This is a genomic window from Pseudomonas sp. C6002 (genome assembly GCF_013385805.1).
In the GTDB taxonomy this organism is placed as follows: domain Bacteria; phylum Pseudomonadota; class Gammaproteobacteria; order Pseudomonadales; family Pseudomonadaceae; genus Aquipseudomonas.
The window spans coordinates 287950-343754 of the sequence record NZ_JACAPH010000004.1; the positions used below are offsets into that span (position 1 = coordinate 287950).

At 62.0% G+C, this 55805-nt stretch carries 53 protein-coding genes and 1 pseudogene (1 of these 54 running past the window's edge); 20 read left to right on the forward strand and 34 right to left on the reverse strand.

The genetic code is table 11. From position 1 onward, the window contains the following. The 4 genes from HX817_RS02415 to HX817_RS02430 form a co-directional block, all read right to left on the reverse strand. On the reverse strand, positions 1-38 hold the beginning of the coding sequence (locus HX817_RS02415; RefSeq protein WP_177020779.1) for a copper chaperone PCu(A)C. Its footprint begins 445 nt before the window's first position; only the first 38 of its 483 coding nucleotides appear in the window; it begins with the start codon at positions 36-38; its stop codon lies off the left edge, out of view. Positions 39-84: 46 nt separating this feature from the next. Further along, positions 85-480: a DUF2946 domain-containing protein gene (locus HX817_RS02420; protein ID WP_008439034.1), complete on the reverse strand. Its 396-nt coding sequence runs from the start codon at positions 478-480 to the stop codon at positions 85-87. A gap of 97 nt (positions 481-577) precedes the next feature. Beyond that, on the reverse strand, positions 578-865 hold the full coding sequence (locus tag HX817_RS02425) for an addiction module antidote protein (protein ID WP_008439033.1): 288 nt from the start codon (positions 863-865) through the stop codon (positions 578-580). A gap of 3 nt (positions 866-868) precedes the next feature. Continuing rightward, the gene (locus tag HX817_RS02430) at positions 869-1171 is read right to left on the reverse strand and encodes a type II toxin-antitoxin system RelE/ParE family toxin (protein WP_008439032.1); all 303 of its coding nucleotides are present in this window, start codon (positions 1169-1171) and stop codon (positions 869-871) included. A gap of 644 nt (positions 1172-1815) precedes the next feature. Between HX817_RS02430 and HX817_RS02440 the strand changes: the two genes are divergently transcribed. Then, on the forward strand, positions 1816-2067 hold the full coding sequence (locus HX817_RS02440; RefSeq protein ID WP_177039724.1) for a DUF6124 family protein: 252 nt from the start codon (positions 1816-1818) through the stop codon (positions 2065-2067). 121 nt (positions 2068-2188) lie between these two features. On the opposite strand, the gene HX817_RS02445 is transcribed toward HX817_RS02440, so the two are convergent. Next, positions 2189-2908: a cobalt-precorrin-6A reductase gene (locus HX817_RS02445; protein WP_177039725.1), complete on the reverse strand. Its 720-nt coding sequence runs from the start codon at positions 2906-2908 to the stop codon at positions 2189-2191. After that, positions 2905-4110: a precorrin-6y C5,15-methyltransferase (decarboxylating) subunit CbiE gene (gene cbiE, locus HX817_RS02450; RefSeq protein WP_177039726.1), complete on the reverse strand. Its 1206-nt coding sequence runs from the start codon at positions 4108-4110 to the stop codon at positions 2905-2907. Before cbiE ends, HX817_RS02445 begins: the two co-directional genes overlap by 4 nt. Positions 4111-4220: 110 nt before the next feature. Here cbiE and cobG point away from each other — a divergent pair, with 110 nt between their 5' ends. The 5 genes from cobG (at position 4221) to HX817_RS02475 (ending at position 9591) form a co-directional block, all read left to right on the forward strand. After that, positions 4221-5507 carry a precorrin-3B synthase gene (gene cobG, locus HX817_RS02455; RefSeq protein ID WP_305729168.1) on the forward strand — a complete coding sequence of 429 codons (1287 nt, stop codon included), beginning with the start codon at positions 4221-4223 and terminating at the stop codon, positions 5505-5507. Continuing rightward, a complete protein-coding gene (locus tag HX817_RS02460) occupies positions 5500-6126 on the forward strand; it encodes a precorrin-8X methylmutase (RefSeq protein ID WP_003217338.1) in 627 nt (208 codons plus the stop codon). The genes cobG and HX817_RS02460 overlap by 8 nt, the downstream gene beginning before the upstream one ends. Then, the gene (locus HX817_RS02465; RefSeq protein ID WP_003217336.1) at positions 6126-6857 is read left to right on the forward strand and encodes a precorrin-2 C(20)-methyltransferase; all 732 of its coding nucleotides are present in this window, start codon (positions 6126-6128) and stop codon (positions 6855-6857) included. Before HX817_RS02460 ends, HX817_RS02465 begins: the two co-directional genes overlap by 1 nt. Further along, a complete protein-coding gene (gene cobJ, locus HX817_RS02470) occupies positions 6857-8497 on the forward strand; it encodes a precorrin-3B C(17)-methyltransferase (protein WP_177036410.1) in 1641 nt (546 codons plus the stop codon). The genes HX817_RS02465 and cobJ overlap by 1 nt, the downstream gene beginning before the upstream one ends. Before the next feature lie 302 nt (positions 8498-8799). After that, complete coding sequence (locus HX817_RS02475; protein WP_102606174.1) at positions 8800-9591, forward strand: hypothetical protein; 792 nt, start codon at positions 8800-8802, stop codon at positions 9589-9591. Position 9592: 1 nt separating this feature from the next. Here HX817_RS02475 and HX817_RS02480 read toward each other — a convergent pair whose 3' ends face one another. The 13 genes and pseudogenes from HX817_RS02480 to HX817_RS02540 form a co-directional block, all read right to left on the reverse strand. Further along, positions 9593-10189: a MarC family protein gene (locus HX817_RS02480; RefSeq protein WP_003217330.1), complete on the reverse strand. Its 597-nt coding sequence runs from the start codon at positions 10187-10189 to the stop codon at positions 9593-9595. A 226-nt stretch (positions 10190-10415) separates the two neighbouring features. Further along, on the reverse strand, positions 10416-13190 hold the full coding sequence (locus HX817_RS02485; RefSeq protein ID WP_003217328.1) for a hybrid sensor histidine kinase/response regulator: 2775 nt from the start codon (positions 13188-13190) through the stop codon (positions 10416-10418). A gap of 102 nt (positions 13191-13292) precedes the next feature. Beyond that, a complete protein-coding gene (purD, locus tag HX817_RS02490) occupies positions 13293-14585 on the reverse strand; it encodes a phosphoribosylamine--glycine ligase (protein ID WP_003217326.1) in 1293 nt (430 codons plus the stop codon). A gap of 138 nt (positions 14586-14723) precedes the next feature. Beyond that, on the reverse strand, positions 14724-16331 hold the full coding sequence (purH, locus tag HX817_RS02495; protein ID WP_008439025.1) for a bifunctional phosphoribosylaminoimidazolecarboxamide formyltransferase/IMP cyclohydrolase: 1608 nt from the start codon (positions 16329-16331) through the stop codon (positions 14724-14726). An 81-nt stretch (positions 16332-16412) separates the two neighbouring features. After that, a complete protein-coding gene (gene fis, locus HX817_RS02500; protein WP_003186237.1) occupies positions 16413-16733 on the reverse strand; it encodes a DNA-binding transcriptional regulator Fis in 321 nt (106 codons plus the stop codon). Next, positions 16730-17743 carry a tRNA dihydrouridine synthase DusB gene (gene dusB, locus HX817_RS02505; protein WP_003217321.1) on the reverse strand — a complete coding sequence of 338 codons (1014 nt, stop codon included), beginning with the start codon at positions 17741-17743 and terminating at the stop codon, positions 16730-16732. Before dusB ends, fis begins: the two co-directional genes overlap by 4 nt. Before the next feature lie 185 nt (positions 17744-17928). Beyond that, positions 17929-19191 carry a DUF3426 domain-containing protein gene (locus tag HX817_RS02510; RefSeq protein ID WP_177039728.1) on the reverse strand — a complete coding sequence of 421 codons (1263 nt, stop codon included), beginning with the start codon at positions 19189-19191 and terminating at the stop codon, positions 17929-17931. Positions 19192-19221: 30 nt separating this feature from the next. Further along, positions 19222-20100: a 50S ribosomal protein L11 methyltransferase gene (gene prmA / locus HX817_RS02515; protein ID WP_003217316.1), complete on the reverse strand. Its 879-nt coding sequence runs from the start codon at positions 20098-20100 to the stop codon at positions 19222-19224. A gap of 288 nt (positions 20101-20388) precedes the next feature. Next, positions 20389-21750 (reverse strand): acetyl-CoA carboxylase biotin carboxylase subunit, encoded by a 1362-nt coding sequence (gene accC, locus HX817_RS02520; RefSeq protein ID WP_003217312.1) that lies wholly within the window; start codon positions 21748-21750, stop codon positions 20389-20391. A gap of 17 nt (positions 21751-21767) precedes the next feature. Next, positions 21768-22229 carry an acetyl-CoA carboxylase biotin carboxyl carrier protein gene (gene accB / locus HX817_RS02525; RefSeq protein ID WP_003217309.1) on the reverse strand — a complete coding sequence of 154 codons (462 nt, stop codon included), beginning with the start codon at positions 22227-22229 and terminating at the stop codon, positions 21768-21770. A 25-nt stretch (positions 22230-22254) separates the two neighbouring features. Further along, the gene (gene aroQ, locus HX817_RS02530; RefSeq protein WP_003217307.1) at positions 22255-22710 is read right to left on the reverse strand and encodes a type II 3-dehydroquinate dehydratase; all 456 of its coding nucleotides are present in this window, start codon (positions 22708-22710) and stop codon (positions 22255-22257) included. 264 nt (positions 22711-22974) lie between these two features. Continuing rightward, positions 22975-23469, reverse strand: a pseudogene (locus tag HX817_RS31545) (methyl-accepting chemotaxis protein); the annotation flags it as partial. A gap of 1519 nt (positions 23470-24988) precedes the next feature. Beyond that, positions 24989-26659 carry a PleD family two-component system response regulator gene (locus HX817_RS02540; RefSeq protein WP_008439016.1) on the reverse strand — a complete coding sequence of 557 codons (1671 nt, stop codon included), beginning with the start codon at positions 26657-26659 and terminating at the stop codon, positions 24989-24991. A 274-nt stretch (positions 26660-26933) separates the two neighbouring features. Between HX817_RS02540 and HX817_RS02545 the strand changes: the two genes are divergently transcribed. From HX817_RS02545 to HX817_RS02565, 5 genes are all read left to right on the forward strand, one after another. Beyond that, positions 26934-28001 (forward strand): DUF2333 family protein, encoded by a 1068-nt coding sequence (locus HX817_RS02545; RefSeq protein ID WP_003217301.1) that lies wholly within the window; start codon positions 26934-26936, stop codon positions 27999-28001. A 2-nt stretch (positions 28002-28003) separates the two neighbouring features. Then, positions 28004-28540 carry an NUDIX hydrolase gene (locus HX817_RS02550; protein ID WP_008439015.1) on the forward strand — a complete coding sequence of 179 codons (537 nt, stop codon included), beginning with the start codon at positions 28004-28006 and terminating at the stop codon, positions 28538-28540. Between the two features lie 297 nt (positions 28541-28837). Beyond that, a complete protein-coding gene (locus HX817_RS02555) occupies positions 28838-29209 on the forward strand; it encodes a translation initiation factor Sui1 (RefSeq protein ID WP_003217297.1) in 372 nt (123 codons plus the stop codon). Between the two features lie 212 nt (positions 29210-29421). Continuing rightward, positions 29422-31335, forward strand: coding sequence for an arginine decarboxylase (gene speA / locus HX817_RS02560; RefSeq protein ID WP_003217295.1), 1914 nt, complete (start codon positions 29422-29424; stop codon positions 31333-31335). 181 nt (positions 31336-31516) lie between these two features. Beyond that, the gene (locus HX817_RS02565) at positions 31517-32380 is read left to right on the forward strand and encodes an alpha/beta hydrolase (RefSeq protein ID WP_177039730.1); all 864 of its coding nucleotides are present in this window, start codon (positions 31517-31519) and stop codon (positions 32378-32380) included. Here the strand turns inward: HX817_RS02565 and HX817_RS02570 are convergent. From HX817_RS02570 to HX817_RS02580, 3 genes are all read right to left on the reverse strand, one after another. Continuing rightward, positions 32364-33710, reverse strand: coding sequence for an MATE family efflux transporter (locus HX817_RS02570; RefSeq protein ID WP_177039731.1), 1347 nt, complete (start codon positions 33708-33710; stop codon positions 32364-32366). The genes HX817_RS02565 and HX817_RS02570 overlap by 17 nt on opposite strands. 164 nt (positions 33711-33874) lie before the next feature. Next, entirely contained in the window at positions 33875-34177 is a 303-nt protein-coding gene (locus HX817_RS02575) for a DUF6124 family protein (RefSeq protein WP_023659366.1), read from the reverse strand. A gap of 294 nt (positions 34178-34471) precedes the next feature. Continuing rightward, complete coding sequence (locus HX817_RS02580) at positions 34472-34762, reverse strand: hypothetical protein (RefSeq protein WP_003212934.1); 291 nt, start codon at positions 34760-34762, stop codon at positions 34472-34474. Positions 34763-34924: 162 nt separating this feature from the next. Here HX817_RS02580 and HX817_RS02585 point away from each other — a divergent pair, with 162 nt between their 5' ends. The 5 genes from HX817_RS02585 (at position 34925) to HX817_RS02605 (ending at position 39360) form a co-directional block, all read left to right on the forward strand. Further along, complete coding sequence (locus HX817_RS02585) at positions 34925-35230, forward strand: MazG-like family protein (protein ID WP_017478435.1); 306 nt, start codon at positions 34925-34927, stop codon at positions 35228-35230. After that, positions 35227-35976 (forward strand): methyltransferase domain-containing protein, encoded by a 750-nt coding sequence (locus HX817_RS02590; protein WP_076017967.1) that lies wholly within the window; start codon positions 35227-35229, stop codon positions 35974-35976. The genes HX817_RS02585 and HX817_RS02590 overlap by 4 nt, the downstream gene beginning before the upstream one ends. 24 nt (positions 35977-36000) lie before the next feature. Further along, entirely contained in the window at positions 36001-36606 is a 606-nt protein-coding gene (locus HX817_RS02595; protein WP_008439011.1) for a DUF4136 domain-containing protein, read from the forward strand. A gap of 45 nt (positions 36607-36651) precedes the next feature. Further along, complete coding sequence (locus HX817_RS02600) at positions 36652-37209, forward strand: DUF4136 domain-containing protein (protein ID WP_003212927.1); 558 nt, start codon at positions 36652-36654, stop codon at positions 37207-37209. 129 nt (positions 37210-37338) lie between these two features. Beyond that, the gene (locus HX817_RS02605) at positions 37339-39360 is read left to right on the forward strand and encodes a pilus assembly protein TadG-related protein (RefSeq protein ID WP_256348634.1); all 2022 of its coding nucleotides are present in this window, start codon (positions 37339-37341) and stop codon (positions 39358-39360) included. Here HX817_RS02605 and HX817_RS02610 read toward each other — a convergent pair. Together HX817_RS02610 and HX817_RS02615 are read right to left on the reverse strand one after the other, a co-directional pair. Beyond that, positions 39357-42104 carry a PAS domain-containing sensor histidine kinase gene (locus HX817_RS02610; protein ID WP_087693102.1) on the reverse strand — a complete coding sequence of 916 codons (2748 nt, stop codon included), beginning with the start codon at positions 42102-42104 and terminating at the stop codon, positions 39357-39359. The two genes, HX817_RS02605 and HX817_RS02610, sit on opposite strands and share 4 nt — an antisense overlap. Continuing rightward, positions 42101-42541: a TadE/TadG family type IV pilus assembly protein gene (locus tag HX817_RS02615; protein WP_003212919.1), complete on the reverse strand. Its 441-nt coding sequence runs from the start codon at positions 42539-42541 to the stop codon at positions 42101-42103. The genes HX817_RS02610 and HX817_RS02615 overlap by 4 nt, the downstream gene beginning before the upstream one ends. Positions 42542-42612: 71 nt before the next feature. Between HX817_RS02615 and HX817_RS02620 the strand changes: the two genes are divergently transcribed. Continuing rightward, positions 42613-43098, forward strand: a complete 486-nt coding sequence (locus HX817_RS02620) for a prepilin peptidase (protein WP_177039732.1) — start codon at positions 42613-42615, stop codon at positions 43096-43098. Between the two features lie 114 nt (positions 43099-43212). Continuing rightward, the gene (locus tag HX817_RS02625) at positions 43213-44001 is read left to right on the forward strand and encodes a response regulator transcription factor (protein WP_003212915.1); all 789 of its coding nucleotides are present in this window, start codon (positions 43213-43215) and stop codon (positions 43999-44001) included. Here the strand turns inward: HX817_RS02625 and HX817_RS02630 are convergent. From HX817_RS02630 to cpaB, 8 genes are read right to left on the reverse strand one after another with little or no spacing between them, the layout of a single operon-like run. Continuing rightward, on the reverse strand, positions 43998-44270 hold the full coding sequence (locus HX817_RS02630) for a DUF3613 domain-containing protein (RefSeq protein ID WP_008439006.1): 273 nt from the start codon (positions 44268-44270) through the stop codon (positions 43998-44000). The two genes, HX817_RS02625 and HX817_RS02630, sit on opposite strands and share 4 nt — an antisense overlap. Positions 44271-44292: 22 nt before the next feature. Then, a complete protein-coding gene (locus HX817_RS02635; RefSeq protein ID WP_032899853.1) occupies positions 44293-45015 on the reverse strand; it encodes a tetratricopeptide repeat protein in 723 nt (240 codons plus the stop codon). A gap of 11 nt (positions 45016-45026) precedes the next feature. Beyond that, on the reverse strand, positions 45027-45911 hold the full coding sequence (locus HX817_RS02640) for a type II secretion system F family protein (protein ID WP_177039733.1): 885 nt from the start codon (positions 45909-45911) through the stop codon (positions 45027-45029). A 1-nt stretch (position 45912) separates the two neighbouring features. Beyond that, complete coding sequence (locus HX817_RS02645) at positions 45913-46797, reverse strand: type II secretion system F family protein (RefSeq protein WP_003212908.1); 885 nt, start codon at positions 46795-46797, stop codon at positions 45913-45915. Positions 46798-46808: 11 nt separating this feature from the next. Next, positions 46809-48080, reverse strand: coding sequence for a CpaF family protein (locus HX817_RS02650; RefSeq protein WP_008438997.1), 1272 nt, complete (start codon positions 48078-48080; stop codon positions 46809-46811). Then, positions 48077-49267: a pilus assembly protein gene (locus HX817_RS02655; RefSeq protein ID WP_177039734.1), complete on the reverse strand. Its 1191-nt coding sequence runs from the start codon at positions 49265-49267 to the stop codon at positions 48077-48079. Before HX817_RS02655 ends, HX817_RS02650 begins: the two co-directional genes overlap by 4 nt. Further along, on the reverse strand, positions 49264-50487 hold the full coding sequence (locus HX817_RS02660; protein ID WP_177039735.1) for a type II and III secretion system protein family protein: 1224 nt from the start codon (positions 50485-50487) through the stop codon (positions 49264-49266). The genes HX817_RS02655 and HX817_RS02660 overlap by 4 nt, the downstream gene beginning before the upstream one ends. Positions 50488-50507: 20 nt before the next feature. Continuing rightward, the gene (cpaB, locus tag HX817_RS02665) at positions 50508-51443 is read right to left on the reverse strand and encodes a Flp pilus assembly protein CpaB (protein WP_102605223.1); all 936 of its coding nucleotides are present in this window, start codon (positions 51441-51443) and stop codon (positions 50508-50510) included. Positions 51444-51758: 315 nt separating this feature from the next. Between cpaB and HX817_RS02670 the strand changes: the two genes are divergently transcribed. Both HX817_RS02670 and HX817_RS02675 read left to right on the forward strand, forming a co-directional pair. Beyond that, positions 51759-51950, forward strand: coding sequence for a Flp family type IVb pilin (locus HX817_RS02670; protein WP_008438993.1), 192 nt, complete (start codon positions 51759-51761; stop codon positions 51948-51950). Positions 51951-52014: 64 nt separating this feature from the next. Beyond that, entirely contained in the window at positions 52015-52422 is a 408-nt protein-coding gene (locus tag HX817_RS02675) for a response regulator (RefSeq protein WP_003212897.1), read from the forward strand. Between the two features lie 115 nt (positions 52423-52537). On the opposite strand, the gene HX817_RS02680 is transcribed toward HX817_RS02675, so the two are convergent. After that, on the reverse strand, positions 52538-54223 hold the full coding sequence (locus tag HX817_RS02680) for a ShlB/FhaC/HecB family hemolysin secretion/activation protein (RefSeq protein WP_177039736.1): 1686 nt from the start codon (positions 54221-54223) through the stop codon (positions 52538-52540). A 175-nt stretch (positions 54224-54398) separates the two neighbouring features. Beyond that, on the reverse strand, positions 54399-55805 hold a 1407-nt coding region (locus HX817_RS02685; RefSeq protein WP_256348635.1), incomplete at its 5' end, for a collagen-like triple helix repeat-containing protein.

Sequence of the window (55805 nt, forward strand, 5' to 3'; positions counted from 1 at the left end):
AGCAACAACGCAGCCAGAAGCAGGGAAGATTTGAGCATGGCAGTTCTCCAGAACGGTTCTAAACGCAGTTCACTTGCGAAGAAATCAGACCGTTGGAGAGGCGCGGGGGTTAAGGCTCGGCCATTGCTGGCGCGGGGTGGGGGATTGCAATGACGGCGGCGGCAGGTCTTGCACCGCGTCGAATCGTGCGAAATACAGTGTTGGTGAATGCCCCGGCAACGCCACTAATGGCGCCGAGCCCGAGCAGCACCAGCAATGCTGCATGGTGGAGTGATCGTCCTGCTGCGGCGCCGGAATCTCCAGCTTGCCCAAGGCAATGGCCGTGAGCTTGTTGGCATTGGAGGAGCAGAAACTGCCCCACAGCAGTTGCTTGACCGGGTCATCCGCCTGCTGCATCGCACCCGCCAGCGGCATGGCAAAGGCGTTGAACAGCACTGCAAGGCAGGCTATCCAGGCAATTGCAAAGCGTTGACGGGCCATGGCGGACAATCCGTAGGGTTAAGCGATCAGGTGGGTATTTAGCCTGATCGGGGAGGATAAGTAAAAAGGGGCGGTGTGGTTTGGTGTCGCAGTGCTATCAACCAGCTGTGGCGTGCAGCTTCAGGCCGAGCGCTTTCATGACCTTCATGATAGTCGCGAACTCGGGATTGCCAGTGCTGGAGAGGGCTTTATATAAACTTTCGCGTCCGAGGCCTGCGTCGCGGGCTACTTGAGTCATGCCTTGGGCGCGGGCGATGTTGTTGAGGGCTGAACGAATAAGCAGTCCGTCACCGGCATCCTCCTCGAAGCACGCTTCAAGATACTCGGCCATATCTTCAGGAGTCTTGAGGTGTTCCGCTATGTCGAAGTCTGTAAATTCAGTCATGGCTTACTCCTTTTTTTCAAAGTCTGCTGCAATTTGCTTAGCGCGCTGGATATCGCGTTTCTGCGTTGATTTATCGCCGCCTATCAACAACAGGTAAACCACCTCCTCTCTACGAGTGAAATAAACCCGGTATCCAGGACCGTAGTGGATGCGCATTTCCGAAACGCCATTTCCTACTGTCTCACAGTCTCCGAAGTTGCCTGATTGTGCGTTATTCAACCTTGCCAGTACGCGTGCACGGGCCGGTTTATTGTTTAACGAATCAAGCCACTCCAGGAAATGCTTGGATTTCTTGAAGTGAATCATCTTGGATCGTATTCCTTGGGATACAGAATGACAAGTCACGATGCTCCGCAAAAGCAGTGCATCCCCATCGCAGACTCTGGTGCAAAACTGCGGGAGGGGAGCTTAGGGCGAGGGCTTTTGGCTGAACCAGCCGGCTGGTTCGGAGGGGGGTGTAAGGCGAATCAGTTTTTAAAGCGAGGTTGTCAAAAGGATGTCGATGATTGAGGCGCTTTCCTACGAGGTCATTGCACCTTGCGATACAGGCGACTCGGTCTTCCTGCTGGAACGAGGTGATGCTATCGCAGGCAAGCCAGCTCCCACAGTTTGGATTGTGTTCGATTCGAATGTGGAGGCCCTCCACAGAAATTTCCGACAGTGATTGGCGGTTGTCTCTAGGAAACTCAATCTCTAGTCTCCGAACACCACTGCAAACTCAGTGGTCGGGCGTCGCGGCCCGGATTTCTTCAGACGCAAAAGCGTCATCGTGTCCTTTCAGTTGGCGCTTTTTTATCGTCTACTGTGCGGCGCTATGGTGGCTGTGCGCGGGATACCTTCGGGTATGCCGGTGTTCTGGAGAGCCGGTCCGCGAACCCGCGTTCAGCTACCACCCCCATCGCATCGCGGCGATCAGTGGTAGCTCCTTTGTACTTCTCCGGAGCTTCACAATGATTAAACCTACCCCCAATTCCCCTTTTCGGCTGTTCACCGTAGCCGACGGAATCAGCACCGAAGACCTGTTGGTCAACCTCATTGAAACACTCGCCTCGGCCAACGCGCTGAGTTGCGACTTGGCGTTTAGCCTGGAAGGATCGAAGCGAGAGGAGTTGTTGGGCGTCGCTCAGTTGATCGAGCTGGCGGAGTTACTGGCTGATCGGGTGCACGATGCAGCCGGACAGACGGCTGCCGCGCGGAGCTAACAGCGCGACGCAGGTTAGTGTGGGAGCTGGCTTGCCTGCGATAGCATCGCCGCGGTGTATCTGAATGACCGTGTCGTTTGCATCGCAGGCAAGCCAGCTCCCACCTTTGTTTCGTGTTGCGTCATACAGACTGGAATGCTTCCAGTACCGAGTTGACTGTCGTGAATGCCCTATCCACCTGCGCCAACACCGGCCGCCTCAACACCAACACCGGCACCCCCCGCTCCCGTGCCACTTCCAGCTTCGGCTCGGTAGCCGTGCTGCCGCTGTTCTTGCTGATCAGCACATCAATCTGCCGTCGCTCAAACAATGCCCGCTCATCCTCGATCAAAAACGGCCCACGGGCGCCGATCACTTCGCAGCGTTCATTGCCGGGGTACACATCCAGTGCGCGCAGTGTCCAGAACTGCTCGGCGGGGATTTCGTCGAGGTGTTGTAACGGTTCACGGCCCAGCGTGAACAGTGGTCGCTTGAAGGGTTTCAGAGCTTCAATCAACTCCGCCCAGTCACCGACTTCGCGCCAGTCATCACCCGCCTGTGGCTGCCACGCCGGGCGGCGCAGGGCCCAGCAGGGAATGCCGCATAAACCTGCGGCATGGGCGGCGTTGGCGCTGATCTGTGCGGCATACGGATGGGTCGCGTCCAGCACCAGCTCGATACCTTCATCGCGAATGAACTGCGCCAAACCTTCCGCGCCGCCATAGCCACCGACGCGCACCTGGCACGTAAGGTCGGTGGGAACGCGGCCAACACCCGCCAGGCTGTAGATATGTTCGGGCCCCAGTGTGCGGGCGATGGCCAGGGCTTCCGTCACGCCGCCCAACAGCAGGATGCGTTTCATAGCGGCTTGATCACTTCCAGCAGGGTGATCGGCAGCGCCTGGCGCCAGGTATCAAAGCCCCCCAGTGGCTGGGCCTGGGCCACATGAATGCGGGTCAGCTCGCCGCCGTGTTGTTCGCGCCAGGCCATCAGGGTCATTTCACTTTGCAGGGTCACGGCGTTGGCCACCAGCCGGCCGCCCGGGCGCAGGTGTTGCCAGCAAGTGTCGAGCACGCCGTCGCGGGTTACGCCGCCGCCGATGAAGATGGCGTCGGGCGCTTCCAGGCCAGCGAGTGCGTGGGGCGCGGTGCCGCGAATCAACTGCAGGCCGGGGACGCCGAGTGCATCACGGTTATGTTCGATCAACAGTTGCCGGCCTTCATCGGCCTCGATGGCCAGGGCGCGGCAGCTGGGGTGGGCGCGCATCCATTCGATCCCGATGGAGCCGCTGCCCGCGCCCACGTCCCACAGCAGTTCGCCGGGCATCGGCGCGAGGCGGGCGAGGGTCATGGCGCGCACGTCGCGCTTGGTCAGTTGGCCGTCGTGCCTGAAGGCCGAGTCCGGCAGCCCTGCCAGGCGTGACAGGCGCGCTGTGTTGGCGTCGGCCACGCAGTCGATGGCCAGCAGATTCAACGCGGCAATCGGTTCGCCAGGCCAATCCCGGGCGATGCCGTCGATGCGCCGCTCATCCGGCCCGCCGAGGTGTTCAAACACACTCAGGCGACTTGCGCCAAACCCGCGCTCGGCCAATTGTGTGGCAATCGCCGCCGGGCTCTGGCCGTCATTGCTCAGCACCAGCAAACGCACGCCGCTGGCCAGATGCGCATTCAGCGCCGCCATCGGCCGGGCAACCACCGACAGCGTCACTACCTCTTGCAACGGCCAGCCCAGACGCGCCGCCGCCAGGGACACGGAAGAGGGCGCCGGCAGAATCAGCAGCTCATCGGCCGGCACCTGCCGCGCCAGGCTCGCACCCACGCCATAGAACATCGGGTCGCCGCTGGCCAGCACGCACACCGCTTCACCACGCCTGGCCAGCACCGGCTCCAGGGAAAACGGGCTGGGCCACACCTGGCGTTCGCCACGGATGCACACCGGCAACAAGTCCAGCTGGCGTTGCCCGCCAATAATGCGCGAGGCGCGCAACAGGGCGTGCCGGGCGTTTCTGCCCAGGCCCTTGAAGCCGTCTTCACCGATGCCTACTACTGTCAGCCAGGGCGACATATGAATTCCTTGAACGACATCCGACGGGCAGGCTTTTCATACCGCCGGACAAAGCAGGCATAATACCGCGCCTTTACCCGTGAACCGGTAGCCCCGTGAAACCAACACCACTGTCCAATACCTTGCGCCCCTCGGCCTGTCCGGGGTTGCTGCGTATTGTCCAGGCGTTGGATGGCGGGATTTGCCGCATCAAACTGGCGGGCGGTTCGATCCGTGCCGAGCAGGCGTTTGCCGTGGCCGACGCCGCCCAGGCCCATGCCGGCGGGGTGATCGAGGCGACCAACCGCGCCAACCTGCAGATTCGCGGGATCGGCGCCGAACAGGATGCATTGATCGCCGCCTTGCTGGCCGCCGACCTGGGCCCCAAGCGTGCCGCCGGTGATGATGTGCGCAACCTGATGCTCAGCCCCAGTGCCGGCATTGACCGCGAGATGCTGTTCGATACCCGACCGTTGGCCGACCAGATCCTCACCACCCTGGAAACCCACCCGCGTTTCCATGAGCTGTCGGCCAAGTTCGCCGTGCAACTGGACGGCGGTGAAGCCCTGGCCATGCTCGAGCATCATCACGACCTGTGGCTGTCAGCCTTCGATGCCAATGGCAACACGCTGTTGGCATTCGGCCTGGCAGGCTGCCCGGCGCGGGAAGCGCCCTTGGCGGCGGTACCTTTGGCGCAAGGGCATGCACTGGTGGTGGCGGTGCTGGAACGGTTCCTTGAACTGGCCCGGCCTGATCAGACCCGTATGCGCCATCTGCTGGCTGAAACCGCTGTGGATAACTTTTTGCGGCAGCTGAATATGCCATTGCAGCCGGTTGATGGCTTTTCAAGGCACTCCAACTCCGCGCCGCTGCACCTGGGAAGTTATCCACAGCGCCAAAAAAACCAGGTCTACGTCGCCGCCGTCGCACCCTTGGGCCGCCTGGATTCGGCGATGCTCAGGGGCGCTGCGCAACTGGCCGTCGACCATGGCGACGCCACCTTGCGTGTCACGCCATGGCAAGGCCTGCTGCTGCCCAATATCCAGGATGCGGCGGCTGTCACCGAACGCCTCGAACAGCTTGGCTTTTTGTGTTCGGTGGACCAACCCCTCGCACGGATGATCGCCTGCACCGGCGCCGGCGGTTGCGCCAAAGGCCTGTCCGACACCAAGGCCGACGCCGTGCAACTGGCCGCGCTTGCGCCCGGCCACAGCGTGCACCTGTCCGGCTGCCCGCGTTCCTGCGCGGCCGCACACACCGCGCCGGTCACCCTGCTGGCGGTAAGTCCCGGCCACTACGACCTCTATTTTCGCGACGCAGGCCTGCCCGGTTTCGGCCGCCTGCACGCGCGCACTCTTTCTATTGAAGCGGCGGGCGCCTTGTTGCGCGCTCACCCACGGAGCAACACCGATGATTGATTACATCCGCGACGGTCAGGAGATCTATCGCAACTCCTTCGCGATCATTCGCGCAGAAGCCCGGCTTGATCGCATCCCTGCCGACCTGGAAAAACTCGCGGTGCGGGTGATTCATGCCTGCGGCATGGTCGACGCCATCGACGGCCTGCAATTTTCCGAAGGTGCCGGCAAGGCCGGGCGCGAAGCCCTGGCCGCTGGCGCGCCGATCCTGTGTGATGCGCGGATGGTCTCCGAAGGCGTGACCCGTACGCGCCTGCCGGCCAACAATCAGGTGATCTGCACCCTGCGCGACGACAGCGTGCCGGAGTTGGCCCGCGAGCTGGGCAACACCCGTTCCGCCGCCGCCCTGGAGCTGTGGCGCCCGCACCTGGAAGGCAGTGTGGTGGTGATCGGCAATGCGCCGACAGCTCTGTTTTACCTGCTGGAAATGCTCGACGCCGGCGCGCCAAAACCTGCACTGATCCTCGGGTTCCCGGTGGGTTTTGTCGGCGCCGCCGAATCCAAGGCGATGCTGGCGGCAGACAGCCGCGGCGTACCGTTCGTGATCATGCAGGGCCGCCTGGGCGGCAGTGCGATGGCCGCCGCCGCGGTCAACGCCTTGGCCACGGAGGTCGAATAATGCCGGCACGCGGACGTTTGATCGGCCTGGGCGTAGGCCCCGGCGATCCGGAACTGATTACCCTCAAAGCTCTGCGCCTGCTGCGCGAATCGCCGGTGGTGGCGTACTTCGTGGCCAAGGGCAAGAAGGGCAACGCTTTCGGCATCATCGAAGACCATTTGGTGCCCCAGCAAACCCTGATGCCGCTGGTGTACCCGGTCACCACTGAAGTGTTGCCGGCGCCGCTGTCCTACGAGCAAGTGATCAGCGATTTCTACGACACCGCCAGTGTCGACGTTGCGGCACACCTGGACGCGGGGCGCGATGTGGCGGTGATCTGTGAAGGCGACCCGTTCTTCTACGGCTCCTACATGTATTTGCACGACCGCCTGGCCGAGCGCTACGAAGCCCAGGTGATCCCGGGTGTGTGCTCGATGCTCGGTGGCGCCTCTGTACTGGGCGCACCGTTGGTGTATCGCAACCAGAGCCTGTCGGTGCTTTCCGGCGTGCTGCCCCATGACGAACTCAAGCGTCGCCTGGCGGATGCCGACGCGGCGGTGATCATGAAGCTGGGGCGCAACTTCACCAAGGTGCGTCAGGTACTGGAAGAATTGGGATTGGCGAGCCGGGCGTTGTACGTCGAGCGCGCGACCATGGCCAATCAGAAAATCGTCGCCCTGGATCAGGTCGATCCGACGTCCTCGCCGTATTTCTCGTTGATCATCGTTCCCGGTGAAAGGTGGCAAGGCTGATGACGGCTCCCGCGATTGTCATCCTGGGGCAGGGCAGCCTCGCCACGGCCCGCGCTATCCAGCAGGTGTATCCCGACGCACTGATCCACGGCCTGGCCGGGCGGGTCGAGGGCGCAGATCAGGCCTATAACGAATTCGGCGCCAGCGTGCGCCAGTTGTATCAACAGGGCACGCCGATCATCGCGCTGTGCGCCGCCGGGATTGTGATCCGCACCCTGGCGCCGCTGCTGCTGGAGAAGGGCGTCGAGCCTGCTGTGCTGGCGGTTGCCGAAGACGGCAGCGCGGTGGTGCCGTTGCTCGGTGGCCTCGGTGGTGTAAACGTGATGGCGCGGGAAATCGCCGCTGCCCTGGACGTTGCCGCCGCGATCACCACCAGTGGCGAGCTGCGTTTTGGTACCTGCCTGCTTAACCCGCCCCATGGTTATCAGCTGGGGGATCTGGAACTGGGCAAACGCTTTGTCTCGGATTTGCTGGCTGGCGAATCAGTACGCATTGAAGGCGCGGCGCCGTGGCTGGATCAGGCCAACTTGCCCCAGGATCAACAGGCGCGCCTGGCGATTCACGTCGGCAGTGCCGAGCGCACACCTGCGGCCAATGAGTTGCTGATTTATCCGAAGACGGTGCTGGTTACCTGCCAGCCGGGGCCGCAACTGGCCGGGCGAATTCGTGCGGCGTTGCAGGATGCCGGGCTCGCCGTGCAGTCCCTGGCTTGCCTGCTGGCGGCTGAAACGGAGATGGCCGATTCGTCATTGCACGAAGCGGCGTTGGAGCTGGGCGTGCCATTGCGCTTCGCCGATCTGGCGCCTCAGGCGGACATCGCGATCACGGTGGCCGAGGCTCCTCTGGACCCGTCCCTGATCGGTCGTCCCCGTGGCCGCCTCGCGGTGATCGGTCTGGGCCCCGGCGCTGCCGAACTGATGGTCCCGGCAGTAAAAGCCGAGCTGGCCCGCTGCACCGACGTGCTGGGTTACGAAACCTATGTGCGCATGGCCGGGCCGTTCCGCGCGGACCAGATCCAGCATTGCACCGACAATCGCGAAGAGATGCAGCGCGCGCGTCATGCCTTTGAGCTGGCGGCGCAGGGGCGTTCGGTGGTGGTGGTGTCTTCGGGTGACCCCGGTGTATTTGCCATGGCCGCTGCGGTGATCGAAGCCTTGCACGAGTCCGGCGACCCGGCCTGGCATCAGGTCGACCTGGAGATTTTGCCGGGCGTGTCGGCATCCCTCGCCACGGCGGCCCAGGCAGGTGCACCGCTGGGGCATGACTTCTGTGTGATGTCACTGTCGGACAACCTCAAACCCTGGTCGATCATCGAGAAGCGCCTGGACCTGGCGTCCCAGGCCGACCTGGCGCTGGCGTTCTATAACCCGATTTCCCGTGCGCGGCCCTGGCAGTTGGGACGCGCCCTGGAAATCGTCGCGCAGCACCGCACGCCTGAAACACCGGTGGTATTGGGCCGTGACATCGGTCGCCCGGGCCAGACCCTGCGAGTCACCACCCTGGGGCAACTGACGCCGGAGCAGGTGGACATGCGCACCATGGTGCTGATCGGTTCGTCCACCACCTGCGTCTTTGCGCGGGCAGGTGGTGGCGAGTGGGTCTACACGCCACGTTGGTACGGCGAGAAACCCGCCTCCTGAAAACAACGGCGGCCCCGCCATGGGGCCGCCTTGAAACGTCAGTCATTGATGCCGGAAAGGTCTGCTTGCCGAGGTTTTTTTGCATCGGCTCAAGTCATACCTTTCTCTACGGCTTGAAGAAAAGCACGGCGCTTTTGTGTGCCGCCGCCTCATCCCCAGCGTTTACTCAGCTGCGCCGCCTGCAGTGATTTTTCCTGCGGGTCGTGGCGCGTCCCGTGGTCAATTTCCAGCAGCTCAAAATCCCCGGCAAGTCGACTAGTGTTGGCGTTGAGCCCCATGTTGGGGGTTATGGAGAAATGGCTATGGAGCGAAACAACAAACGGATCAACAGCGCAAAAAGGAGGAAGCTGATTGCCGCTTACCGGCTTCCGGGCGCGCCCGGCCTGGCGTCGGGGTTGAGCGCGCCGGTGAAGCCCGAGGCGGATGATGAGCTGGACGCGGCGGTGGTGAACAACAGCGTCATGTCGTTTGTGCAAGGCATGACCAGCCTCAACAAGGAGTACACCCGCAAAAGCTATTTGCTGGCGAGCAGCTACGTCAGCGATGTGCTGCGGGTCGCCCGGGGCACAGAGGCCTGGTACAACGAATTCATCAAGGTCATGAGCAGCCTCGGCTGGATGCCGGTCAGGAGCAGTTTCGAGCGGGTGTACACCTCTCGCAAGGGGCTGTCGGTACAGCTGGCGGCGCTGAACCTGATGGCGGCCACCGTGGCCTCGACGTTTCTGTCGGGGCCGCTGATCAGTGTATTGCCCAAACGGGTGGCGGAGGCGGTTGAAGCCTTGAAGCAGCTCCCGGCCTCATTTGAGTTATTCAAGCGAAATACCACCACGCGTGACGGTGGCGATTTCGGCTTGGCGTCCTGCTCGGAAATCGCCGGGGAAGTTTCGATGGTGCTGGTGACGTACAGCTCCCACGGCGTCAGCAAGCAACTGGGCATACCGTTTCTGGAGTGGGACAGTGCATCCGTCGAGGCCTTCAGTGGCCGCACGTGCCTGGTGCTGAACAGCTCGGTGGTCAACGAAGACACGATTCAACTGCTGCGGGACAGCGCAGGGGACAAGGTCCGCCTGGCTATCGCCAACTACAGGATTTGATCTACGGCACCAGGTAACCGCGTACACCGGTGAAGATGATTTGTGCGGCCAGGGCGCACACGAACAGCCCCATCAACCGGCTGACAATCTGCAAGCCCTGGTCGCCGAGGATGCGTTCGATACGGTTGGACAGGTACAGCACCACGCCCACCGTCAGGCTGGCCAGGGCGATACTGAGGATCGCGGTGATCTTGTCGTCCCAGTGCGGCTGGCTGACGCCCATCACCAGCAGCGCACCGATGGTGCCGGGGCCGACGGTCAGGGGAATGGTCAGCGGCACGATGGTCACGTCCTGCTGCACGTTGTCGGTCTGCACCGCTGACTTGCCCTGGGCCATGCCCAGGGCCGAGATGAACAGCACACTGCCTGCGCCGATGCGGAAGGCGTCGACGGTGATGCCGAACACACTGAAAATCACCCGGCCGAACAGGTAGAGCAACACGCTCGATACCAGGGTGGCGAGGGCCACTTTCCAGGCCAGGCGCCGCCGCTCCTTGCTGGAGTAACCGCGAGTCAGGCTGATAAAGCAGGAGAGCACGAAGAAGGGGCTGTAGAGCACCAGCATCTTCAGGTAAACGCTGAATAGCACGTGGAGCATGGTGGGAGCTCGCAGCGAAGGAGGGCGAGCGGGAGTTTATCAGGCCTGTGGCAGAGCGCTATCTGTGAAGCGACAACAATCCAATGTGGGAGCGGCGGTGCGACGATTCGACTTGCTCGCGAAAGCGGTGTGTCAGCCAATACATGTTTGACTGACACACCGCTTTCGCGAGCAAGTCGAATCGTCACACCGCCGCTCCCACATTTTGATCTGCGTCATGCATGGGTCAGGTGGGAGCGTGCTCAGGGCGCTGTTGGCGCTGTGCCACCCAGTACTCCACCAGCTCGCGCAATTGCGACAACTCCACCGGCTTGGCCATGTGCCCGTCCATCCCGGCCTGGCGTGCACGCTCTTTATGTTCCGAAAGAATGTGCGCGGTGAGTGCCACGATTGGCGTACGAATCCGCTGGTTGCTGACTTCCCACGCGCGCAGTTGCTGGGTGGCGGAGAAGCCGTCGAGGATCGGCATTTCACAGTCCATCAACACCAGGTCGTAGCGCTGGGCCTTCATTGCCTGCAGGGCTTCTTCGCCGTTGCTGGCGGTGTCCGGCTGCAGGTTGAGCTTGCCGAGCATGCCGCGAATCACCTTGGTGGAGATGCTGTTGTCCTCCGCCACCAGGATCCGGAAGTCACTCGGCACGGTCACCGGGGCCGGCGCGCTGATCGCCGGCTGGCGTGGTTGCACGGAGCCCTTGCTGCGCTGGGTCAACTCATCGGCAAGGGTGGTCTTGAGGGTATAGCCGGCCACGGGTTTGGCGAGGATGCGCTTGATCCCGCAGTTGCGCGCGATGATCTTGCTCGGCGCATTGCTGATGCCGGTGAGCATGATCAGCAGGATGTCGTGGTTCAGGCTCGGGTCTTCCTTGATCTTCGCCGCCAGTTGCATGCCGGTCATGCCGGGCATGTTCTGGTCCAGCAGCACCACGTCGAAATAGTCCCGCAGGTGCGCCTTGGTGCGCAGCAGCGCCAGGGCTTCCTTGCCCGAAGGCACGGCACTCACGTTCAGGCCCCAGGCCGTGCATTGCTGCACCAGCACTTTGCGGCAGGTGTCGTTGTCGTCCACCACCAGCACGCGCGCGCCCTTGAGCGGGCCGTCGAGGTCGGAGGTCGGGTGCTCCAGGCGTTCCGGGTCCAGCGGCAAGGTCAGCCACAGGGTGCTGCCTTGCTGGCTGCCACTCTTGATGCCGAATTCGCCGTTCATCAACAGGATCAGCTGGCGGGCAATGACCAGGCCCAGATGGCCGCTCAGGCGGGTGGCAGAGAGGAAGTTCTTGCTGTGCAACTCGCTGTGCAGCAGGGCGTCGCGCTCGGCGGGTTCCATCGGCAGGCCGCTGTCTTGCACGGCAATGCGCAGGCGCGGTTTGCTGCTGCGCTCGTCCAGTGCGACGACGATCAGTACTTCGCCTTCATCGGTTTTTTGCAGGGCATTTTCCAGCAGGCTCAACAGTGCCTGGCGCAGCCGCGTCGGGTCGCCGCTGATCACCCGGGGTACCTGGGGCTGGATAAAGCTGATCAGCTCGACGTTCTGCTGCTCGGCCTTGGCGCGGAAAATACTCAGGCAGTCTTCGATCAGCGCGTTGAGGTCGAACTGCACATCGTCCAATTCGATCTGCCCGGATTCCAGCTTGGAGATGTCGAGAATCTCGTTGATCAGGGTGAGCAGTTCGTTGCCGGCGCTGTGGATGGTTTGCACGTAGTCGCGTTGCTTGACTGAAAGCGGGGTGCCCAGCAGCAGCTCGGTCATGCCCAGCACGCCGTTCATGGGCGTGCGAATTTCGTGGCTGATCTTCGCCAGGAATTCGGCCTTGGCGGCGATTTCGGCGTTGCTGGCCGCCAGGTCGCGGCTGAGGCTGAAGTTGTCTTCGGTGATGGCGCGCTGGCGTTCGCCCAGGGCCAGGCTCATCAACAGGCCACTGAGGCAGATAAAGCCGAGCAGGGTGATGATCAAGCCTTGTGGCGGCACCAGCGTCAGGCCCAGCAAGGCCGGGAGAATAATCAGCGTGCCGATGTTGAAGATCACCATCGCCAGCATGAACAGGCGCGCCGGGCGGTAGCCCTTTTGCCAGTGATAGGCCGAGACGAACAACATGCTCAGGCCGGCCAGCGCCACCAGGGCGTAGGTGATGATGTTCAGGGGCAAGGTGTTGACGAACAGCAGCAACAGGCCGGTCAGGACGATCAGCAGGATGTCGGCCATCAACAGCTTGTTCAGCGGATGCGGGCCCAGTGGCGCAAAGAAGCGGTAGGCAAACATCAGCCCGCACGGCGCGGTCAGCAGCAGGGCGAGGTAGGCACCGGGGGTTTGTACCGCGTGCCAGTTCGGCAACCACGGGCCCAGCACGTTGAGCAGCAGCGCAAGGCTGAGCAGCAACAGCAATTCGCAGGCGGCGAGCCACAGGCTGCTGCGGGAGCGATGGTAGGCGTAGCGGGTGAGGTTGTGCAGGATCAGCATCACCAGGCAACCGAACAGCAGCCCGTAGATCAGCGTCTGGTTCTGGTTGGCCGCAGCCAGCACGGCCGGCTCAAGGGTGATGTAGGGGCGCAGCTCGTGTTCCGAGACCATGCGCAGGTACACGTCCAGCGGCTTCTGGCTTTGCGGCATCGGCAGCATGAAGTCGCTGCTGGGCAGCGGGCGCTCGGCCTGGGGCTGGCGGGTGCCGGTAGCTTCCTGCTCCACCAGGGTGTCGCCGTCGAGTACATACAGGTTCAGGTGTGACAGGTCAGGGGCGAATACCCGCAGCACTTGCTCGTGTTTGCCGGGTTGCAGCCTGAAGCGTACCCACAACGCACCGTCCGGTTGCGCGGCGGTAATCCGGTCCAGTTCGATGGGGCTGAATTGATTGATGTAGCGGGGCGAGCGGATGTCGCTCAGTTGCAGATCGGCCTGTTCATCAAGCAATACTGCCCAGCCACTGCCTTGTGCGGCGGCCTGGGCCGGGAGCAAGCAGAGCAAGGTCAGCAGACTGACAGTGAAACCTATGGCGATCCTGAGCCAGCGCACGGCGAAATCCCTTCGTAGGTTGATGCATGGGTATAACTATGCGCGGGGCCACAAGCGTAGGGCAAGGGCCAGAGGCCCCTGCCTAACCGAACGGATAGCTGTTTACTGACTTTCGCCACGCTCACGGGCAATGGCGCGGTAGCCAATGTCGGTGCGGTAGAAGCAGCCTTTCCAGTCGATCTTCGCCGCCAGCTTGTAAGCCTGTTGCTGGGCGGCATCTACGCTGCTGCCCATGGCGGTTGCGCACAGTACGCGACCACCGGCGGTGACGACCTTGCCATCCTTGAGCGCGGTGCCCGCGTGGAACACCTTGCCTTCCAGCGTAGCAGCCGCGTCCAGACCTTCAATCACATCGCCCTTGGCGTAGTCGGCCGGGTAGCCGCCGGCGGCCAGCACGATGCCGACGCTTGGGCGCGGGTCCCACTGGGCTTCGACCTTGTCCAGGGCCTGGGCCAGCGCAGCTTCAACCAACAGCACCAGGCTCGATTGCAGGCGCAGCATCACCGGTTGGGTTTCCGGGTCGCCGAAGCGGCAGTTGAACTCGATGACTTTCGGGTTACCGGCCTTGTCGATCATCAAGCCGGCGTACAGGAAACCGGTGTACACATTGCCTTCGTCGGCCATGCCGCGCACGGTTGGCCAGATGACCAGGTCCATCACGCGCTTGTGCACTTCGGCGGTAACCACTGGCGCCGGGGAGTAGGCACCCATGCCGCCGGTGTTCGGGCCGCTGTCGCCGTCACCCACACGTTTGTGGTCCTGGCTGGTGGCCATCGGCAAGACGTTCTTGCCGTCGACCATCACGATGAAGCTGGCTTCTTCGCCGTCGAGGAATTCCTCGATCACTACGCGCGAACCGGCTTCACCGAAAGCGTTGCCGGCGAGCATGTCGCGCACGGCGTCTTCGGCTTCAGCCAGGGTCATTGCGACGATCACGCCTTTACCGGCGGCCAGGCCGTCGGCCTTGATCACGATCGGTGCACCGACTTCACGCAGGTAGGCCAGGGCCGGCTCGATCTCGGTGAAGTTCTGGTAGTCGGCGGTCGGGATCTTGTGGCGCGCCAGGAAATCCTTGGTGAAGGCTTTCGAGCCTTCCAGCTGGGCAGCGCCGGCGGTTGGGCCGAAGCAGTCCAGGCCGCGGCTGCGGAACAGGTCCACAACGCCAGCTACCAAGGGCACTTCCGGGCCGACGATGGTCAGGGAAACGTTTTTCTCGGCAAAGTCCGCCAGTTGCTCAAGGGCCAACACGTCGATGGCGACGTTTTCGCACTTGGCTTCAATGGCGGTACCGGCGTTGCCGGGGGCGACGAAAACTTTCTGGACACGTGGGTCCTGGGCAACTTTCCAGGCCAGGGCGTGTTCACGGCCACCGCTGCCTATGATCAAAACATTCATTTCAAAAACCTCGGATGACGCTGAATTCTGACCGTTCCCACGCTCTGCGTGGGAATGCCTCTTGTGACGCTCTGCGTCACGCTTTGGGACGCGGAGCGTCCCGGCCTGCATTCCCACGCAGAGCGTGGGAACGAGCAATCAGTGACGGAAGTGGCGCATGCCGGTGAAGACCATGGCAATGCCGGCTTCATCAGCCGCTGCAATCACTTCTGCGTCACGCATCGAGCCGCCCGGTTGGATCACGGCGGTAACACCGGCTTTCGCGGCGTTGTCCAGGCCATCACGGAACGGGAAGAATGCGTCGGACGCCATCACCGAACCGGCGACCTGCAGGCCGGCATGTTCTGCCTTGATCGCAGCGATGCGTGCCGAATTCACGCGGCTCATCTGGCCCGCGCCGACACCGATGGTCTGGCGGTTCTTGGCGTAGACGATGGCGTTGGATTTAACGTACTTGGCGACTTTCCAGGCGAAGATCAGGTCGTTGATTTCCTGTTCGGTCGGGGCGCGCTTGGTCACCACTTTCAGATCGGCGCTGCCGATCATGCCGATGTCGCGGCTCTGTACCAGCAAGCCGCCGTTGACGCGCTTGTAGTCCCAGGCAGCGGCACGCTCGGCCGACCACTCGCCGCACGCCAGCAGGCGCACATTGGCCTTGGCGGCAACGATGGCGCGAGCCTCTTCACTGACGGATGGCGCGATGATCACTTCAACGAACTGACGCTCGACGATCGCCTTGGCGGTCTCGGCGTCCAGCTCACGGTTGAAGGCGATGATGCCGCCGAAGGCCGACTCGGTGTCGGTGGCGTAGGCCAGTTCGTAGGCCTGGCGGATACCGCCTTCAGCGTCCGGGCTCACGGCCACGCCGCACGGGTTGGCGTGCTTGACGATCACGCAGGCTGGCTTTACGAAGCTCTTCACACATTCCAGCGCGGCGTCGGTGTCGGCCACGTTGTTGTACGACAGCTCTTTGCCTTGCAGTTGGGTCGCGGTGGCGATGCCGACTTCAGCAGGCTTGGCCTCAACGTAGAACGCCGCGCTCTGGTGCGGGTTCTCGCCGTAGCGCATTTCCTGGGCCTTGATGAACTGGCTGTTGAAGGTGCGCGGGAACTGGCTGCGACCTTCTGTGCTGAGGGTTTCAGCGGCCTGGTTCACGGTGCCCATGTAGTTGGCGATCATGCCGTCGTAGGCAGCGGTGTGTTCGAAGGCCTTGAGCATCAGGTCGAAGCGCTGGGCGTAGGTCAGGCCGCCGGCTTTCAGGCTTTCCAGTACGTTGGCGTAGTCGCTGGCGTTCACCACGATGGCCACGTCTTTGTGGTTCTTGGCTGCCGAGCGAACCATGGTCGGGCCGCCGATATCGATGTTTTCGATGGCGGTCGGCAGGTCGCAGCCTGGCTTGTTGATGGTGGCTTCGAACGGGTACAGGTTAACGGCCACCAGGTCGATCGGTTTGATGCCGTGCTCGCTCATGATGGCGTCGTCGATACCGCGACGACCGAGGATCCCGCCGTGGATTTTCGGGTGCAGGGTCTTGACCCGACCGTCCATCATTTCTGCGAAACCGGTGTAGTCCGCCACTTCCACTGCGGCCACGCCGTTGTCCTGCAGCAGTTTGAAGGTCCCGCCGGTGGAGAGAATCTCCACGCCCAGGGCTTCCAGCTCCCGGGCAAATTCGAGGATCCCGGTCTTGTCGGAGACACTGATCAAGGCACGGCGGATCGGCAGGCGGGTAGTCTGGTCGGTCATTTCAATTTCCATCAAAAGCAAAGGAGTCAGCAAAAAAGGCGTCCGTTTTTACGCGGGCGCCTTTCTGGTTTGATTGAATGCTTACAGCAAATCGTACTGCTTGAGTTTCTTGCGCAGCGTGCCACGGTTCAGACCGAGCAGCTCACTGGCCTTGGTCTGGTTGCCCTTGACGTAGTTCATCACGCTTTCGAGCAACGGCGCTTCGACTTCGGAGAGCACCAGGTTGTACACGTCCGTGACGGCAGCGCCCTCAAGGTGGGCGAAATAATTGTGCAGCGCCTTCTCGACACTCCCGCGAAGGGTCTGGCCTTCTTCGCTCGGCGTGTTGAGGTGCTGTTTCAAATTGACGTTGTCGCTCACGGGTGTTGTTCCACTCACTAAAGTCTCGGTCATCATCGTCATGCGGCCACCCCTTCTCCGTCCCCTGTCACCAGGCTCTTGTAACGCTCGGAGAAGAACTCACGAACGTTGGCGCACTGTGCTTCCGTATCATCCAAACGATTGAAGTGGGCGCGAAACTCCCTGGCGCCCGGCAAGGTTGCGAGATACCAGCCCACATGCTTGCGAGCAATGCGTACTCCCATCACGTCTCCGTAGAAGGCGTGCAGGGCGGCCAGATGCTCTAGCAGAATACGTTCCACCTCGATCAGCTCCGGTGCCGGCAAGGTTTCGCCGGTACGCAGAAAATGCTCGATCTCACGAAAAATCCACGGCCGCCCCTGGGCAGCCCGGCCAATCAACAGGCCATCGGCGCCGGTCGCGTGCAGCACGCGCCGGGCTTTCTCGGCTGAGTCGATGTCGCCGTTGGCAAAGACGGGAATCGACACCGCCTGCTTGATCGCGGCAATGGTGTCGTACTCGGCTTCACCGGTGTAAAGGTCGGCGCGGGTGCGGCCATGCACCGCCAGCGCTGTAATGCCCGCCTGCTCGGCGATCTTCGCCACCGTCAGGCCATTCTTGTTGTCCCGGTCCCAACCGGTGCGGATCTTCAGGGTGACCGGCACATCCACTGCAGCGACAACGGCATGCAGGATCTCGCTCACCAACTGCTCATCCTTCAACAGGGCAGAACCTGCGGCCTTGTTGCAGACCTTCTTGGCCGGGCAACCCATGTTGATATCAATAATCTGCGCCCCCAACTCCACGTTGGCCCGGGCCGCATCCGCCAGCATCTGCGCATCACCGCCGGCGATCTGTACCGAGCGGGGCTCGGGATCACCTTCGTGGATCATGCGCATCCGCGATTTGCGGGTGTTCCACAGGCTCATGTCGCTGGTGACCATTTCCGAGACTACAAGCCCTGCGCCCAAACGCTTGCAAAGCTGACGAAAGGGCTGGTCGGTGACGCCCGCCATCGGGGCGAGGATCAAGCCGTTGTGCAATGTGTATGGGCCGATGCGTACCGCCGACATAGGACTTCCCTGTTGTGGGGCCGGATCATTAGAGTTCGAAAAAGGGTTGGCATGATACCCGCTCTCGATGACTGGATAAAGGCTGAATTGGATAAAATCTGAGCAGTTATTTTCTTATCGCCGCAGGTTTGGTCAAAGGCGATGCAGTCAATAATCTGCCGTCAAGCACCGGCCAGGCAGCCGTTTCACTCGGGGGAGTGGAAGCTCAGGCTGTAATTCACCGCTTTGTTGCCCGGGTCGAGGATGTCCAGGGCAATGTGGATCGGCGTCTGGGAGGGCATCTCGGTCACGCCTGCCAACTCGCCGCTGAGGTATTCGGCGGGTTTGAAGCGACGACTGGCGATCATATTCCCGTTCATGTCGGCAAAGCGTAGCTCCAGCAGCGGGAACGGTTGGGAGAATGTCGCGCGGTTATAGATGATCGCGTCCACCACCAGGGCACCGGCAAACTCCGGGTGGCTGCGCACCACCAGGTTGCTGCTCTTGATGTGGGCGATATCGACCCGGGATGGCACGGTGCAGCCCAGTTTCGGGCACAGTTCCTGGAACCATGGGCGGTAGGCGTCCTGGCGTGCCAGGTCGTCGAATTGGTAGGCGACGTATTGTCCCGCCAGGCCGGCGGCGGCCAGCAGCACCAGCAAGCCCCAGAACAGGCGGCGGCCCCAGCCGGAGGAACGCTTCTGTGAATACAGGTGCAGCGGGTCGTCTTGCAGGTCCGAAAGCAGGTCGTCGTGGGCGCCAGCCTCGGGGCGAGGGCGCTTGCGTTTGGGCTGCGGGCGTTCCGGTTGTTCGGGTTCCGGCTCGTCTGCTACGGCGGTTACCGGTGGGTCGAGTTCGTCATCGGTGGTGCTTGTGTGCAGCGGTGGTTCGTCGTCCGGCTCGACCGCTTCAAACGACATCGACGGTTCGGTGCGCTTGGGTTTGCCTGGGCTTGCCTTGGCCGGTTGCGGTTCCTCGTCGACCGTTTGCGGGGCTTGGGCCCGTTCATCCCGGGGTTCGCTGAACAGGCTGGAGGCCCATTGCTCTTCCTCGGCCTTGGCCGTATCACGGCTGGCGCTGAGGGCATCTTCCTTTTGCCGACGATCGGCGCCGGGCTGGCGACGGTCGGCACCCACGGGTTGGGTGTGCTGGATCTCGCGGCGTTCCAGCTTGGCCAGTTCTACGTCGAGGTCCAGGTTATCCAGGTCCAGCTCTTCGGCGGTCCATTGCTTCTGGCTGATGGCTCGCGGCGCTTGGGGTGGCGGTTCTACGGCTGCCGGCGGCTCTGCCGCAGGTGGTGCCTGGGGCGCGGGCGCATTGGCGCGCTGCTCCAGCAGTTGGCGAGCGGCATTGAACACTTGCAGGCACGACCCACAGCGCACCACGCCACGGGCCACGCTCAATTGAGCGTGGTTGACGCGAAAGCGTGCTTGGCAGTGTGGGCACTGGGTGACGAAACTGTCGGTCATGCGGCCATCCGATTCATGCAGGCGCTCATTCTAGCGCCGACGACCACTGATGCGTACCCAGCCATCGCGGTTGGCGATCGGATCCAGCTCAAAATCCTGGGCGTAGGCGGCGGCAACATCTTCGCCCTGTTCGGCGAGGATGCCCGACAGCGCCAGGCGGCCGCCCGGCTTGACCAGGCTCGACAGCTGCGGCGCCAGGGAAACCAGCGGCCCGGCAAGGATATTGGCCACCAGCACGTCGGCTTGCACCTGGGGCAATTGCTCCGGCAGGTACAGCGGGAATTTCTCTTCGGCGATGTTATTGCGCCCGGCGTTATCGCGGGAGGCTTCCAGGGCTTGCACGTCGATATCGGTACCGACCGCTTCCTTGGCGCCCAGCAGCAGGGCAGCGATCGCCAGGATCCCCGAGCCACAGCCGAAGTCCAGCACGTTGCAGTCTTTCAGGTCCTGGCCATCGAGCCATTCCAGGCACAGCGCGGTGGTGGGGTGGGTGCCGGTGCCGAACGCCAGGCCCGGGTCCAGCAGCAGGTTCACGGCGTCAGGCTCGGGGGCGGCGTGCCAGCTCGGCACGATCCACAGGCGCTGGCCAAAACGCATTGGCTGGAAGTTGTCCATCCAGCTGCGTTCCCAGTCCTGGTCTTCGATGATTTCGCTGTGGTGTTCCGGCAGCGGGCCGCCGGTGAGCAGTTCCATGTGGGCCAGGACGCTGGCGGCATCGGTGCCGTCTTCGAACAGGGCCAGCAGATGGGTGTGGGACCACAGCGGAGTGGTGTTGAGCTCGGGTTCGAAGATCGGCTGGTCTTCGGCGTCCATGAAGGTCACCGACACGGCGCCCACTTCGAGGAACGCGTCTTCGTAGGTTTCGGCTTGTTCTGGGCTGATGGCGAGACGGACTTGCAGCCAAGGCATGGCGGGCACCTTTGAAAAAATGAGTGTGCAGCGGGGTAGGGCTGCGAAAGACGCGCAAGTTTACGCGAGCGAACAGCAGAAGACGACTGTACTGCTGGTGTACACAGAACAAAATGTGGGAGCGGGCTTGCTCGCGAATGCGGTGTGTCAGTAATGGATGTGTTGACTGGCACACCGCATTCGCGAGCAAGCCCGCTCCCACAAGGGGAATGTATCCATCCAGAAAAATCGGGTGGGCAGAAACAACAAAACCGCCCGAAGGCGGCTTTGTTGGGTGGAGCACTTCGCTTACTGATTAGCCAGCTTGTGTTCCAGGTAGTGAATGTTCACACCACCTTCGCAGAAGCCTTCATCGCGAACCAGGTCCCGATGCAGCGGGATGTTGGTCTTGATGCCGTCTACCACGATTTCGTCCAGGGCATTACGCATACGGGCCATGGCCTCGTCGCGGGTGGCGCCCCAGGTGATCAGCTTGCCGATCAGCGAGTCGTAGTTGGACGGAACCTTGTAGCCGCTGTACAGGTGCGAATCCACACGTACGCCGTTGCCGCCGGGCGCGTGGAAATGCTTGACCAGGCCAGGGCTTGGGATAAAGGTTTTCGGGTCTTCGGCGTTGATCCGGCACTCCAGGGAGTGGCCGTGGATCTTCACATCATCCTGGGTAAACGACAGCTTGTTGCCAGCGGCGATGCTCAGCATCTCCTTGACGATGTCGATACCGGTGACCATCTCCGAAACCGGATGCTCTACCTGCACACGAGTGTTCATCTCGATGAAGTAGAAACGGCCGTTCTCGTACAGGAACTCGAAAGTGCCCGCGCCACGGTAGTTGATGTCGATGCACGCCTTGACGCAGCGAGCCAGTACTTCCTGGCGAGCAGTTTCGTCCAGGCCCGGTGCCGGCGCTTCTTCCAGTACCTTCTGGTGACGGCGTTGCAGCGAGCAATCGCGGTCGCCCAGATGGATGGCGTGGCCCTGGCCGTCGGACAGTACCTGCACTTCCACGTGACGTGGGTTGGTCAGGTACTTTTCCAGGTAGACCATCGGGTTGCCGAACCAGGCGGCAGCTTCCGAGCGAGTCTGCTTGGCGGCTTCGATCAGTTCTTCTTCCTTGTGCACCACGCGCATGCCGCGACCACCACCGCCACCGGCGGCCTTGATGATCACCGGGTAACCGACTTCGCGACCAATGCGCAGGGCGGTTGCCTCGTCTTCAGGCAGCGGGCCGTCGGAACCTGGAACGGTAGGTACGCCGGCCGCGATCATGGCGTCCTTGGCCGACACCTTGTCGCCCATCAGGCGAATGGTTTCGGCTTTCGGGCCGATGAAGGCAAACCCGGATTTCTCCACCTGTTCGGCGAAATCGGCGTTTTCCGCGAGGAAGCCGTAGCCGGGGTGGATGCCATCAGCGCCGGTCACTTCAGCGGCGGCGATGATGTTCGAGACTTTCAGGTACGAGTTCGTGGCCAGTGGCGGGCCGATGCAGATGCTTTCGTCCGCCAGTTTCACGTGCATCAATTCGGTATCGGCCGTCGAGTAAACAGCGACGGTCTTGATGCCCTCTTCCTTACAGGCGCGCAGGATACGCAGCGCGATCTCGCCGCGGTTGGCGATCAGGACTTTTTGCAGTTTCTTCGCAGGTTTCAACATCGAAGGCGCTCCGCGGTTCAAACGATGGTGAACAGCGGCTGGTCGTACTCAACCGGCTGACCGTTTTCTACCAGGATGGATTCGATGACGCCGGCTTTTTCCGCCGTGATGTGGTTCATCATCTTCATCGCTTCAACGATACAGATGGTGTCGCCCACTTTCACGGTTGCGCCGACTTCAACGAAGGCTGGCGAGGTCGGTGCCGGGGTGCGGTAGAAGGTACCGACCATTGGCGACTTGACCACGAAACCGTTCAGTTTTGGAGCCGCAGGGGCTTCGGCAGCAGCCGCGACCGGAGCAGCCGCCACGGGTGCAGCGGCCGGAGCCGGCGCTTGCATCTGTGGTGCGTAGAACTGTTGGGCCGGGGTCTTGCTGTGACGGCTGATCCGTACGGATTCCTCGCCTTCCTTGATCTCCAGCTCGTCGATACCGGATTCTTCCAGCAGTTCGATCAGTTTCTTAACTTTACGGATATCCATGAATCATCAACTCCCAAAGGGTCGGTCAGGGGCGCTTGGCCGTGTCTTCAAGCTGTTCCAGGGCGGCCTCCAGGGCCAGTCGGTAACCGCTGGCGCCAAGGCCGCAGATCACTCCTACCGCAACGTCGGAGAAGTAAGAGTGATGGCGGAAAGGTTCGCGTTTGTGCACGTTCGATAAATGCACTTCGATGAATGGGATGCTCACCGCCAGCAGCGCGTCACGTAATGCAACGCTTGTGTGCGTAAAAGCGGCGGGATTGATCAGGATAAAGTCCACGCCTTCGCTGCGCGCGGCATGGATGCGATCAATCAGTTCGTACTCGGCATTGCTTTGCAGGTAGAGCAAATGGTGGCCGGCATCACGTGCCCGTCGTTCCAGATCGAGGTTGATCTGTTCGAGGGTCACTGCCCCGTAGACGCCCGGTTCGCGGGTGCCGAGCAGGTTCAGGTTGGGTCCGTGAAGAACCAGTAAGGTCGCCATCGGCTGTTCCTTGTTATTGATGTGGGCACGGTAGAACCCGGCGACTATGCCGCAAAGGCTTTGTGACTGTCCAGTTCTATGCAGTAGGCAGCACGATTAGCGAGGATTGCGCAAAATATGTGACCGCAAGGCTGAATCCGGTCAGTGTGGGAGCTGGCTTGCCTGCGATGGCGGTGGTTCAGCCGCCACATGCGTTGACGGGTGCGCCGCCTTCGCGAGCAAGCCCGCTCCCACATTTTGATCTTCATAAGACGGGAGAGCCGGTCAGACGCGGAATGCCTGCACGGCGGTGTTGAGTTGCCCGCCTAGTACCAATAAGTGCTCGCCCTGGCGGCGTCCCTGGCCAATTCGCAGCAAGTTGTCCTCGCCCAGCTGGTGAATCCGCTCGCTGTTATCGCGGATTTCACTCACGGCGCCACTTTGCTGGGCCGTCACATCGGCGATCCGCACGGCGGTGTCGGAAATGGTCTGGATCGCCCCGACGATTTCATCCAGAGCGCCGTCAGCCGCCTGGGCTTGTTCGGCAGTGGCCTCGGCGTGTTCGACCTGGGCACGCATGCCTTCCACCGATTGCCGGGCGGCGGTTTGCAGGCCGAGGATCAGGTGCTGGATTTCGGCGGTGGCGCCAGCGGTGCGCTGGGCCAGGGTGCGCACCTCATCGGCCACCACGGCGAACCCGCGCCCGGCTTCACCGGCCCGGGCGGCTTCGATGGCGGCGTTCAGCGCCAGCAGGTTGGTCTGGTCGGCAATCGAGCGAATCACCGTGAGTACGCCGCCGATGGTTGCGGATTCCTCGGCGAGTTTCTCGATCATCTGCGCATTGATCTGCACTTCGCCGACCAAGGCGTGCAATCCGGTCAGGCTCAGGCCGATCACCCGTTGGCCCTGTTCCACGGCTTGGCCTGCACTGCGGCTGGCCTGGGCGGCCTGGCTGGCGTCGCCGGCAACCTGCTGGATCGTGGCTTCCAGTTCGCCCAGGGAATCGCGAATCTGCGCGGTGTCACCGGCCTGGCGCTCGGCACCGTCGTGCATGCCGCTGCTCAATTCCGCCAGGGCGCTGCTGCTGCCGGCCACTTGCTCGGCGTTGCCGCGGATGGTGCCCACCAGGTCCACCAGATAAGCACGCAGGCGATTCAGGGACTCCTCGATATCGTGCAGTTCGCGGTTGGTCTTGCCCAAGGCAATGTGCTGGCTGAAGTCGCCTTCGGCCCAGGTGGACAAGGCGGGCGCCAGGTTGGTCAGCACCCGCGCCAGGCGCCGTTGCAAGGTGTCGATCAACAGCGCGATCAACAAAATCAGGCCGATCATCACGCCTTGCATCAGCCGCACTTCGCCCTGGATCTGCGCGTGCTGGGCGCGCACCACAGGCTCCAGCCCGGCGATGGCTTGCTGCACGGCGTTGATTTTCAGGTGGGTGGCGGTGGCCAGTTCGGTGCGTTGCTGGATTTGCTCGCGGGTGCGTTTCAGCTCGGCGGGGTAGCGGGTCAGCAGGCTGTTGAGTTCGCGCTTGAGGTCGACGCCGGTGTCCTGGGCCACGGTTTTTTCAGTGTTTTCCAGGCCCATCATGGCCGAGAAATCGTCGGTACTGGACTCGCTGCTGGCGGTCACCCCCAGTAATGGCAGCTGCCCCAGCACGTCAGCCTGGCTGCGGATATTACTGACTTCGCGCTCCACATCGTCAGCCAGTTCGCTGCGCCCGCTGCTCACCAGCTTGTCCCGGGCCAGGGAGAGTTTCGCCAGGTGCTGGGACGCAGCGAGCAACGGCGGCAGATAGCGCGCCGCCTCGGGCGTACTGACGCCGCTGGCGTACTGGTTCAGTTGCTCCAGGTTGGCACCGAGTTCGCGTTCGGCTTGCAGCAACAGGGCTTGCGGGTCGCCGGCCAGCTTACCGGCGGCCAGCAGGTCGGTCTTGCCGAAGGTGTCCAGGTCGGCAAGGCTGGGACGCAGGTTTTGCGCCAGCTCTGCGGGTAACTCATCCAGCTGCTGCAACAGGTTTTCCAGGCTCTGGCTGGCGCCGCTCAGGCGCAGGGCGTCGCCGCTGGCGAGGTAATCGTCGATATTGCGCGCGGCCTGGTTCTGGAACGTCTGCGACAGGCCAAGGTAGCGCTCCATCAGCAGGTAAGGCCGTTCCAGGGCACGTTGCGACCACCAGAGCGTAGCGCCCAGGGCCAGGCAAACGGCGACCAGAAGGAGGGTGTTCAGATTCGTCAGCAGCTTCAGGCGCATGCGTGGTTTCAACCGACAGCAGAAGTAAGTGCCTGAAGTTATTGCGTTTCCATTACAGAGTTATGACGGATTCGGTGGATTCCGGTGAAAAGGTGGCACTTTGCTTTGATGCACGCGCCGACATCACCCGGTTACGCCCGGCATCCTTGGCGCGGTACAGCGCCTCGTCGGCCTGGGCCGCCATCATCAGGCTGTCGGAGCCATCACACAGCTCCACCACGCCGGCACTGAACGTGCACCACAAATCCTGGGGCTGGGCGGGATAGTGAATCTCGGCGAAGCGCCCGCGAATCTCGTCAAGTACTTGGCAAGCCCTGTCGAGGTCGGTGTCGGGCATCACGATGGCAAACTCTTCGCCGCCGTAACGGCCTATATAGTCGGTCTTGCGCAGGCGCTGCTTGAGAAACAGCGCGAGGCTCTTGATCACCCGGTCGCCCATGGGGTGGCCGTGGCTGTCGTTGACCCGCTTGAAGTGGTCGATGTCGAGCATCGCAAAACTCAGTGGCTTGCTCTCGCGGCGCGCGCGGAAGCTGCAGTCTTCGAGCAGTTGCAGGATGTGGGTGTGGTTGTACAGCCCGGTGAGGCTGTCGCGCACCATCCGCGCCTTGAGGTTGCGTGCCCGCGCGGCGCGGTTGCGTACGGTGGTGATCAGGTGCCGGGGCTTGATCGGTTTGGTGAGGAAGTCGTCGCCGCCTTCGCTCATGGCGTCCAGTTGCTTGTCCAGGTCGTCTTCGGCCGAGAGGTAGATGATCGGCACGCTGACGTAGCGGTCATTGTGACGGATCACCTTGGCCAGCTCGGTACCGGTGCAGGCCGGCATATACATGTCGAGGATGATCAGGTCGGGCTGGAAGTCCGCCAGCTCGGCCATGGCCTGGATCGGTTCGATCAGTGTGCGGGTGACGATGCCGGCGCTGTTGAGCAGGCGCTCGGTGTGCATCGCCTGGGCCCGCGAGTCGTCGATGATCAGCACTTTATAAGGTTCGTACTGGGCGACGCAGGTCAGCACTTCGATTTTTTCCAGCAGGCTCGACGCCTCCAGGGTGCCGGTGAGGAACTCCTGGCCGCCGGCGCGCACGGCGGCCAGGCGGGTTGGGGTGTCGGTTTCGTGCAGGCTGAAAAACAGCAGTGGCAGCTTTTGCTCCAGGCCTTCCTGGGCTTCGGCGGCGAGCTTCAGGCCGAGGCCGGCGCCGCAAAAATCCACATCCATCACAATGGCCGCCGGCAAGCGCTCGGCCATGGATGAGCGAAACGCCGCCACGCTGTCGAGGGACTGGGCGCTCAAGCCGAAAAATTCCAGCTGCTTGGCCAGGCGGTCGGCGCGGTCGTGATCGGCCAACATCACGTAGATCGGCTTGCGCATCGGCGGCAGCAGGGTTTGTTCCAGCTGGTCGCCCTGGCGCAGCCCGGTGCGCGACAGGCGCTGCATCAAACGGTTGAGTTCGGTGATCAGGTGGCTGCTCAGGCGGCCGCGGTTGTCATCCACCGCCTTGAGTGATGCGCCGATCTGGTGCGCCAACTGGCCGTGTTCCGGCTGCTCGAAGCGCTCGGCAAAACGCAGCAGGCGCAGGTTGGCCTCACTGAGCTCTGACAGGTCAGTGGTCGACCATTCGCTGCGTTGCAGGCGCTGCCAGATCTCAAGAATTTGACGTGCCTGATGAATTACCCGCTGGGCAAAATGGTGCTTGAGACGCTCACGGCTGGGGTCTTCTGGCTCGGTCATATCCTGACTACTAGTTAGGCTGCATGCTGAGGTCGAACTGATGGCTCTATGCTAGCACCTCTTTTCCGTTGCACGAGTGTCATACGTCAATTAACTGCAAGGTCGCAGAGATTCATTTATCGACCATGCAGTCGCGCGGGCGTAAACAGCGTGCATCCTTTATAGTCGAACCGCGTACTCGCGCCACCCTGGCTAAAAGCGCCGCACTGCTCGGCACGATGGGGCAGGGTTGTGGTCGTAGCTATTGAACTCAAGTGATTGAAAGGATATCGCCATGCTGGACTGGAAAAACCGCGCAGGCAGTGCAAAGGGCCCGGCCCCTGAAACCAAGTCGGCCCCCCGCAGCTATTTCCGTAACCTGCTGATGAGCCGCGCGTTGCTCTCGCTGGTTGCGTTGTACCTGTTGGTCACCGGTGCCCTGGGTTGGTACTGGAGCGAAGAGCCTGCGTTGTTCCCGGTCCAGCAGAATGCGCAAATTGCCGCCGAGAAGGATGGCAAGCAGATGGTGGTGGGCTTTACCACCGTCGAAACCCTCAAAACGGTGGTGGGCACCCTGCTGAACAAGCCGGGTGGCTACATTTCCAACGACCGTTTCCCGCCGGGCCTGTGGATGGACAACATGCCGAGCTGGGAGTACGGCGTACTGGTGCAGGTGCGTGACCTGACCCGTGCCCTGCGCAAGGACTTCGCCCGCTCCCAGTCGCAGTCGGCGGAAGACGCAGACCTGGCCAAGGCCGAACCGCGCTTCAACTTCGACAACAAGAGCTGGGTGCTGCCGTCCAGCGAGTCGGAATACCAGGAAGGCATCAATTCCCTGAGCCGCTACGAAGCGCGCTTGTCCGACCCGAATCAAAAAGGCGCGCTGTTCTATGCACGTGCCGACAACCTGAACAACTGGCTGGGTGATGTGGCGACCCGCCTGGGTTCGCTGTCGCAACGGCTGTCGGCCAGTGTGGGTCGGGTCAAGCTCAACACCGCGCTGAAAACCGAAGCGCTGGCGCCGGGTGAAGTGCCGCAGGTCGACGAAGAAGTGGTGGAAACCCCATGGATGCAGATCGACAACGTGTTCTACGAAGCCCGCGGCCAGGCCTGGGCCCTGTCCCACCTGCTGCGCGCTATCGAAGTCGACTTTGCCGATGTGCTGGCCAAGAAGAACGCCACCGTCAGCGTGCGCCAGATCATTCGTGAGCTGGAAGCTTCGCAAGAGCCGGTATGGAGCCCGATGATTCTCAACGGCAGTGGCTTTGGCATCCTGGCCAACCATTCGCTGGTCATGGCCAACTATATTTCCCGGGCCAACGCTGCAGTGATCGACCTGCGTCAGCTCCTGAACCAGGGTTGATGATGGACGCTTCCACCAGGGAGGCAGCGCACCGCGCCGCCTCCGACGCCGAACTGATTGCCTGGGTCGACGAGCAGGACAACCTGCTCGGCAGCCTCGTACGTTCCGATCTGCGCCGGCGCGGGCTGATCGGGCGCTGCACCTTTATTTTCCTGTTCAACTCGGCCGGTGAGCTGTGTGTGCACCGGCGCACCCTGAGCAAAGCCATGTACCCGGGTTTCTGGGACACGGCGGCGGGCGGAATGGTGGCGGCCCACGAGTCCTATGCCGAATCGGCGGCCCGTGAGCTGGAAGAAGAGTTGGGCGTCAGCGGCGTCGAACTGACCGCCCACGATCACTTCTACTTCGAAGACGGTGACAGCCGGCTCTGGTGCACCTCGTTCTCGGCCGTGTGGGACGGGCCGCTGCGAATCCAGCCGGAAGAAGTCATGGAAGCGCGCTTTCTGCCCCTGGCGACGGTGCTTCAGGAGGCCGAGCAAAAGCCCTATTGCCCGGATGCCCAGGAAGGGTTGCGTCGTTATTTGGCCCTGCGTCGCTAAAGTTGCATAAATTGGCGCCATTTGGCTCTTAGCAAGGGGCGTTTTTGCCGTTACACTGCGCGACTTTTCAGGCTGAACCGCTGTTGTTCCACCCTGTAGGAGCGAGCTTGCTCGCGAAAAACGTAAGCACGACGCGTGCTGTCTGAAGGCCCGCGTTATCGTTGACGACCTTCGCGAGCAAGCTCGCTCCTACAGTGGTTTGAACATCGGCGGCTCAGTAGCGCTGCCCCTGCCTGAGTGGGGCTTCGCGGTCGATGATCCCATCGATCAGTCTTTGTCCTCCCAAGAGGATTGCCGGTGGCCAAAAAAGCCGCATCCTTCGCCGCCCTTGGTGGCCTGGTATTTTCCACCGACGCAGGTCGACACTGCCCGGACTGTCGCCAGCCCGTGGACGCTTGTACCTGCAAAACAACCCTGATTCCCGAAGGCGATGGTATTGCCCGCGTTCGTCGCGAGAGCAAGGGCCGTGGCGGCAAGACAGTGACCACCATCACTGGCGTGCCCCTGGCCGAAGAAGCCTTGAAGGAACTGGCCACCACGCTGAAAAAGCGCTGTGGCACCGGTGGCGCCCTGAAAGACGGCGTGATCGAGATCCAGGGCGACCACGTCGAGTTGCTGTTGGCCGAGCTGATCAAGCTGGGTTACAAGGCGAAGAAATCCGGCGGCTAGCAGCCTCTGTGAAAACCACCCCGATAGCCCGCTGGCTGAACGCGAACTGTCGTCTCCATGGTTTTCACAGAGCCTGTTCCTGACCGGTGTCTAAACTCTGTCCTGCAAGTGGGGTCTACCCCTCTCACAGGCAAATCGTCATTTTCATTCTTTAGACTGCGCCAGCCTCTGATCAGGCCGGTGCACTTCGACTTCATTTATAGGGGACTTCGATGTCCGTACGACGCACACGCAAAGACGATGGCAGCCAATGGACAGTTGCGGACAGCCGCAGTGTTTACGGGATTCGCCATTGGGGGGCCGGGTATTTCGCGATCAATGATGCCGGTCGCGTTGAAGTCCGTCCGAACGGCCCGAACAGCACGCCTGTGGACCTGTACGAGCAAGTCGACGAGCTGCGCAAAAGCGGCCTGTCCCTGCCGTTGCTGGTGCGCTTCCCCGACATCCTGCAAGACCGCGTGCGCCAGCTGACCGGCGCGTTCGACTCCAATATCGAGCGCCTGGAATACCAGAGCAAATACACCGCGCTGTACCCGATCAAGGTGAACCAGCAGGAAGCGGTGATCGAGAACATCATCGCCACCCAGGACGTGTCCATTGGCCTGGAAGCCGGCTCCAAGCCCGAGCTGCTGGCCGTGCTGGCCCTGGCGCCGAAAGGCGGCACCATCGTCTGCAACGGTTACAAGGACCGTGAGTTCATCCGCCTCGCGCTGATGGGCCAGAAGCTGGGCCACAACGTGTTCATCGTGATCGAGAAAGAATCCGAAGTCGGCCTGGTGATCGAAGAAGCCGCCAACCTCAAGGTCAAGCCACAGGTGGGCCTGCGGGTGCGCCTGTCGTCCCTGGCGTCGAGCAAGTGGGCAGACACCGGTGGCGAGAAATCCAAATTCGGTCTGTCGGCGGCGCAATTGTTGTCGGTGGTCGAGCGCTTCCGCGCGGCGGGCCTGGACCAGGGCATCCGCCTGCTGCACTTCCACATGGGTTCGCAGATCGCCAACCTGGCCGACTACCAGCACGGGTTCAAGGAAGCCATTCGTTACTACGGCGAACTGCGCAACCTCGGCCTGCCGGTAGACCACATCGACGTGGGCGGCGGCCTGGGCGTGGACTACGACGGTACCCACTCGCGTAACGCCAGCTCGATCAACTACGACATGGACGACTACGCCGGCGTGGTCGTGGGCATGCTCAAGGAATTCTGCGACGCGCAGAGCCTGCCGCACCCGAACATCTTCTCCGAGAGCGGCCGTTCCCTGACCGCCCACCACGCCATGCTGGTGGTGCAAGTTACCGACGTCGAGAAGCACAACGACGACGTGCCGCTGATCGAGAACAAGGAAAGCCTGCCGGAAACCGTGCAATGGCTGGTGGACCTGCTGGGCCCGACCGACATTGAAATGGTCACCGAAACCTACTGGCGCGCCACTCACTACATGAGCGACGTGGCGACCCAGTACGCCGACGGCAAGATCACCCTGGCCGAGAAAGCCTTGGCTGAACAATGCTACTTCGCCGTCTGCCGCCGCCTGCACGACTCGCTGAAAGCCCGCCAGCGTTCCCACCGCCAGGTGCTGGACGAACTCAACGACAAGCTGGCCGACAAGTACATCTGCAACTTCTCGGTATTCCAGAGCCTGCCGGACACCTGGGCCATCGGCCAGGTGCTGCCGATATTGCCGCTGCATCGCCTCGACGAAGAGCCGTTGCGCCGTGCGGTGCTGCAGGATTTGACCTGCGACTCCGACGGCAAGATCAAGCAGTACGTGGATGAGCAAAGCATCGAGACCAGCTTGCCGGTGCACGCTGTGAAAGAAGGCGAGGACTACCTGCTGGGGATCTTCCTGGTGGGTGCCTACCAGGAAATTCTCGGCGACATGCACAACCTGTTCGGTGACACCGACTCGGTGAACATCTACCAGCGTGACGACGGTTCGGTGTACAGCGCCGGGATCGAGACCCACGACACCATCGAAGACATGCTGCGCTACGTGCACTTGTCGCCGGAGGAGTTGATGACTCACTACCGTGACAAGTGCGCCAGCGCGAAGATCACGGCGGCGGAGCGGACTCAGTTCCTGGATGCGTTGCGTCTTGGTTTGACGCGTTCGTCGTACCTGTCCTCGTAAGGACACCGCTCCCAGGCTGACAAAGATCTCAATGTGACAGAGATCCAGTGTGGGAGCGGGCTTGCTCGCGAAGGCGGTGTGTCAGTCAATACATGTGCAGACTGATACACCGCCTTCGCGAGCAAGCCCGCTCCCACATTTGGATCGCCGCAAGTCCTGCAGTTTTTATAGGGCCTGAATAATGTCGAAAAAGCTCCTGCAAGTGTTCACCCTGGCCATCGCGACGCTGCTCGCAGCCTGCTCCCCGATCAAAGTGCTCAACGCACTCACCCCCACCAGCACCTTCACCAAAACCTCCTCCCTCGCCTACGGCGATGACCCCCGCCAGAAACTCGATATCTACCGCCCCGTCACCGCCTTGCCCGACGCGCCCGTCGTGGTGTTTTTCTATGGCGGCAGCTGGAACAGCGGCTCAAGGGATGACTACGGTTTCGTCGGCGAAGCCCTGGCTTCGCGCGGCATCGTGGTGGTGATCGCCGACTACCGGCTTTACCCGCAAGTGCGCTACCCACTGTTTTTGCAGGACGGCGCCCAAGCAGTCGCGTGGGCGTATCAGCACAGTGCCGAATACGGCGGCGATCCCCGCAAGCTGTATGTGATGGGCCACAGTTCCGGTGCCTACAACGCCGCAATGCTGGCGCTGGACCCGCAGTGGCTGGCCGGGGTTGGCCTGTCGCCGTCAGTCTTCAAGGGATGGATCGGCCTCGCCGGGCCGTATGATTTCCTGCCGATTGAAAACCGCGATGTGCGGCCGGTGTTCTTCTACCCGGACTCGCCGCCCGATTCCCAACCCATCAACCACGTGAGCCAAAGCGCGCCCCCCAGCCTGTTGATTGCTTCGGTGGACGACAACCTGGTCAACCCCAAGCGCAACACCGGCGGGTTGGCGAAAAAGCTGCGAGCGGCGGGTGTGCCGGTGGAGGAGTTCTACTTCACCAAGACCAGCCACGCCACATTGGTGGCGTCGATGTCCCGGCCGCTGCGCTGGCTGGCGCCCGTGCTGGACCGGGTCACGGCGTTTATCACGTTCACGCCGGGCCAGTAAGCCAGCGGTCCTGCTTGTTCAGGCGCCAGGCAATTGCCCACAGCGTCAGGCTGCGCAGGGCCATGAACAACAGGAAGGTTATCCACAATCCGTGGTTGCCAAGGCCCTGCAAGGCCCAGGCGAAGGGCAGCACAATCACCACCGTCAGCAGCATGCCGTTGCGCATTTCCCGGGCGCGGGTGGCGCCGATGAACAGGCCGTCCAGCAGGTAGCTCCACACGGCGATCAACGGCAGTACGGCGAGGTAGGGCAGGTAGATGTCGGCGGTTTCGCGCACGCTCGGAATATCGGTTTGCATGGCGATAAACAGGTGGCCGAACACGGCGAACAGGATCGCGAAGCCGATACTCGCCAGCAACGACCAACCACAGGCCACCACCAGCGAGCGGCGTAAGGCCTGGCGGTCGTGGGCGCCGATGGCGTGGCCGCACAGGGCTTCCACGGCGTGGGCCAGTCCGTCCAGGGCGTGGGCCGTCAGCAACAGACCATTGAGCAGCAGCGCATTCGCCGCCACCGTGGCATCCCCCAAGCGAGCGCCTTGCACGGTGATCATGAAAAACACTGATTGCAGGGCCAGGCTGCGGATGAAGATATCGCGGTTCACCGCCAGCAGCGGGCGCCAGCTTTGCCACAGCTTGAGTGCCGCCCAGGCGATATGGCCGGGGTAGGCGCGCAGGGCTTTTTGGGTGAGGGCCAGGCCGAGCAGGGCGCCGGTCCATTCGGCGATCACCGAGGCGCGGGCCGAGCCGACCACACCCCAATCCAGACCCAGCACGAACCACAGGTTGAGCGCGATGTTGACGAGGTTGGTGGTCAGCAGAATCGCCAGCGGCGCGCGGGCGTTCTGGGTGCCGAGGAACCAGCCCACCAGCGCGTAGCTGGCCAGCGCTGCGGGCAGGCCGAAGAGGCGGGTGTGGAAGAATTCGCGGGTCAGTTGGTTAAGTTCGGGCGAGGGCTGCATCCAGTCCAGCACCAGGCCGCTTAACGGAATGCCGATGCTGCCCAGCAACATCGCCAGGCCCAGCGCCAGCAGCAGTCCTTGCAACAGAATCTGCCGCAGCGCCGCGCCATCACCACGCCCAGCGGCCTGGGCGGCAAAGCCGGTGGAGCCCATGCGCAGGAAACCCATGGCCCAGGCGAGGAAGGTGTACAGGCTGGCGCCAACGGCCACGGCGCCGAGTTGGTGGGCGTGGGGCAGGTGGCCGATGACCATGCTGTCCACCAGCGCCACCAGTGGTACGGAGATGTTCGACAAAATCATCGGCGCGGCGAGGGCCCACACGCGGCGGTGGGTGGGGCGGTCGCGCCAGTCGGTTAGCAGGGAAGTCATGCGGGCTCCTTTGGGGAGCGGTAGTGTAACTGTCCATTAGCTGCGCCGCAGGGCCAATGTGGGAGCGGGCTTGCTCGCGAAAGCGGTGTGTCAGTCGCCGGATGTATTGGCTGATCCACCGCTTTCGCGAGCAAGCCCGCTCCCACATTTTTGAACGCGTAGTGTCAGGTTTTGCGCGGGTGCAGGCATTCGATGGAGCGGTCGACGGTGGTCTTGGCAATTTCCAGCAAGTGCCAAACCGCCAGGATCTTCGCGCGCTGCGGGCTTTCCAGCAGCTCGCCGCAATCAAGCGCAGTCGCCGAGGCGCTGCTGAGCAGGCTGGCGGTGTAGAGCAGGGAATCTTCGAAGCTCAGGTCTTCGTTGATGGTGTGGAAGCCTTGGGATGGCAGGTAATGTTCGAGGGCGCGATTGAAGGCGGCGCGGTCGTTGAGGAGGTCGCTGGGTGGATCGGGGACGAGCTTATGCATGGTGTAACTCCACTAGAAGGTAAGGAGCTGACACCCGCGCGACTAAACGAGGGTGGCGGCTGTACGCAGGTTAGTCGACCGGCTAGTGGAACCCGGCGCACCCGAAGGTGCCCTGCGCACAGCCGCCATGAAGCATGGCGACAACTTGCGCTCACTAATTCCGGGCGACTAAACCCGATCACTGATATGCAGTGAAGGGCCGAAGACTAGCCACCCATCCCAACAGGCACAAGGCCGAAAGATTGTCTCGGAAACGTCCCTCAAATTAAAGGGATTTACCCTGCTGGCCCTTTATTAATGCACCACCCAACTGAGCACCCACAGCCCGAGCATCAACCAGATAATCCCCATGATGATCGAAGCCCGCATAAACGCGCGCACCGCCGAGTACAACAGCATCAAGCCGATAATCAGCATGAGGATGCTGATGATCGAGGTGTCCATCCCCAAGGATCTGGACAGCCCGTCGACAAAGTCGCCGCCCGCGTGGGACAGGGTATTGAACAGCCCGCTGAACAACTCGACGATAAAGTGGATGATCTGGCCGATCTTGAGACCCAGCCATCCGAAAAAGTCTGTTTGCATGTGTGTGTCCTGATAAGACGGTGGGCGTAGCTGCCGAACCTGAGCCTTTGTTCGTTATTGGCCCAAGCTAGTTCCCTTCTAGCATAGAGGTTTACGGGCCGCAGGGATTCACTTGCCTTCGCGCGGCTTGCGCCCGAAGCTATACACCTTCAGGAGCCCCCCATGAACCTCGATCACCTCACCGAACGCCTGCACCGCATCCGCGATACCAACGACTGGAAGCAGTTCCACAGCCCCAAGAACCTGGCCATGGCCGCCAGCGTTGAAATGGCCGAGCTGGTGGAGATATTCCAGTGGTTGAGCGAAGACCAGTCGCGCCAGTTGCCCGCCGACAAACTCGCCCATGCCGGCCAGGAAGTCGGTGACATCGTGCTGTACCTGCTGCTGTTGTGCAGTGAGTTGGGGTTGGACATGGATCAGGTGGTACAGGCCAAGCTGGCCGACAGCGAACGGCGGTTTGCCAAATGAGCGACCGTCATTTCGACCAGTTGGCCACCCGTTTCGCCGAGAAGATCTATGGCGGTGCCAAGGGCGCGATTCGCCTGGCGGTGCTGCAAGCCGATCTGATTGAAGCGCTGCCGGACCGCCCGCTGCGGGTACTGGATATCGGCGCGGGGCTGGGCCATATGTCGCTGTGGCTGGCCGAGCGCGGCCACGATGTAACCCTGGCCGAACCCGCCGAGCCGATGCTCGAAGGCGCCCGCCAGCGTTTCGCCGAAGCCGGGCAGACAGCCACGTTCATTCAAGCCCCCTGGCAAGACCTGCTGGGCCAGCTCACCGAACCCTATGACCTGGTGCTGTGCCACGCCGTGCTGGAGTGGCTGGCCGAACCCCATGCGATCCTGCCGGTGCTGCACCAGTTGACCGCGCCCGGTGGCTGGCTGTCGCTGGCTTTCTATAACCGCGACGCCTTGATTTACCGCAACCTGCTCAAAGGCCACTTCCGCAAAATGCGCAAGAACGACATGGCCGGCGAAAAGCAGAGCCTTACGCCGCAACAACCCCTGGACCCACGGGAGTTGGCGACGCAACTAGAGGGCCTGTGGCAGGTCGAAACCCAAAGTGGCGTGCGGGTGTTCCACGACTACATGCCGGTGGAATTCCAGGCCCGCGCCGAGTTGCAGGATTTGTTGGAGATGGAGCTCGCACACCGTCGTCACCCAAGCTTTGCCGGACTTGGGCGTTATTTGCACTGGATCTGCCGTCCGGTTTAAGCGGCCCAGTCTGCGGAGGTCGAAATGAAGCGCTGTCTTGGACTGATCCTGCTGGGCCTGGGCCTGGCGGGTTGCCAAAGCCCCAACCCGTATGTGGCGGCATCTGCCCCGATGCCGCCGGCGCCTGCCCAGGCGGCCAACACCTTTGATGCCAGCGCCTACCCGGCGCCGGTGCGCGACTACGGCGCGTACCGCAGTTGGGCCTGGCTCAACAACCAGCTGCCGGCAGGCTCGGCCTGGGCGGATTCGGCGCAGATTGCCGAGGCGGTCAGCGGCGCCCTCGACCAGCGCGGCCTGCGCCCCTTGCATGACAACCGCGCCCCCGACCTGCTGGTAAGCGCCGACGTGCGCCTGGAAAAACGCCTGCGCCAGGTCCAGGACGACTATGGCTACGGTTACGGCGGCTATAACCGCTACGGCAACGGCTACGGCATGTACAACACGGTGCCGGTGGTACGCACTTATGAAGTGACGGTGGCCGTGGCGCGCATCAGCCTGTTCGACGCGCGCACCCGCCAGCCGGTATGGAGCACCAGCGCCGAAACCACGAGCCAGGGCAGCCTCAGCGAGCGCGCCGACTCGCTGCGTGAGGCGATGCAAAAGGCAATGACTGCCTACCCGCCCAGTTAGCAGCTATTCTCATCTCAGGCCCGGATTGTCTTTTGGAGAAAAACCATGCTTCGTCGTATTGCTGCACTTGCTGTTGTTGTGTTGCTGGGCGGTTGCCAGACCAGCCAGGTCAACCATGATTTCGACGCCAGCCGGGACTTTGGCGCCTACCGCAGCTGGAGCTGGAAAGAACCCGCGCTGCAATACCGCCCGGATGACCCACGGATCAAGAGTGACCTCACCGAACAGCGCATCCGCCAGGCCGTGGGCGAGCAACTCGACCAGCGTGGCCTGCGTCCTGCCGCGCCGGGCACCAAGGCTGACCTGAATGTACAGACCTACCTGATCGTCGAAGACCGCCAGCAACAAGTCACCACCAATTACGGCGGCGCCTGGGGCGGCCCGTGGAATGGTTACTGGGGGGCGCCGATGTATAACGAAACCCGCAACATCACCTACAAGGTCGCGACCATCCAGATTGACTTGCTCGACGGCAAGGATGGCAAGCTGGTGTGGCGTGGCAGCGATGAGCAGATCCTCGCCAGCTCGCCTGAACCCCAAGACCGCAGTGCCGCTATTCGTGCCACGGTGACCAAGGTGCTTTCCAACTACCCGCCGCATTGATCGCCTGATCAGCCCTCCGCCAGTCGCCGTTCTATGGCGACTGGCCTGCAGCCCCCGCCGCTCTTGACTACACTCCCAAGCAACACAGGAGAGTAAGCGCTCGGCAGTGTGCCGGCAAAGGAGTGCTCGATGTCTCTTCGACTTCGTTCCGGTCACCACGCCGGGCCTGCAAGGCAGCGCGGTGCGGTTGGCTTGGTGGCGGTCTTGACCCTGGGCATGGTGCTGGTATTCATGTTGCTGGTGGTTGATAGCAGCCGTTTGTACCTGGAAAAACGCCAGTTGCAGGGGATTGCCGATATGGCGGCACTGGAGGCAGTGCAGCGTAAGGGGGATTGCCTGCCCGCCACCAATACCGCGCCCACCTATGCCCGTGCCAGCGCAGTGCGCAACGGTTATGTCATCCCGCCAGCAAACGCCCTGATAGTGAAATGCGGCGTGCTGACCACCGGCGCCACCAACCAGCGGGTGTTCTCCGCAGACGCGACCAAGACCGATGCCATCCAGGTGACTGCCTCGCGCCCGATCATGACCAGCGTTGCCGGGGGGGTCTGGGCGTTGTTCAGTGGTAGCGGCTACAACTTCAACACCCAGTTGTCTGCCGTCGCGGTGGCGGCGCCGAAGATCCTGCCGCCTCAGGCGCAACTGACGATCAAATCGACCCTGGTCACCGTGGACTCGAGCAAATCAGCAGCACTGAACCTGTTGTTCGGCCAACTCTTGGGCGGCTCACTGAACCTGAGCGTGGCAGGCTGGCAGGGCCTGGTAGACACCAACATCAACTTGCTCAGCTACCTCAACCAGTTGGCGTTGAACGTGGGCGTCACGGCCGGAGCCTACGATCAACTGCTGACCAAGACGGTCAAGATCAGTCAACTGGTCGACGCAGCCATTACGGTGCTCAGTGCCGGAGGCAATACGACCAGCGTGGCGGTCAGCGGTCTTACCAGTATCAACGCGATAATCGGCAACCTTGATGTCACCCTGGGCAGCCTGCTTCAGCTGCAAACGGGGGCGGTGTCGGCGGGGCTGAACACCAGTTTGAACGTATTTCAACTGGCCGAAGCCTTTGTACAACTGGCCAACACCAAGAACGGCGCGGTAGCTACCATCCCCATGAATATCCCGGGCCTGCTTAACGGCGGGGTCCAGTTGAAAGTGATCCAGCCGCCACAATTGTCGGCGATCGGTGACCCTACCTATGCCAAGGACAAGACTCCAGCGACGCGTATTTATGTGAAAACCGCCCAGCTAAGCCTGGGCCTGACCCTGGGGTTGCCAGTGCTGAGCTCTCCGGCGGTGGACCTCGCGTTGAATGGCCTGGTCGGACCGCTTTCCGACGTATTGAACAACCTGTTGAGCTTGAACCTGGGCGGAACAATCAATTCGGTGTTGTGCCTGTTGGGTGGCTATTGCCAGATGACGAGTTTGCAGGTGTTGTCGTCTTCCTCAAATCCACCGGCTGCCAGAATAGACGTGGTACTTCAACTGGGTACGGCGGAAAGCTATGTCACCGGGTTTACCTGTGTCAGCGACGCGACGAAGACCCTGACTACCCAAACCAATGCCTCGATTGTTACCGTACAAATTGGTCAGAGCCCGCAGTTGATCAACGCGTTTAACAGCAACACCGTGCTCAATCCGATTCCGCCTTTACCAGTGGTGGATATCGGGGCCATTACCTGTTTCAGGCCCTTGCTGGGGCTCGGCCCGACGACGTGCGACCCTGCGACCCGCAAGCCGTTTTACGGTGGTGGTATTGGCCTCAGCATCAATAGCTCGGTGGGCGCTGCGACGAGTGCCTTGCCTTCCCACACGTACCCCCAACCGCCGGAAATCAACCTGCCGCCGCAGTACTACGCTTCATCGACAGCCAGCCTTCTCAGCGCGATCAGTAACGCGTTGAGCGGTATCCAGTTCCAGGTCTACAAGCCAACGGGGTTCAATCTGCTGGGAGGGTTATTAACGACGGCGGGCACAGTGCTCAACGGGCTCAACAGCACCTTGGGCACCGTGATTGGCGGAGTGCTCAGCCCTATTCTGGACCCGGTGGTGAACAGCCTGTTGTCGAACCTTGGGGTTAACCTGAACGCGGTGGAAGTGGGCGCCAACCTCAGTTGCCGGCCGCATGGGCAAGCGGCCCTGGTGAATTAGGCTTCAACCACCGGCAACTCCACACAGAACTTCGCCCCATGTTCACTGTTGGCGACGCTCAATCGGCCGCCCATGTTTTCGACAATGCCATAGCTCACCGACAACCCCAGGCCGGTGCCCACGCCAATCGGCTTGGTGGTGAAGAACGGCTCGAAAATCCGCTCCAGCAGCCGCGGGTCAATCCCGCCGCCGTTGTCCTCGACCCAGATGCGTACGTGGCGGCTGTCCTGCTCGATCTGCACCGAGATCCACGGTTGCAGGTCGCGGTCGTGTTCGCGTTTGCTCAGCAGGGCATCGCGGGCGTTGACCATCAGGTTGATCAGCACCTGCTCCAGCTGGTCGACATAGCCTTTGACCTGCACCGTCACGTCTAGCTGTGCCACGCGCAGGTCCACGCCTTTGCCGCGCATGCCTTCACTGAGCAGCGAAAGGGTGCCTTCCACCGCCTGCGCCGGGTTGAAGGGCTGCTGTTCGACTTCCGAACGGCGGCCGAACACCCGCATGTGGTCTACCACGCGGGCTGCGCGCTGGACCTGGGAGTCGATACGCTGGAGTTTTTCCGTCAGGTAGTCGATTTGTGCATCACCGTTGCTCAAGCGCTTGAGCACGTTGACGATGGCCATGCGCATCACATTCAACGGCTGGTTGATCTCATGGGCCAGGCCGGTGGCCATTTCGCCGAGGGTGGCCATTTTGGCGCTTTGGGTCAGTTGCTGCTGGGAGCGGCGCACTTCGGTGTTGTCGCGGCCCACGGCCTGCACTTCCTGCAATTGGCCCTGTTCGTCGAACACGCCCCGGTCCGACCACACCCACCAGGCATGTGTGCGCCCCGGCAGTTGCAGGCTGATTTCGGCGGTGCTCACCGGGAATTCCGGGGTGAGCTGGCGGATGCGCAGTACAAACGCCTCGTGTTGTTCGTCCGACAACCATTGGCTGAGGTTCATGCCCGGCAGCTGTCCAGGCAGGCATTCCATGTAGTTGGCCAGGGGCGTGTTGCCGAAGGTCAGGGTCAGGTCCGGAAGGTAGCGGCAGATCATGGCCGGGGAGTCTTCCACGAGGATTCGATAGCGCTCCTCGCTTTCCTTGACCCGTTGCGCCGCCAGGGTCGTCTCGGTCACATCCAGCCACAGGCCCACGGCTTCCACGGGCAACCCGAGGTCGTCGCGCAGCAGCCGGGCTTCATCCAGCAGCCAGTGGTAATTGCCCTGTGTGTCGAGCACTCGGTAGCGACTGCGCACGCTGCCTTCGCGCAGCAGTTGGCGGGTACGGTCGAAGTAGAGGTCGCGGTCTTCGGGGTGGATCCACTGGTTCAGCGTCGCCGGGGTGAAGTCGGCCAGGGTGCGGCCAAGCAGCGGCAGCAAGCTGTCGCTGAAGAACACCGGTTGCAGCGTGCCCTCGACATAGCGCTGCACATAGATCACAGCCGGGGAACTGGCGATCAGGTTATCCAGGCGTGCGTGGGCGGCGGCGGCCTGTTGCTCCTGGTTTTTTATGTCGCTGATGTCGAGCATGAAGCCCACCAGGCGGCGATGCTCACCCGAGCCCAACGCTTGCCCCTGCACGCGATACCAGATGGGGTTAAGCGCCGCGTCGGCACGTTGCAGGCGCACACTGGTGGACAGCGGTTTGCCCAGGGTCTTCAGGTCTTGCAGGCGGCTGGCGAGTTCTTCCCGGTCGGCAGGGTGAATCAGCTTGAGCCACATGGGTAGCGACAGCTGTGTGATGGCCTCGCCTTGGCTCAGGGTGTGCAGCAGCGGTGGGGCGAGTTCGAGGTCTTCAGTGTGTGGGGACAGCTCCCACCAGCCGGTGCCGAGCAATCCTTGCAGCGCGTCGAGGCGTTCCAGTTGCTGTTGATGGCGCAGTTCGCGCAGGCGGCCGAGCAGCGGTGCCGCGAGGGCGGCGGTCAGTTGCAACCAGTCACGGTCGCTGGTGTGTTCCTGACGGTGATACACCCCGCACAGCAGCCATGCGCCCACGCCCAGTCCGTCGCGGTAGGGCACCAGAAAACCATCGGTATTGCCAAACAGGCCTTGCAGGCGTGGGTGTTCGCTGTGGCCACGGTTTACCTCCAGGCTCACTGGCGCCGTGCCGCCCAGGCTGTCGAGGCTGGAGCCCAGGGCTTGGCCGTTGCTCCAGAGTACCGGCGCATCGTGGGCGGTGTAACAGCCCTCGATGCACCACGCCTGGCCCTGCTCATCCAGCAAGGCGATGGCGACGCAGGGGATGTGCCAGTGCTGGGAAATAGCCTGCAGAGTGTCTTGCAGTACTTCGGGCAGGCGCACCAGGCTGCAGACCCGCAGTTGCTCGCTGATCTGGTCGCTCACCCGTTGATTGTGTTCGCGCACCTGGGTGAGTTGGCGATGGGCAATCAGGTCGCCAATGTCCAGCAATTGCAGGAGCCAGCCCTTGCCTTCGGGTTGAACCCAGCCACGGGTATGCAGGGTTTGCCCGGCGAGCCCCTTGAGCTCCAGGTCCAGGCTTTGCCCCTGCCAGTCGCTGGGCGTGCCCTCGATCACCAGGCGGCTCGCCGCAGTGAGGTAGTCGAGCAGCGAGGGTGCCTGTTGCTGTTGCGCAGCGGGGTGTTCGAGTCGATGGCGAAGCGGGCCATGGACATCCATTACGCGGCCCTGGGCGTCCAGGTAGAACAACAACGCGGCGGTTGCCGGGATCGCTGCCGGTGCGTCAGCAGGCAGCTGGTTGCCACGTCCGAGCAGGCGGCCGAAGAGTTTATCGCCTGAGGTCAAAACTGCATGCTCGACTGGGCAGACAGCATGGGAGGCAGGGCGGGGACGGTACCGATGCCTGGCAGTACCAGGAACGGCAGCACACTTTGGAGGCTGGACGTCGGGTAGTTGATGTACACCGTCAACACGCCTGACGAGTTGTAGACGGCCGTCACGTACCCGGGAAGGAATTTGAACTGGGAGGGGATCCACGCCAGTTGTGCCTGCGCCGCACTGACGGCCTGCAGCGGCAGTGCCGTGACGTAGCCAGGCGTGGCGGGGTCCAGCGCGACGCTACGTCTTACGCCTTCGGCGGCGGCCTGGGTAAAGGACTGCATCAGCAATAACGGCAAGCTGTAGCTGACCAGGCCATAAAAGATGGCAAAAAAAATCATGAAGACCATCGCGAACTCCAGCGCGGCGGCACCTTTTTGCTTTTTAGCGAGGCCTTTTTTCATGACTCGTCTACCCTGACTACAATTACCTGATATCAGCATAGAATCATTCAGCAAAAAGGGATTTTTTTTACGTGATTCAAAGCCTCGTCCTGGTCGTTTGGCTCGCGCTGTGCGCTGTGCAAGATATCCGTCTACGTCAGGTCTCCAACCGTTTGACCCTCGGCGCAGCCTTGCTGGCGTTGGGTTACCTGTTCTGGAGCGGTACGACCTGGCTCGGTGCACCGGCTGTCGAGGGCGGTGTGGCCTTTGTCCTGGCGTTGTTGTTCACCCTGCCGGGGTACGCGCTGGGCCGCCTGGGCGCCGGTGACGTGAAGCTGATCGCGGCATTGGGGCTGGCAACCGACTACCTCTACGTACTGGGCACTTTTATCGGCGCCGGCCTCGCGAGCGCAGCTTGGCTGTTGCTGGCGCCCAGGGTGTGGCCGCTGATGAATCAAGGGCTTAGGAACACCTTTCAGTACCTTGATCCGGCACATTCGGCCAGGCAGCCGTTCGTGCCGTTTTTACTGATCGGTTTTTGCCTGTCCTGGTTTTGGATCCCATTAGTCGCCACGTAGGGTAACGCTATGTACATAGTAGGAAAGTACGTCTACGTTTATGGGTAAGTTGTATGGGAAAAATGGTCGGAATGGATACATCGGTCCTTTTGCTTGCCAGGCATGGAGTAGCGCGTGAACAAGCTTACCTCTCAAGTGAAAGTGCTCGTGGTGGACGATCAGCCTTTGATCGTGGAAGAGCTTTGCGAATTTCTTGAAAGCAACGGTTACCGTTGCGTCCCTTGCGCATCCAGCCAGGAAGCCATCGAGCGTTTTCGCGACGATGCCGAGATCGGCCTGGTGCTGTGCGATCTGCATATGCCCGAGATGGATGGCATCGAACTGGTCCAGGCCCTGCAACACCTGGCCGGCAAGCAACGGGTCTTTGAGGCCATCATGCTGACCGGGCGTGCAGACAAGCAGGACGTGATCAAGGCCTTGCGCGCCGGGATTGCCGATTACTACCAGAAGCCGATCAATTTGGGCGAGCTGCTCGAAGGGTTGCAACGCCAGGTGGTCGCGCTGCAGGACCGGCAGAAAGATCTCGACCTGGGGCACCTGAACCAGAAGCTGCAGTTTCTCTCGGCGTCCATCGATGACCTTTATCATGACCTCGACAAGGTGCGCAGCAGTCCGCAATCCGGCCTGTCGACTGAAGCCGAGGGTGAAGTCAGCGACACTGACCGGGTTGAAATACCGGCGATCTTCAATCAGTTGTCGCCCCGCCAACTGGATGTCGCAAGGCTGGTAGGCAAGGGCCAGACCAACTACCAGATTGCCTGTGAGCTGGGCATCACTGAAAACACCGTGAAACTCTACGTGTCCCAAGTGCTGCGCCTGACCCATATGCACAACCGAACCCAGTTGGCGCTGGCGTTATCGCCGAACAATTCTGCGGCGCGCCAGCGCGTCACTGCGCATTAGTTGTTGCTGCCTGGGGTGTTGCCGCCCAGTTTCTGGTCGTAGTACTCAGGAATAGGGTGTTTGTAACTGTCCAGCAGGCGTTGCATGGCCTGGTCGCGTTCAGCGGGCGTGGCCTTCTGCCGGATGGGAGATGCGCGTTCGCCACTGACCTGCAGTTGCAGCCAGCCTTCGGTCTGTTTTTGCTGTGGCGAAGAAGGCCCCGGCTCAATAGCCAGCACCGTCAGCGGCAGGCTGGCGAACAGCAGCGTGGCGAGCAGTGTGAATTTCATCGTGTGTACTCCCTTCAGAGACCTATTTGACCGGCGCTTGCAGCACGTCGCCTACGGTTGCGACCTGATCTTTTGGCGCTGTCGTCGGTGAGACGGGCGCCTTGAGTTGCTGCGCCCGGGCCTGGGCTTGCGTCACTTGTTCCGGGCTCAGGCCCATGCGGCTGGCCACTTGTGCGGCTTGTTCCCAGTTGTCCTGGTAGATCATCAGCGTCACCAGATTGATCGCCGCCAGTTGATCGCTCTGCTTGAGCTCCATGGCCGTCAGGAATTCGAAGCGTGCATCTTCCACGCGCCGTTGATTGAGGTACACCACGCCCAGGTCGTTGCGGATTTTCTCGTCGGTGGGCGACATCCTGGCCGCGCGTTGCAAGTGCGCCATGGCCTGGCCGTTGTCTCCCCTGGCCGCTGCCAGCTGGCCGAGCCCGTGCTCGCCTTCGGCAGCCATGCAGGTGCCGAGCAGGCTGCGGTACAACGGTTCGGCTTCGCTGCGGCCCAGCAGGCGGTACACCTTGGCCTGGCGCTGGCGCACCTGGGGCAGGTTGTCCGGCAGGTTTTGCAGGTTGGCCAGGCTGGCGTGCAGCTTGCCCTCGTTGGCCATGTCGTCGGCCAGGTTCAGCGATAACTCCTGATTGGAGTTGGGCTTGGCACAACTGCCCTGCGCGCTGAAACCCGCCCACGGCAGTTGCCCGTTACTGGCGCAACCACTTAACAACAACAGGCTGCAGGCGACCATCAATGTCTTCATTGCATGTCCTCTCAAGGCACGAAGGCTTTGGCGATGGCGATAAAGCCAGGGCCGGCCAATACGATCAGTAATGCGGGAAACAGGAACAGCATCATCACCACGGACATTTTGGCGGACATCTTGGAAATGTATTCCTGCAGGCGGGTCAGGCGCCGGTCATCCAGCAACTGCTTGAGCGATTGCAGCGACTTCATTGCCCCGCCGCCCTGATGCAGAAGCTGCTGGAGGATCAGGCACGTGTCGCTGAGTTCATCGACGTCCAGCATCTGGCTGGCCTTGTTCAATTCCTCCCCCAACTCCAGCCCGGAATCGACGCGTGCCAGCACCAGGCGCAGTTCGGCGGTCAGTACCGGCAGCAACTTTTGCGCGTCGTAGGCCATGACCCGCAGCGCCTGCTCCACGGCCATGCCTGACTCAAACAGAATGCGCACCAGGGGGATGAAGGTCGCTACTTCCCGGGAGATTTTCCCCTGGCGTCTTTTGGCAAGTGCAACCAGTACTCGCTTGGGCAGCAGGTATCCGATGATCACGCCCAGCAGGGAGATCACCCACTCATGCTCAGTGCCGGGAAAGAACAGCTCCAGTGTCATCGCGGTCAGCCCCAGCAAAACTATCGGTGAACCGATCTGGCAAGCGGCGAACATCGAGCGTTGGCTGGTTTTTCTCCAGCCCATGCGGTTGAGCAGGATTTGGGTTTCGTTATCGAGGCTGATGGTGCGCTGGCCGATCCGGGTGCTGCCCAACTGGTGCAACCACTCACTCATTTTGTCATTGCGGCTTGGCTCGCCCTGCAGCCGCTGGGCGACCACGCGTTGTTGACGACGACTGCTCAGGATATTCGCCAGCAGCAGTGATAACGCGGCAAGAAACAATACGGCACTGATCAGTATCGCCATCTCAGATACTCCGCAACATGCGCCACAGCGCCACGCATCCGATGACTTGCAAGGCGAACGCACCGAGCATCAGGCGTTGGCCGCTGTGGTCATCCCACATGGCCATCAGGTACGTCGGATTAACGAGCAGGAAGTAGCCCGCGACACTCACCGGCAGTACCGCCAGCACCAGCGCGGTCACCCGGGTTTCACCGGTCATGGCGCGTAATTGCCGTGCGCCCTGGTCGCGCTCGCGGATCATCTTGATCAGGTTTTCCAGCAGCTCACTGGCGTTGCCGCCGTAGCGGTGGTTGACCTTGAGGCCCAGGGCAAACAGGCGCAATTCATCCTGTTCATAAAACTCGGCATAGTCATGAGCGGCCTCCGGCAGGCTGACACCCAATTGCACATTGCGCTTGATACGGCCCATGGACTTTTTCAACGGGTCGTCACTGGCATCGATTCCGCTCAGGATGGCGTCCGCCAGGGTGCGTCCGGATTTCAGGCTGCGTACGGCGTGATCGAGCAATTGCGGGAGTTGTTCGATCATCCGGCGCAGCCGCCGCTGGTAGCGTACGGCGATGTACAGGCGCAGTGCCAAGGGCGGTGCCGCCACCATCACAAACAAGCCTATCCACTGGCCCACGAGCCCCCCCAGCAGGGCGCCAAAGGCCCACAGGGTCAGCCACAGGCCGAGGCGCTCGGTTGGCCGGCCGAGGCCTGCACGGATAAACGTGCGTTCCAGGCTGGTGGTCACCGCGTTGTCTTTCATGGCCTGGGGTTGCCCTTCGGCCAGGCGTTCCAACACCCGGTCGGTCTGGGCCTTGCGCAAACCGTTGCGCATCAGGCCTATCCCCAGCACCAGAAGGGCTACGGCGAGCAGGGCGAGCAGAATCGGACCGATCATCGGGTTGCCTCCTACACCGGCAGGTGACCTTCGTGACGCAACTTGTCACCGGCCGGGTTGACCGCTTCGCGCAGGAAGCCAAAGCCGGTGCGCTTGTCGTGGCGAAACAGGGTGTTGGTGACGTACACGTCTTCGCGGATGCCCACCACTTCCACCACTTCGCTGACACAGCGGCGGCCATCGGGCAGGCGCGTCAGCTGGATCACCACATCCAGCGCCGCGCAGATCATTTGCCGCAGGGTTTTTTCCGCGACGACCCGGCCGGTCAGGCCCACCAGGGTTTCCAGGCGCAGCAAGGCGTCCTGGGCGTTGTTGGCGTGCACGGTACTCATCGAGCCGTCGTGGCCGGTGTTCATGGCGGTCAACACATCGATGACTTCCACGCCCCGGATCTCGCCGAGGATGATCCGGTCGGGGCGCATCCGCAGGGCGTTGCGGATCAAGTCACTGGCCTTCACTTCCCCATGCCCCTCGGCATTGGGCGGGCGGGTTTCCAGGCGCACAACGTGGGGATGGCCCAGTTGCAACTCGGCCACGTCTTCGATGGTGACCAGGCGCTCGCGGGGGTTGATCAACTGGCTGAGAATGTTCAGCAGTGTGGTTTTACCGGTGCCGGTACCGCCGCTGATCAGGATGTTGCAGCGCTTGCCGACGGCTTCCTTGAAAAAGTCGAAAATGGCCTGGTCGATGGTTTGCATGGCCACCAGGTCGCTGCTTTTAAGCATGTCCTTGCGAAACTTTCGAATCGACAGGCACGGCCCGTCCAGGGCAATCGGCGGAATGATCGCATTGACCCGGCTGCCATCGGGCAGGCGCGCATCGACCATCGGCGACGACTCATCCAGCCGGCGTCCCAGGGGGGCGAGGATGCGCTGCATGACCCGCTCGACATGGTGGTCGTCAATGAAGCGTAAGTCACTTTGTTGCAGCAGGCCATCGCGTTCGACGAATACCCGGTGCGGGCCGTTGACCAGGATCTCGGTGACGGTCGGGTCGCGCAGCAGCACTTCCAGCGGGCCGAAACCGGTCAGCTCATCGACGATCTCTTCGGCCAGGCGCTCCATCTCATAGCGGGAAATCGCCAGGTGCATACGTGTGATGTATTCGGCCACCTTGTCGATCACAAACTGCGCCAGGGACTGGCGTGTGCCTTCCAGCAGGTTTTTTCCCGAATCCTCGATGGCATCGATGATGTAGCGATGCAGCACCAGCTTCAGGCCGTCGTGATCGGTGTTGCCGACGTTGCCGCGCGGGGCGACGCCAAACAGCTTCTCGCCGTTCATTTGGTCCTCAGAAGGCGGTTGAGCCAATTGGTGGAGGGTTTTTCCAGGCCCTCGGAGCGTTTTGCCAGGCGCTCACCCAAGCCGCGCAACGTCTGTGTCAGGGCTTCCCGTGGGGCCAGGGCGAACAGGGTCTGGGCCTGGTTCTTGGCACTCAGGCGCACTTCCGGGCTCCAGGGCAGGACGGCGATTACTTCCAGCCCGAAGATCTTGCCCAGTGCCTCCGAGTCCGGGGCGGCCCCCTTTAGGTAGCGGTCTACCAGCAGGCGGGCATGGTCGAGCTTCATGCCTTTTTCTCGCCACAGATTGAGTACGGCCAGGTTGCGGCGGCAGTCCGGCACGCTTTGGTCGGTGCACCACAGCAGTTTGTCGCAATGGCTGACAAAGGTGCGCAAGGCTTCGCTGTCGGGTTGGCCGGTCAGGTTCACCACGATGTGCTGGAAGTGCTGGCGCAGGGCGCTGAGCAACATGTACAGCTCGGCCGCGCTGGTCCGTTCCAGGGGCTCGTCGTTGTTGTGGTAGGCGAGGATGCGCAGACCGGCTTCGGCGGTGGTGAAGGCGCTGTTGATCAGGGTTGAGTCCAGGCGCCGCAAGTGACGCAGGGCGTCGCCGAAATGAAAAGAACTCTCCAGCCCCAGCAGTGCGAGGCTGTCAGCGAGTGGCAGGCCCAGGTCGAGCAACAGCGTTTGCTGCCCGCTTTTTTGCACCACCAGCGCCAGGTGGCTGGCGATCAGCGCGCCGTCGGCATTGCCTTGGGTGCCGTAGAGCACGGTCAGCCCGCCTAGATGGGTATTCGGGGTGACCGCCGGCAAGCGTTTGCTCAGGCGCCGAACCAGGCCGGCAACCTCACTGGAGCGCGAGCCGTAGGCCACGAAATCCCGTGCGCCGGCGCGCATCGCGTTCAGTACAAGCTGGTTGTCCATGCCATCGCCCAAGGCGACGATGGCAAGCATCGGCTTGGCTTCCAGGGCACCTTCGATCAGGGCGCACTGGGTGGTGACGTGTTCCCGGTCCAGGCCGATGAACACCAGGTTGGCGAACGTCACGTCTACCAGTGCCAACAGTTCGTCGAGGCTGCCGGCACCGGCGCTGACCACTTGCCCCAGGGGCGCGAGCGCGCCCTGAAGCCATTCCAGATCCGTGGTGTTGCGGGTAATTGCCAAAAAGGTCTGGCTCAGGCTCTCACTCATTCGGACAGTCCACTGCGGCGGTCGAAATTGCCGTTTTCGAGGAAGTACAGGCGGTACCAGTTCGGGTCGTAATTGCGCAGCTTTTCCCCTGGCAACGAAGGCAGTTGGGCGTTGGCCGCCAAGGGCTGCACGAGGTGCGGGGTGACGATCATCAGCAGCTCTTTTTCCTGGCGATTGATGCTGGAGTCGCGAAAGAATGCACCGAGGATCGGGATGTCACCCAGGCCCGGGAATTTGCTGACGCTGGAGGTGTTGTTGGTGCTGATCAGGCCGCTGATCACGAAGCTTTCGCCGTCGGCCAGGGAGATGCTGGTGTCGGTGCGCCGGATGGTCAGCGCCGGCACGGAGATACCCTGGATGTTGACCGCGTTGGTGTAGTCCAGCTCACTGACCTCTGGCGCGACCTTCAGGGAAATTCGCCCATGGTCGATGACGGTCGGGGTCAGGGTCAGGCGAATACCGAACTCTTTGTATTCGATGGAGATGGTGTTGCTGCCGCTGCTGGGCACCGGGATCGGTACTTCACCACCGGCGAGGAAGGTCGCACTTTGGCCACTGAGCGCCACCAGGCTCGGCCGGGCCAGGGTGTAGGCAAAGCCGCTGCTTTCCAGGGCGTTGATCATGGCCGAGACACGGCCGCCGCCAAAGCCGATGTTGAAGGTGTCGTTGTTCACCGGGAGCCCACGGAATCCTGTGGCCGCGGGGTTGGCAACATTGTTCGGGGCGCCGAACAGAAAGTTGCCGCCCCGGCCAAAGATCGAGGTACTGGCCTCCTTGAGTTTGGTGCGGCTCACTTCTACAAAGCGGATGTCGGTTTGCACCTGGCTGGGCAGCGTCGGGTCATCGGACGGCGCCAGGGCCAGGCTGGTCAGGGCTGACGTGGCCTTGCCCTTGACGAACACCATGCTTTGGCGCGGGCTGCTGGAGCAGGCCGTCCAGACCATCAGGCTGGTGGTGCCCGAGGCGATGCCGGTGAGCAGGAACGCCTGGTTGCCGTTGACCTGCACATCGGCCACTTTCGGATCGCCAATGGCCAGCCGCGTAATCGGCACCGGCGACTGGATAGCCTGTTGAGCGCCTTCACCCACCTCCAGCACCGGCGGCAGCTGGCCCAGGCCCGTGCAGTTGCCGGGTGCTGCCAGTGCAACGCCGACAGGCAGGCTCAGGGTGAGAAGTGCCCAGAAAATTCGCGAAAAAGACCACACGAAACGACTGCTCATTCAAGGCATCCTTAGCTCTTTCAGGGCGTTTGTTGGGTAACCTGATTGCCACGTATTACTTCGACGCCTGAACGCCTTGGCGCACCATTGCCGGCGGGACTCAGGCCGTTGACGGGCGCTGTGCTGAAGGCCAGCTGGTTGAACTGGTAGAGCTCGCGCCGGGTGTTTTCCAGGTGGGTCGCGGACTCCGTTTCACCGGCCCAGTATTGGCTCAGCAGTTGTTCGTCGGCACTGCGCACAGCCAGGCGCAATACGCCGGACTGGGCTGCGAGCATCAGCCGGCTCAGGAGCTCCTCCGGTACCGCGAGGAGTACCGTGCGCGCGCTGGCGCGACTCTGCTGCGCCTTGAGTTTTTCGTCTGGGGTGGTCGGTGGTACGGAGCCGGGCGTGCCGTCGTTGGTCAGCCCCAGTTGATCGCCGACGCCCAGCAGGCGCAAGGCGGGCACCACGATTTGTGCGGACTGCTGCGGGTTGCTGGCTTCCTGGCGCAGGAAGAGCAGGACGTCCACATAGTCCCCCGGGGAGAGTTGCCCGCTGGCGCCGATCACTTCATCCACGGCGACGGCAAGCGCGCGTTCGTTAGGGCGGATCATTCGCGCCAGGGTGCCGCCGGAGTTGAAGCTCTCCTCGGTCAGCCAGGTCCCGGCCGACAGCGGCCGCCACGGGATCTTGCCCACGGCCTGGTCGAGGCTGGTGAGGCTGCCGGCGGGAACCGTGCGCAGTTTTTCCAGGGTCAGGTCGGCGGCGGTGAGCGCAACAAAAGGTGCAACGTCATGGGCCAGCACCACCACCGGTTGGCGGGTCTGGTCTTCGGCGACGGGTTGCACGACTTCAGGTGTTTGGGGCACGGGCGGTGCGACAGGGGCAGGGCGGCTGAGTACCAGGCCCCAGTAGCCTGCAATCAGTGCACCTACCAACAGCAGCCCGGCGAGGATCAAGCTAATCCGACTGTTCATGAAGGCTCTCCCTTTCCTGCTGCATCCACTGCTGTTCCCACTAATGCTTGCGTATCCGGATCGCTTCAAGCTTCTAACTATTTCGCTATTTGAAGGTAGTTCAGCTAAGACAAAACGCCATTACCGGGCGAAAAATATCTCCAGAAACCTCTGCGAAAGTGGGATTTTTGGCGTCAGCCGGCCGACTAATACTTTGTGATTAATCAGTTCTTACAGTTGTTGGTCTGGGGTTTGTTGACAATGCTCTAGTGGCACACCGAAATCATTTTTGTGATGCCGCGATACCAGCGCCGTGGGCGCAAAGGAGAAGTCATTATGTTCCTTGATCTTATTCGCATGGGTTTCATCAAAGTCCAGATTTTTTTCTATTCCAAAGAGGGCGCATCGGGTATCGAATACGCACTGGTTGCGGCGATGGTCGCTGTGGCGCTGGCTGCTTTTATTACACCTATCCGGACGGCCATAACCGGCGTCTTCAACTCGATACAGGCCGGCATTCATACCTGACCCCGGTACTCGCCTAAACGTGCAGGTTCCGCTGAATGATCTATTGCGTATCAGGCATTTCCACATGAACTCCTCTTCGGCTCCCCGGCAACAAATCCTTTTGGTGGATGACGAAGAGGACGCCCTTATTGAACTGGCCGAGTCGCTGGAGAATGAAGGCTTTGTCTGTTTTACCGCGACCTCGGTCACCTTTGCCTTGCAGGAGCTGACCCTGCACCCCGATATCGCACTGGTGATTACCGACCTGCGCATGCCCGAGGAAAGCGGTATTTCCTTGATCAAGCGTCTGCGCGAACACACCGCTCGCCAGCACTTGCCGGTGATCGTCATGTCCGGCCACGCCGAGATGGATGATGTCAGTGACATGCTGCGCCTGCAGGTGCTGGACCTGTTCCGCAAGCCGATCTACCTGGTGCGCTTGATCGATACCCTCAACAACCTCTTCCCCATCCCCAAGATCAGATTGATGTAGGAGCGAGCTTGTGTGGGAGCGGGCTTGCTCGCGAAAAACGTCAACGATAACGCGGGCAGTCTGGTTCCCCGCGTTGTCTGGACGTTCTTCGCGAGCAAGCTCGCTCCCACAGGGATCAGAGTTGGTAGCTGAAACTCAGCGTATACCGCGGCCGCCGATTGAAGCTGTCCAGGGCGATATCCGACATTGGCTTGGCCGCTTCCAGCGCGATGTTGTAGTACTTGTTATCCCCGAAGCGCAGGCCCACCGCCGCTGACGACATGTTGTTGCCCTTGGCCGGCAGTTCGTTGAACCAGGTCTTGGCCTTGTCGAGCACCACGTACGGCTGCAGGATTTTTACCCACTCACCGCTGCGGTTGAAGCTGTAGTTGACCTCATACGCCACGCCCCAGCCCTTGTCGCCCGAGCCCTGGTCATCCGGGTAGCCACGCCCGAAATTCTGCCCGCCGAACGTCGCGCGTTCGCTGTCGGGCAGGGTGTCGTTGCTCCAGTAGAAGGCACCCGATGCCACGCCTTGCCAGTTGTCGAAGAACTTGTCGCTCTGTACGCCCGAGACGCGCAGGCGGAAGAAGTCGATGTCGGGTTTTATGCCCTCGAAGTCACTCCGGGTGCTGGCGCCCAGGCCGTCGATGCCCTGGTACAGGCCGGCGCTGAGAATGCGCAGTTGGCGCGTGTCGGATTTGCGCCAGTCACCTTCGAACGCCAGGGCGCGCAGGTTGGTTTCCAGGTCGAAACGTTGCGGGAAACCCACCAGTTGATAACGGGTGGTCTGGTCCACGGCATAGAGTCGCGTGCCCAGGGTCAATGACTCGGTAGGGGAGGCAATCAGCGGATGGCTGAGGCCGACGGAGTAGCGGTCAACCTCCTGGTGTGGCTTGAGTTCAAAACCGCCGTCCAGCTGCACATTGCTGCGCGGGTCGGCGCGGTAGCGCTCGGCGTTGACCACCAGTTGAGTGCCCTCGGCATTCACGAACTGGCTGTAGCCCAGGCGGTAGTAATGCTCCTTGTCCTCGCCGGGCGGGAACAGGCCGCTGACGCTCAGTTGTTCGCCCATGGATGTCTGGGAATTGCTGGTGCCGGTGATCAGGGCTTGCAGGCCGCCACGGCTGTCGTCCGTCATGCTCATGCTACTGGTGAAGGGTTTGCGCGAGGCCTGGATCTGCATGCGCGTGCCGCCATCGGTGGTGCCCGGCGGCGGTACTTGCGCCTGCAGCGTTACACCTGGAATGCGGCCCATCAAGGTGGTGTAGCGTTCGAAGGTCTTGCGGGTCAGCGGGCGCTCGGCCAGCAGCTTGGCCGCCAGTTTGTCGACGTAGGCCGAGACCGAGCCAATGTCGCCCTGCACGTTGTAATCCTTGATGTAGCCCTCCACCAGCACCACGCGCACCAGACCGTTTTCGAAGCGCTGGTCGGGCAGGTACGCGTAGGACAACAGGTAGCCGTCCTGCTGGTAGCGGCGGGTGATGCCGCGGGTGGCTTCGATCAGTTGTGCAAGGGTGGTTTCATGGCCGATCAGCGGTTCGAAAACCTTGGCCACATCCTGGAGCGGGTAGATCGTCCCACCGTCGATTTGCAGCTTGCGGATGGTCACTTTGGTGTCCATCAACAATGGCTGGCCCTGGGTTGCCGCCGGCTCGGGCAGTTGGGTCTGTGGGGTGACCGGGCGATAGGCATCGGCGGGGAGGTTGGGTACCGGCAGGTTGCGAATGGTGTCGTTGCTGTTGAGGTAGCTGGGCAGGGTCTCGGCATGGACGCTGGCAGCAATGAGGGTGAGCAGAAACAAAGGCGTCAAGGCGCGCATAGGACACTCCATGGTCAAAACTGCTGCAGCGTTTTCGCTAGGCCCGCCGGGTTCTGGGACACGGTTCGCAAAGCCATTCATTGGCCAATAAAAAAGACGAGAGACTCGTTGGAATCTCTCGTCTCAACCAAGCGTAGGCGCTGTAGGGGAGGCCGTCTAATGGCCAGGTGCAATTCTATTTTTTGCCGGTCAGCCCACCGAGCAGACCTCCCAGGCCGCCGCCTGTGTTTGCATTTGCATTGGCAGTGCCCGTAGCGGAGGCACCGGCACCCACGTTCAAGCCACCGAGCAGACCGCCACCGTTACTGCTGGTGCCGCCGGTTACCAGGCCACCCACCGAGCCGACGGTATTGCCGACGGCATTCAGGGTACCGCCCACAGCGTTATTCACCGGATTGGCATTCGCCGCCGTCAGGTTGGTGCCCAGGCTGCTGACTGCGCCGCCGACCTGGGTAACCAGACCATTCACCGGTGCGCCGATCCCGGTGCTGGTGCCGATGTTTTGCGTCAGGTTGGCAACACCCGAGGTCACTGGGTTGAGTGCGGTGCCGACATTGGTCGCCAGGCCTGCAACGGGAGCCGTGGCTGCAGTGTTGGCCACGCCATTGCCACCGATCAGGGTGCCGAGCGACGCGACGGTGTTACCCACTTGGCCGCCGGTCACACCGGCTGCACTGACAGTGCCGTTGGTGTTGCCGGCATTCAGGCCGTTGCCGACGTTGGCGACAAGACCGCCGACGAGTTCAGGCAGGCCCGATTGAGGGGTCGTGGTGGCCGGGTTGACGTAACCGCTCGACTTATCAAGGGTGGTGCCAACGCCAGTCAACACGCCACCGACGAGCGTCCCGACAGGGTTGCCTGCGCCGCCGGCGCTGGCCACCTGGCCGCCAAGGCCGGTGACAGTGGAGCCGACTTTATCCAGTACGCCGCCGACCGGGTTGCCCAGGCCTGTTTTATTGCCCAGGTTGCCGGTGGTGTTTTCCACCAGGGAGACCACCGGTACCAATACGCTTTTACCCACCGTATTGGTCACGCTGCCCAATGGCCCGGTGGTGCTGGCAGTGCTCAAGGTATCGCCGAGCATCGTGACGGCCTGGCCGACCTGATCAACCACGCCACCTGCCGCACCGCCCACGCCACCGGTCAAGCCGCCGACTACGGGAATGCCGCCGAGTGTGGTGCCCAGGGATTTGCCGGTGTTGGAAACGCCGGTGCCCAGGTCGGCAACGCCATCGGCCACACCGGCAACGGTTGTGCCCACGGAGTTGCTATTGGTACCCAGCGTGCCCAGGCCGTTGCTCAAGCCGCCGCCGATACTGTTGACGGCGGTGCCTGTCGCGGTGACCAGCCCGCCGGCAGTGGTGCCGACAATGGGAACCGTGGTCAGGGTTGTGCCCAGGTTACCTACAGTGGTGCCGACATTACCGACGACACCGCCCACAGCGCCTACTACCTGGCCGGTGACCAGGGGAGTGGTCGAGCCGGTGCCGCCGCCAGTACCACCGCCAGTGCCGCCACCGGTACCACCGCCGGTACCTCCACCAGTGCCGCCGCCGGTGCCACCACCGGTACCTCCACCAGT

What these genes read in the sequence shown, in the direction of transcription:
- accC (WP_003217312.1), bottom strand. Translation starts at nt 21,750, where the DNA reads ATGTTGAAACCTGCGAAGAAACTGCAAAAAGTCCTGATCGCCAACCGC.
- HX817_RS02580 (WP_003212934.1), bottom strand. Translation starts at nt 34,762, where the DNA reads ATGCAAACAGACTTTTTCGGATGGCTGGGTCTCAAGATCGGCCAGATC.
- cobJ (WP_177036410.1), top strand. Translation starts at nt 6,857, where the DNA reads ATGACGGCTCCCGCGATTGTCATCCTGGGGCAGGGCAGCCTCGCCACG.
- prmA (WP_003217316.1), bottom strand. Translation starts at nt 20,100, where the DNA reads ATGCCTTGGCTGCAAGTCCGTCTCGCCATCAGCCCAGAACAAGCCGAA.
- HX817_RS02595 (WP_008439011.1), top strand. Translation starts at nt 36,001, where the DNA reads ATGAAGCGCTGTCTTGGACTGATCCTGCTGGGCCTGGGCCTGGCGGGT.
- HX817_RS02475 (WP_102606174.1), top strand. Translation starts at nt 8,800, where the DNA reads ATGGAGCGAAACAACAAACGGATCAACAGCGCAAAAAGGAGGAAGCTG.
- cbiE (WP_177039726.1), bottom strand. Translation starts at nt 4,110, where the DNA reads ATGTCGCCCTGGCTGACAGTAGTAGGCATCGGTGAAGACGGCTTCAAG.
- HX817_RS02635 (WP_032899853.1), bottom strand. Translation starts at nt 45,015, where the DNA reads ATGAAGACATTGATGGTCGCCTGCAGCCTGTTGTTGTTAAGTGGTTGC.
- HX817_RS02630 (WP_008439006.1), bottom strand. Translation starts at nt 44,270, where the DNA reads ATGAAATTCACACTGCTCGCCACGCTGCTGTTCGCCAGCCTGCCGCTG.
- HX817_RS02540 (WP_008439016.1), bottom strand. Translation starts at nt 26,659, where the DNA reads ATGACCGAGCCAGAAGACCCCAGCCGTGAGCGTCTCAAGCACCATTTT.
- HX817_RS02615 (WP_003212919.1), bottom strand. Translation starts at nt 42,541, where the DNA reads ATGAAAAAAGGCCTCGCTAAAAAGCAAAAAGGTGCCGCCGCGCTGGAG.
- accB (WP_003217309.1), bottom strand. Translation starts at nt 22,229, where the DNA reads ATGGATATCCGTAAAGTTAAGAAACTGATCGAACTGCTGGAAGAATCC.
- HX817_RS02430 (WP_008439032.1), bottom strand. Translation starts at nt 1,171, where the DNA reads ATGATTCACTTCAAGAAATCCAAGCATTTCCTGGAGTGGCTTGATTCG.
- HX817_RS02585 (WP_017478435.1), top strand. Translation starts at nt 34,925, where the DNA reads ATGAACCTCGATCACCTCACCGAACGCCTGCACCGCATCCGCGATACC.
- HX817_RS02420 (WP_008439034.1), bottom strand. Translation starts at nt 480, where the DNA reads ATGGCCCGTCAACGCTTTGCAATTGCCTGGATAGCCTGCCTTGCAGTG.
- HX817_RS02565 (WP_177039730.1), top strand. Translation starts at nt 31,517, where the DNA reads ATGTCGAAAAAGCTCCTGCAAGTGTTCACCCTGGCCATCGCGACGCTG.
- dusB (WP_003217321.1), bottom strand. Translation starts at nt 17,743, where the DNA reads ATGTCGGCGGTACGCATCGGCCCATACACATTGCACAACGGCTTGATC.
- HX817_RS02425 (WP_008439033.1), bottom strand. Translation starts at nt 865, where the DNA reads ATGACTGAATTTACAGACTTCGACATAGCGGAACACCTCAAGACTCCT.
- speA (WP_003217295.1), top strand. Translation starts at nt 29,422, where the DNA reads ATGTCCGTACGACGCACACGCAAAGACGATGGCAGCCAATGGACAGTT.
- purH (WP_008439025.1), bottom strand. Translation starts at nt 16,331, where the DNA reads ATGACCGACCAGACTACCCGCCTGCCGATCCGCCGTGCCTTGATCAGT.
- HX817_RS02670 (WP_008438993.1), top strand. Translation starts at nt 51,759, where the DNA reads ATGTTCCTTGATCTTATTCGCATGGGTTTCATCAAAGTCCAGATTTTT.
- HX817_RS02600 (WP_003212927.1), top strand. Translation starts at nt 36,652, where the DNA reads ATGCTTCGTCGTATTGCTGCACTTGCTGTTGTTGTGTTGCTGGGCGGT.
- HX817_RS02650 (WP_008438997.1), bottom strand. Translation starts at nt 48,080, where the DNA reads ATGAACGGCGAGAAGCTGTTTGGCGTCGCCCCGCGCGGCAACGTCGGC.
- HX817_RS02545 (WP_003217301.1), top strand. Translation starts at nt 26,934, where the DNA reads ATGCTGGACTGGAAAAACCGCGCAGGCAGTGCAAAGGGCCCGGCCCCT.
- aroQ (WP_003217307.1), bottom strand. Translation starts at nt 22,710, where the DNA reads ATGGCGACCTTACTGGTTCTTCACGGACCCAACCTGAACCTGCTCGGC.
- HX817_RS02480 (WP_003217330.1), bottom strand. Translation starts at nt 10,189, where the DNA reads ATGCTCCACGTGCTATTCAGCGTTTACCTGAAGATGCTGGTGCTCTAC.
- HX817_RS02660 (WP_177039735.1), bottom strand. Translation starts at nt 50,487, where the DNA reads ATGAGCAGTCGTTTCGTGTGGTCTTTTTCGCGAATTTTCTGGGCACTT.
- HX817_RS02445 (WP_177039725.1), bottom strand. Translation starts at nt 2,908, where the DNA reads ATGAAACGCATCCTGCTGTTGGGCGGCGTGACGGAAGCCCTGGCCATC.
- HX817_RS02590 (WP_076017967.1), top strand. Translation starts at nt 35,227, where the DNA reads ATGAGCGACCGTCATTTCGACCAGTTGGCCACCCGTTTCGCCGAGAAG.
- HX817_RS02640 (WP_177039733.1), bottom strand. Translation starts at nt 45,911, where the DNA reads ATGGCGATACTGATCAGTGCCGTATTGTTTCTTGCCGCGTTATCACTG.
- HX817_RS02465 (WP_003217336.1), top strand. Translation starts at nt 6,126, where the DNA reads ATGCCGGCACGCGGACGTTTGATCGGCCTGGGCGTAGGCCCCGGCGAT.
- fis (WP_003186237.1), bottom strand. Translation starts at nt 16,733, where the DNA reads ATGACGATGATGACCGAGACTTTAGTGAGTGGAACAACACCCGTGAGC.
- HX817_RS02440 (WP_177039724.1), top strand. Translation starts at nt 1,816, where the DNA reads ATGATTAAACCTACCCCCAATTCCCCTTTTCGGCTGTTCACCGTAGCC.
- HX817_RS02550 (WP_008439015.1), top strand. Translation starts at nt 28,004, where the DNA reads ATGGACGCTTCCACCAGGGAGGCAGCGCACCGCGCCGCCTCCGACGCC.
- HX817_RS02645 (WP_003212908.1), bottom strand. Translation starts at nt 46,797, where the DNA reads ATGATCGGTCCGATTCTGCTCGCCCTGCTCGCCGTAGCCCTTCTGGTG.
- purD (WP_003217326.1), bottom strand. Translation starts at nt 14,585, where the DNA reads ATGAATGTTTTGATCATAGGCAGCGGTGGCCGTGAACACGCCCTGGCC.
- HX817_RS02460 (WP_003217338.1), top strand. Translation starts at nt 5,500, where the DNA reads ATGATTGATTACATCCGCGACGGTCAGGAGATCTATCGCAACTCCTTC.
- HX817_RS02570 (WP_177039731.1), bottom strand. Translation starts at nt 33,710, where the DNA reads ATGACTTCCCTGCTAACCGACTGGCGCGACCGCCCCACCCACCGCCGC.
- cpaB (WP_102605223.1), bottom strand. Translation starts at nt 51,443, where the DNA reads ATGAACAGTCGGATTAGCTTGATCCTCGCCGGGCTGCTGTTGGTAGGT.
- HX817_RS02655 (WP_177039734.1), bottom strand. Translation starts at nt 49,267, where the DNA reads ATGAGTGAGAGCCTGAGCCAGACCTTTTTGGCAATTACCCGCAACACC.
- HX817_RS02675 (WP_003212897.1), top strand. Translation starts at nt 52,015, where the DNA reads ATGAACTCCTCTTCGGCTCCCCGGCAACAAATCCTTTTGGTGGATGAC.
- HX817_RS02605 (WP_256348634.1), top strand. Translation starts at nt 37,339, where the DNA reads ATGTCTCTTCGACTTCGTTCCGGTCACCACGCCGGGCCTGCAAGGCAG.
- HX817_RS02575 (WP_023659366.1), bottom strand. Translation starts at nt 34,177, where the DNA reads ATGCATAAGCTCGTCCCCGATCCACCCAGCGACCTCCTCAACGACCGC.
- HX817_RS02680 (WP_177039736.1), bottom strand. Translation starts at nt 54,223, where the DNA reads ATGCGCGCCTTGACGCCTTTGTTTCTGCTCACCCTCATTGCTGCCAGC.
- HX817_RS02510 (WP_177039728.1), bottom strand. Translation starts at nt 19,191, where the DNA reads ATGACCGACAGTTTCGTCACCCAGTGCCCACACTGCCAAGCACGCTTT.